This is a genomic window from Methylophilus sp. Leaf408, from assembly GCF_916856905.1.
GTDB lineage: Bacteria > Pseudomonadota > Gammaproteobacteria > Burkholderiales > Methylophilaceae > Methylophilus.
Window position 1 is genome coordinate 690,018 of sequence record NZ_CAKASK010000001.1, and the last position, 57,671, is coordinate 747,688.

The window sequence follows — 57,671 nt, forward strand, 5'->3', positions numbered from 1 at the left end:
TAATCTACCATTTGTTTTATTTGGCGGTATTAATGTCCTCGAAGACGTCGACTCAACATTAGAGGCTTGCCGTCATTACGTAAATATTACAAAAAAGCTTGATATCCCTTTAGTGTTCAAAGCTTCTTTTGATAAAGCAAATCGTTCTTCTATCAAATCTTACCGTGGCCCAGGTCTGGAACAGGGTATGCAAATATTCCAGGCGGTAAAGAAAGAGTTCAATGTGCCTGTAATTACGGATGTACACGAGCCATGGCAAGCTGAGCCAGTTGCAGAGGTGTGCGATGTTTTGCAATTGCCCGCTTTTCTGGCTCGCCAGACAGATTTGGTGATTGCGCTTGCCAAAACCGGTAAGCCAATTAATATCAAAAAACCTCAGTTTTTAAGTCCGCATCAAATGGTGAATATTGTGGATAAATTTAAAGAGGCTGGTAATGAGAATGTGATTTTGTGCGAGCGCGGCTCTGCGTTTGGGTACGATAACCTGGTCGTTGATATGTTGGGTTTTGGTGTGATGAAAAAAGTCTGCCCGGATGTACCCGTTATTTTCGACGTCACTCATGCATTGCAGCAACGTGATTCATTAGGTGCTGCTTCGGGTGGCCGCCGCCAGCAAGTAGTGGATCTGGCGTTGTCCGGGATGGCAACCAAGATTGCAGGTTTATTCCTTGAAGCCCATCCTAATCCAAATGAAGCTAAATGTGATGGCCCAAGTGCATTGCCTATCGCATTACTTGAAGCATTCCTTGGTCAGGTTAAGGCAGTAGACCAGTTGGTCAAGTCTTTCCCGGCTTTAAATATCGATTAAGAGTCACAGGCACTATGCAGCAGAAGATTATCATTGTCATACCGGCGCGGTATGCATCAACACGCTTCCCGGCAAAGCCTCTAGCATTGTTGCTCGGTAAGCCAATGGTGCAACATGTTTATGAGAAAGCAAAACAGGTTGAAAATATTGCAGATGTGATTGTGGCTACCGATGATGCAAGGATATTACAGGCGGTAGAGCAGTTTGGTGGTAAGGCAATGATGACTTCAGAAAACCATCAATCGGGTACTGACCGTTTGATCGAAGTGATGAAAGCATATCCCGCAGATGCTTACATTAACGTGCAAGGTGATGAGCCTCTGATTCGCCCGGAAGATATTGCTCTGCTAGTGACACAACTTGGCTTGCCAGAGACTCAAGTGGCTACCTTGTGTCACAAGATCCATGCTGAAGAGGCCAAGAATCCAAACTTTGTAAAAGTGGTTTTAAATCAGTATAAACAAGCACTGTATTTTAGCCGCTCACCAATACCTTATCCACGCAATGCAGAGCACGCTGCATACTATAAACACGTTGGTGTTTATGCTTACAAAAGACATGTGCTTGAGCAGTTTTATGATCTGCCTTTCTCAGCTCTGGAAAATGCAGAGTCATTAGAGCAGTTAAGATTGCTTGAAGCGGGTATTCCCATACAAGCATTAACAGTGGATGAAACAGGGCCGGGTGTCGATACACCGCAAGATCTCAAGGCAGTGGAAGCGCTGCTAACGGGAAATGCTGTCGTCATAACTGAAAACCCACTCGCAAATATCAAACTTGTCATTACCGATGTGGATGGTGTGCTTACTGATGGCGGTTTGTATTACAACCAGGAGGGCGAGTTTATCAAACGCTTTCATGTGCGTGATGGTTTGGGTATTCGCATGCTGATTGAGCTCGGGATTCAAGTGGCCGTGGTTTCCGGGCGCGATTCAGCTGTGCTCAGAAAACGTATTGCCGACCTTGGTATTACACGCTTTAAACTTGGTGTGAAAGACAAGTTTCAGGCCTGTAACGACCTGATGCAAGATTGTGGTGTTAATAAAGAGCAAACAGCCACCCTTGGAGATGACTCAATAGATTTACCCGCCTTTAAAGCCTGCGGCGTCCGCTTTGCTGTTGCGGATTCTGCGGACTATGTAAAGCAACATGCAACGCATGTGTTGAAATTAGGTGGTGGTCATGGCGCATTTCGTGAGGCAAGCGATGCTATATTGATCGCTAAAGGAATGAGCGACGTATTATCTACCACGGATGGGTATGCCAGAATCATGGATATGATGGTGCAGTAACTTAGCTGGCTATTAAATGACTAAAAAAAGCATAGATATGAATACATCAGTGACTACAGCTATCAGCGAATCCCAAATTCTCGACATCGCCAAAACGGTATTTGATACCGAGATTGAAAGCCTGGTACAAATTGCCAATGGGCTGAATGACGAGTTTTTAAAAGCAGTTCAGCTTGTTTTAGAAAGTACAGGACGGCTGATTATTATTGGAATGGGTAAATCAGGCATTATAGGCAGGAAAATAGCTGCTACTCTAGCCTCTACAGGAACGGCCTCATTTTATGTGCATCCTGGCGAAGCTTTTCATGGTGATTTAGGCATGATTCAACCTGGTGATGTCACACTACTGATTTCGAATAGTGGTGAAACCGAAGAGCTGATCAGAATTATCCCTTTCCTGAAATGGCAAGAAAACAAGATGATTGCTTTGACAGGTAATCCCAATTCAACATTAGCTAAAAACGCGCATGCTGTTCTAAATATAGCCGTCGTAAAAGAGGCTTGTAATAATAATCTTGCGCCAACCAGCTCAACAACTGCTACCTTGGTAATGGGGGATGCGTTGGCGGTAACACTTTCGACCCTTAAGCAGTTCAGGCCTGAAGATTTTGCAAGATTCCACCCTGGTGGCAGTTTGGGTCGTAAGTTGTTAACCAAAGTGCACGAAGTGATGCGAAGTAAACAATTGCCGGTTTGTGACTCTAATGCAAGCTTTAGAGACGTGGTGAGTGTAATGAATCAGGGCAGGTTGGGTCTGGCCATTATTATTGATAAAAATAGGTTGAGCGGGATTATTACTGACGGGGACTTAAGACGCGTTTTAGATAAATACGATATTCCAATCAATCTAAAAGCCAGTGATTTTATGACGAGCTCACCTAAAACTATTAACCAAAACGAGATGTTTTCTACGGCTGAGGAATTCATGCAGAAATTTAAAATTAACTCTATGGTTGTATTAGATGACAATAACTTAGTAGTGGGTGTATTGCAGATTTTCAACTTGTAGTAAGTCAAACATTTATACCAATCTCAGTAAATTGCATACCCAATTTAAAATGAAACTTACCTAAAATTTGGTTAAAAATGACAAGCAAATCTAAAGTAGCACTTTTTCTTTTCGCATCTATTGCAGCCATTTTTTTTGGACTAGCATCATTAATGATGCTAAATTTAGCTGGCCAGCATTACAACTATTTATTATCGCTTCCGTTGTTTTTCGTTATTGCGATTCTATTTTTTCTTGATCGTCAGTTATTTTTTCTATTAATAATATTAACCAGAGCGTCTTTAGATGCCCCCCTTGACTCAATCAAGCTTGGAACTTTTGGCCTTGGAGCAGTGTTAAATGCATTAGTCATTATCATCGCTTTTTTAGCTATACTTGAAAAGAAACCAAAGTTAACCAATGACTTAGATTGGGTAAAAAAGTCGTGGGCTATTTTCTTAATATTAAGTTTCATCTCATTATTCTATGCACCAAAGCTTTTACCTAGCGTAAAGGTTTTTCTACTTTACGTTTCTTACTCTTCCATGCTCTACTTGGGCTTATACCTAGTTAAATCCGAAAATGATTTTGGTAAATGGATGAAAGCAATCTTTTACTCTTCCGTAATACCAGTTACTTATGGTTTGTATTGTTTGGCATTTGGAGGTCAAGGGGGATTAAGGTTAAGTGTGGAAGAAGGCTTAAGATTACAAAGTACTTTTAATCACCCCAACTCTTTTTCTTTTTATTTGGTTTTGATTATTACAATTACATTTTATATTTATAAAACTAAACCAAGTTACTTCAACACTACAGTTCTTAAAGTACTACCGATTTACATAATCACGCTTTTAGGTCTGTTACTAATGACTAAAACACGTGCGGCTTGGGCAGCATGCGGACTTTTTTTCCTTTTATATGGCTTGATTTTTGAACGGAAATTTTTAATTGTCTTATTTTTTGCTTCTTTTCTAGCTTTATTGATTCCAGATGTTCAGCATAGATTACTTGACTTGCAACAAGGCACTAATTGGGGCGCAACAGGTTACGAACGTCTAAACTCTTATGCATGGCGAATTAAATACTGGACAGATGCTCTACACTGGATGTCGGTAAAGCACTATATCCAGGGATATGGTCTTCATAGTTTCACGCATTTTTCAACGTCATTTGGCATGGGTAATGCCCATCATTTACAAACCGTTGAAATTAATGCTCATAGCGTTTACGTATTACTATTCTTTGAGTTGGGGATACTTGGGTTATTAGCATTTCTATTTATTATCTTTTCACACTTAAAGGCGTTAATAAAAATTTATTCTTATAATAAATTTTTGGTATTTACAGTAATTGTTGTTCTTGTCGAGTTTTTGTTCGAGTGTTACTCAGACAATATGCTTGATTACTTAAATTTTGATTGGTACTTATGGTTTTTGATTGGATTGACATTAAGCTATGTGAATCTTTCTAAAAACTCCAGTAAATATAAAAATGTTTAATTTTGTTCATGATGCTGATTACAAACAGGATTTAGCCCAGTATCCTAAAAGAGCGTTTTTGAAGGAGCAATCTATATGGGCTGTTGCTGTTTATCGATGGGGTAGGCGAATTAATTCGCAAAAGCCAGGGTTATATAAAAAATTCTGCACTACAATTTATTGGCCTATATTCCGTTTAATAGAGACAATTACCGGTATCAGTTTGCCAAAAGACGTTGAAATTGGTGGCGGTTTACGTATCTGGCATTTCGGTAATATTTTTGTCAATTCTGGGGCAAAAATCGGTAAAAACTGCACGCTACGACAGGGAGTGACCATTGGTAATCGCCATGAAAATGGGCCGTTGCCAATCATTGGGGATAATGTTGATTTCGGTGCTTATGCCCAAGTCTTGGGAGGTGTCAGGATCGGTAATAACGCGAAAATAGCTGCAATGTCTGTAGTCCTACATGATGTTGAAGATAACGTGACAGTTGCAGGCATTCCTGCAAAACCAGTTCGAGTTAATCAAGCAAGTTATATTGATCAAAATATATACCAAAAATGAAGAATACCTTAAGACAAAACTCGATTGATGTTTATAAAGGCATACTTATTTCTTTGATGGTGATAGGACATGCGGCACAAGAAAATACTTTTCTGTTCAATTTTATTTATAACTTTCACATGCCAAGCCTGGCGATATTGAGTGGTTTTTTATGGAGCTCAAAACACGCTACAACGACATTTCCCATTTTTCTTATTCAGCGTTTTAAAAGAATTATTTTGCCAGCATTTATAATGGGACTTATATGTTCTATACCGTTTTTGCTAAAGCTGGTTAAAGGAAATATCGAAATACATGAATTTTCTATAAAGGTAATTGGCACTTTTACTGGAAACTCTTCAGTTAAATATAATTTTAATTGCTCTCCGCTCTGGTATTTATATGCATTATTTTTTGCTGAACTAATGTTTTTTTATGTCACACGTTTATCCAAGGTTCTAGTGGCTCTGGTAACCCTCTTAATTATTTGCTTTTATACGCAATTTAAAATATCCGAAGTCCCTTTTTATACTGTTGGTTTGTTTCTGTCTTTCCAATTTATTCCATGGATTTATTTAGGTAAGACCATTTCTAACTATTTAAATAAAGATCTTTCATCATTGTTCAAAAGGGATACTAAAACGTTCGTTTTAGCATTGATTTTGACATTTTCGCTGATTTTAATTCCTTTACTTTCCAATTCTACAATTGTCATGGCCAGAGCAGTTTATGGAGCAAATATCACTGAGTTTACCTTTCATGTATTAATTGCATTGGTTGGTGCGTGGCTGATAATGTTTTATGCAAGACTTTATAAAAAATCGAGTTTCTTTACTTTTATTGGATATAGGACTTTGCCATTTGTGGGATTCAATTATCTTGTCCATGGATACAGCATTCGTTTAGGGTTGGACGCACTATTAACCGGTGTTATTGATCTATTGCTTTTGTTTGCCCTTGTTTATCTTTTGAAAAGCTGGCCTTTGCTTTCCAATAGTATTAATGGGCATGCTATAAAGTGAAAGCTAATCTGGATTTATGATGAAAGTTTTGGTAACAGGTTGTAATGGTTTTATCGGAAAAAAATTAACAAAAGCATTAATTTCTTCAGGATTTCATGTTCTGGGAATCGATCTCACAAGCCAAGATGCTGAGCTTTCAACATCGCCACTTTTCAGTTTTATTTCATTAAATCTAGATGGCGACCCATTACCAGATTTGCTGGGCTTTGATTGTGTTGTTCACCTTGCGATTTCGATGAACCCAAAGAGATCGCAATCTTCAGATGAATTGCTAAATGGTACTTATAGGCTATTGCAAGCCATGGAAAGCGCAAAAGTACCTATCCTGGTCGGGATGAGCAGTATGTCTGTACTTGATTTTGAGTATGTGCAGGAAAACTCGACGATTAATGAAGAGACGCCTAGGTGCACAAACTACGAAATAATGGGTCGATATGCCGCATTAAAGTCTGCCCAGGAGGCTGTTTTTATAAACTACAGCAACCACGCATGGGCAACTGTGGCAATTGTCAGGCCAGGCCTTGTGTATGAAGGTGAGCGCTTGAGTGATGCCTATGCAGGGATTATCAAAAATAAACTCTCAATAATTATTTCTAATAATGGATTTGTACCATTAGTAGAGATTAACTCTTTAATTGAAGGTATCAGTAATGTCATTCAATTAGGGAGAAATCAAAAGAAGGTGTCTTTTATTCATTTTGTAGATGATTATTTACCTACTCAAAGTGACTACCTGAAGTATTTACGTCAACGTGGAGCCATCTCTACCAAAACGATTTCAGTTAATTGGCGGGTTTTCAAGATTTTGATAAACATTATTTTTACTGCTTCAAGACAGTTCAACTTGCATCACAGTCTGCCTGATTTATTAATGCCACAAGCCTTTTCAACACGTCTGAAACCTTTTAAATATAGTAATGCTTATGCAAAAGAGCTTTTGGGTTGGAAACCAAACTGTTTGATTAAAAAGGATTTATAACAAGAATGCGGATTGCTTACTTTACTAGCGTTTATCCTAGGGCAACAGACACTTTTATTCAGCGTGAGGTTGTGCAATTAAGAGCATCAGGGCATGAGGTTTTTACCAGTGCACTGCGCCAGCCGGAAGGAGTTAACAATGTCAGCGAGCTTGTTGTAAGTGAGCGTAAAAACACTTCTTATCTCTTGCCTGCCAACCCTTTGAGATTAATTATTCTCAATTTGAAAATGCTGGGCAAGGTGCCAGCAAAGTATTTAAGTACTTTGAAACTTGCTTTTACTACACGTCGTCCTGGCATAAAGGGAACGCTGTATCAATTGTTTTACTTTCAAGAGGCGTTATTGCTTGCTGAACATTTGCAAAAAAATAATATTCAGCATATGCATAATCACTTCGGGGACAGTAGTGGTAGCGTAGCAATGCTTGCTTCGCAGTTGAGTGGAGTAGGGTATAGCATCACCTTTCATGGACCGCACATATTTTTTGAGCCCACATTATGGGCACTTCGCGAGAAAGTAAAGCACTCAAAATTTATTGTTTGCATCAGCAATTACTGTAAAAGTCAGATGATGCTTTTTTCAGATGTTGAAGATTTGGCCAAATTACAAATAGTACATTGTGGAATAGATTTAAACAGTTACACCATCAATAATGCATCTGAAAACAAAGTAACGGATGTCATAAGGTTGCTTTATGTTGGCCGTCTTGCAGTAGAAAAAGGCGTTCCTGTTTTACTGCGCAGTTTAATTGCATTAAAAAATGAAGGCTACAGGTTCCACTTGACTTTATTGGGCGATGGGCCTGAAAGAGCATCTCTTGAAGCTGATGTAAAAGCACATGAACTGGATGAAATGGTGTATTTTGGCGGTTTTTCCAGCCAGGAAACAGTGAGAAACGCACTGCAAGAAAGTGATGTATTTGTGCTGCCAAGTTTCGCAGAAGGTGTGCCAGTCTCTCTTATGGAGGCCATGGCTTGTGGTGTGCCTGTTATTGCCACTAATGTGGGTGGAGTCACAGAACTAATTGAGCATGGGGTTTCAGGCCTGGTTGTAGCGCCATCGGATGAGATCGCACTCAAAAAGGCAATTTCCAGCTACATTGATAACCCAGAGCTTCGTGAAAATGTTAGGAAATCAGCCAGAAAAGTGGTTGAGACAGACTTTAATTTACAGGCTGAGATAAGCAAGCTGCAACAGTTGATGACGAAGTATCTGGAAGGTTGAAATGATCGGCTATCTTGGCGGCACAGATCAGTCTTTACTCGAAAGTTTCCCTTTATGCATTGTGGGCGCTGGTGCAGCAGGGATTAGTTTGGCAATAAGCCTGTCACGTAAGGGCAAGCGTGTTTTGCTGATCGAGGGAGGGGATTGGAACGAGACAGCAGAAATCGTAGATGCGTATACTGGTAAAGCCTCGCCTCCTCATGCGCAAACAACTGAATACAGATACCAGCGGTTTGGAGGTACGACGCATTTATGGGGAGGCCGGTGCATTCCCTTAGACAAGCATGATTTTGAACAGCGTGGACATGTTCCCAACAGCGGTTGGCCATCTGGTGCATCAGAAATCGCTGATTATTACCCCCAAGCACTTGAGTATTGTGATGCCGGAAATTCAGATTTTACCATTTCAGCTTTTGGGCCTAACGCTAAACCAATATTTTCAGAAGCCCCTGGTTTGGCGCCTGATTTAAACGAATATATTGAGCGTTACAGTTTACCAACTGATTTTGGTCGTAAGTTTCGTGATGAATTAACGAATTCTTCAAATGTATTGGTGTTACTAAATACGCGTTGCATACGATTAAACTGTCTTCCTGAAAAAGCAGACGAGGTCAGTTCTATTACGCTTAATGATGGCGAAAATCAAAAAGTAATCACTGTTCAACAAATTGTTTTGTCCGGCGGCGGTATTGATACTACTCGATTAATGCTTGTAAGCAGACTATGTAATCCAGGATGGGGACACTTGGATGCAAGTTTAGGGAAGTACTACGCGTGCCATTATGATCTGATTTTTGGCTCGCTTCGATTCAAGAACGAAAAACCTATATTTGATTTTCAGAAAACCGTAGAAGGTATATATGCTCGCCGGAAACTACAGTTCTCTGCTTCCTTTCAGGCACAGCACAGCCTACTAAACTCTGCTTTCAGATTACATTTTCCTGCTTATGCTGACCCCAGCCATGGCAGTGGTGTTTTGTCGGCAATCTATTTGGCTAAGTCCGTACTCAAAAGAGAATATCAGACTATTTTAAATCATGGTGTGAACCAATCTACTGGATACGGTCAATCATTCAGACATTTGATAAATGTGATTGCTGATGCTGGATCTGTTAGCAAGTTTGCGTATGACTGGCTATTTAAAATCAAATTGGCAAAACGTAAGATCCCTTACACCTTGATTGCCAATCGCAATGGTACATATCCAATTGAATTTAATAGCGAGCAAGAGCCCCATCCGTCAAATCGAATAGAGCTTTTAGACGAGGTTGATCGTTTTGGTATGCAGCGCGTCAATGTTCATTGGAAATTGACTGATCTTGATATTGACTCCGGTATCAAATCCTTTAATTTGTTAAAACAAGCCTTTGAAAAAACTCAAAATTGTCGATTAGAGTTTGATGCCAAGCAATTGGAACTGGCGGTAAAAGATGCTTTACCCGTTGGCGGGCATCATATAGGGAGTACCCGCATGGGAGATTCCTCTCAAACTAGTGTAGTAGATGTGAATTGCAAAGTGCATGGCATCAAGAACTTGTATATTGCCAGTTCATCTGTTTTTACTACAAATAGTCATGCGAACCCGACACTAACTATTGTTGCAATTGCTTTGAGGCTCTCGGATTATTTATCTTCTGAGGAGCGCAACTAAAAACGGCGATTCTTAATTTAGGAGTAGTAGATGTATTTTTCTAAAAGTATCCCACGCTCAAAACTAATTGTTTTTTGGGTAGGGTTGCTAAGTTTAAGTATAACTGGCGTCTCGGCAAAGGAATTTGGTACATACGCCACCCCATTTTCTGTGAATTCTCTTTGGAATAGCAAGCCAGTTAATCCTAAGTTTAAAGAATTTCAAATACCAACGTCGATTTACTATCCCGCTATTCAGCAAGGTAAATATTCGACAGGCGTTTTTCAAACTAAATCGTCCGATCCTGAAGGCACCATCTACGGATACCCGGACAAAAAGGGAGTCTGGGACCCGGATTCTGAAGTATTCAAGCCGTTCATCAAGATTCCTCATTGGCCATCAGGTGTAGTTCCAGCAGAAGGAAGTGATGGGCATGCTGATGTAGTAGATGAATCCTTGGGAATTATTCATTCCTTTTGGCAGCTGAAATTGATTAATGGAAAGTGGGTCGCGGCTCAATACGCCTGGACAAAGTTAAATGGAACTGGATGGAGTGATCCTGCACATTACTTTCAAGGCGCAAGAGCTGCAGCAGTTCCTTCTAGCGCTGGGATTATTCGACAACATGAAATGGATGATGGTAAAGAGATTTATGAGCATGCGCTAGCTATCTCATTGGCTCATAACGCTTTATCCAAAAATCCCACATATGTATTCCCCGCAACCTCTGCTGACAGTGATGCGGATAAAACGAATAGTGGCGATATTCCTGAGGGTGCACTATTAATGTTACCACCTGACTTTGACATCTCTCGGATAAAAACACCAAAACTTATAAAAGTCGCAAAAACCCTTAAAACCTATGGTGCATATGTTGTTGATCGAAATGTCGGAACGCCGTTTGTCGTCTATGTTGAAAACGGGTCAAATGTATACAGCCTGAAAAAGGCAAATCTTCTATGGGATAGTCAAGCAGCTAGTGAGCTGCATTTGATACGTGAAGGTTTACGGCAAGTTTCTACAGCCGAGGGTTGGTTAAACGGTAATGGAGAACCGTTTACACCTGATAAAAATCTTAATTTGCTCTCTATGCGTGGCCCGTGGCGTCTTGTTTCAGGTAACACCTTAGGAGAGTTTAGTACTGCAGATCAAGCTGTTAATTTCGGCAAAACAGCCAGTCCTGTCGTGCAAGAAAATATATCCGGACGCTCGATGCAGATTGTTAATTGGGCAAAACCAAAACTTGGCGACTCTTATAAATTAACTATTAAAAGCAGTGGCGGTGCAAAATTAACTCTAAAAATCGTCGATAAAACATCAAAGAAAATCGTATTTCAATCTAAAGAACTTGGAAACGGCGAATCTGAAATATTTACTTGGCCCGCTGATGATTTTTCTACGATTTTAACTATTACTAGTGGAGTAGGAGATAGCTCGAGCTTGTCTGCAGAACTTCTTAAGCCTTGATAATAAGATAAATTTTAAGAGCTATACCCAAAAAACGTTAGAAAGATCAGTTAACCGCTAGGATACGTGCAATATTTAATCGTTTATGACTCGAAAGAGTTAGCTGACTTTAAATGGTATTTGAATGATTTTGATTTCACCACCATTGCAATTAGTGGTGTCGGTAATTATCTTCGGTTTCTTGTGACTTATTGGATTGAGTAAGTTTGATTTTGTAAGCGAAGCATTGTGTTTACGGCCATGTTTCATGTATTAAAGTTGATTTTTGCCATTTGCGAATTTTTATTGTTTTTAAGGTTGTACAAAAACTGATTTGTCGTTAATGTTCGATTAGACTATCAGAATTACAAAATGCACTCCCTTAAAGTGCCAGATTCGTATTGCGAATCGTGTTAGGAATTGAATGCTAATCTTCCAGATTTTATACTCCCTGCTGCTTTTAATGATTGCTGTTCCAATTTTGACGTTGTTCATTCAAGTAATAGCGGCTTTACTCATACCCAGCAAAGAAAAAAGTGGATTTCACTCAAATAGTCATTCTGCAAATGTGGTTGCGCTGGTTCCTGCTCATAATGAATCAACCAACATTATTGCTACGATTAACTCTTTAAAATCACAAACTTTGAGTGGACTTAGAATATTAGTCGTAGCTGATAATTGCGATGATGATACTGCAAGCGTTGTTCGTACCCAAGGTGTTGATGTGATTGAACGCTTTGATCAGCAGTTGAGAGGTAAAGGTTATGCACTTGATTTTGGAATTAAATATCTCAGCCAATCAGCACCACCCGATTTTGTAGTGATTGTTGATGCCGATTGCATCGCTGAATCTGATGCTTTAGAACGCTTGGTAGCTCAATCCATAGCGACTAATCGTCCTTCTCAAGCAGCATATCTGATGCTTACGCAAGAAGGGACTTTAATCAAAACGAAAGTTGCCGAGTTTGCATGGATGCTAAAGAACCTGGTGCGCCCACTCGGATATTCTAAATTAGGGCTTCCGTGTCAATTGACGGGCTCTGGGATGTCTTTTCCATGGAGCGTATTATCGAAAGTCAATTTCGCAACAGGGCATATTGTCGAGGATATGAAGTTAGGTTTGGATTTTGCAAGTATGGGGCATGCCCCTGCTTTTTGTCCCCGCTCATCAGTATTTAGCTATTTTCCTGTAAATGATCAAGGCTTGAAAACACAAAGAACGCGTTGGGAACATGGTCATTTGGACATCATTTTTAAAGTTGTTCCCGGACTAGTTACAAAAGCTATCAAGTCGAGAAATTGGAACTTATTAGCGATGGCAATAGATTTGTTAGTTCCACCTTTGTCCTTAATGGCGATGATAATTGTGGCGGTGGTGTTGATAGGGGCAGTAGCTAGTCTATTTACTTTATCAATGGTCGACTTATTCAGCTATGCTTTTTATTTGTTCTGTTTATTCGTTATTACTATCCTGGCCTATTGGGGGGTATTTGGTCGAAAAGTGATAAGCTTGGGTCAATTGTTGAGTATCCCTTTTTATATTCTTTTAAAACTCCCTATATATGCAAAATTTATTTTTAACAGACAATCTGAATGGGTTCGGTCTAAGCGGGATTGATTATAAAAGCGTTTCAGAAAGAAATTAGACACTTGGGTGCTGCTCAGGCGTTGTTCTGCAAAAATTATTAAACATAGGTCTTTTATGTCAAAAACCATTAAAATGTTTGGACTAAACATTGACAGCCTCTCTATGAATGAGGCCGTAGATGTCGTGAGAAGTTGGATCCTTACAGGAGAAAGTGACTGTAAATACGTTGTAACACCTAATGTAGATCATGTGGTACAACTAGAGAAAAATACGGCTTTCAAGAATGCATATTTAAAAGCGTCGATGATTGTTGCGGATGGAAAACCAGTCGTCCTAGCTTCAAAAATACTAGGTAAACCTCTCCCTGAAACTATTCCTGGTAGTGACTTGGTGCCAAATATTTTTGAGCACTTTAATCAGTCAGGTACTCCACTGAAGATTTATTTGCTGGGAGCAATGCCTGGCGTAGGTGAAGTTGCTGCAAAAAATATTAAAGCGCGTTGGCCAAGTGTAGACGTCGTCGGCATACTAAGCCCAGATTTTGGCTTTGAGAAAGATGCAGCTTATTGTGACCGAATTTGTGCATCCATAGCTGCTTCTGAGGCAGATCTTTTGGTGATCGGCTTGGGTGCGCCCAAGCAGGAGTTATGGATCAGCAAATATTCACATCAGATTCCTGTAAAAGTCGCATTATGTGTGGGAGCCACCATTGATTTTCTTGCTGGCAATAAACCGCGAGCTCCAATATGGATGAGAAGCATGGGCATTGAATGGCTACACCGAATGCTTTCTGAGCCAAAAAGACTGGTTAAAAGATATGCTATTGGGGCGATTGTATTCCCACAAATTTTCTTGAAGGAGTGGTGGAGAACTAAGGTTAATCCTTCATGAGCTTGTTCTGAGCCATCTACGCTCAATCAAAGCTTAACTAAACAGGCTTGGATTATGCTGTGAATTTGCAAAATCGTTTTTAAACCGGAATATTTTTATGCGTGTATTGGTTGTTGGCGGGGCTGGGTATATTGGCTCACATATGGTTAAGAGTTTGCTTGGCGCCGGTTACGATGTCATTACCTTTGACAATTTATCAAGCGGGCATAGAAATGCTGTGCTGGGTGGCGCTTTCGTTGAAGGCGACTTGGCTGATACCGAATGCCTTGAGCAAGTTTTTAAAGAATACCAGCCGGAAGCAGTGATGCATTTTGCTTCTTATATCCAGGTAGGGGAATCGGTACGTAAACCGGATATTTATTACCGCAACAACGTCACAAATACACTTAATTTATTGGATACCATGCGCGAGCATGGTGTTAATAAATTCATATTCTCATCAACCGCAGCTGTGTTCGGTGAACCTGATTATGTTCCTATCAATGAAGCACATCCTAATAGACCTTTAAACCCTTATGGACGGTCAAAATGGATGATAGAACAGGTATTGGCTGACTACGATAAAGCATTTGATTTTAAATCAGTTTGTTTGCGCTATTTCAATGCCGCCGGCGCTGATCCGGATGGACAGTTGGGCGAGCGGCACGAGCCGGAAACGCACCTGATTCCGTTAATCCTCCAGGCAGCTTCTGGAAAACGGGAAAGTATTCAGGTTTTTGGCCGCGATTATGATACGCCCGATGGCACGTGCATTCGTGACTATATCCACATAGTGGATTTGTGTTCAGCGCATTTGGCCGCATTGGAATACCTTAATGGTGGAGGCAGCAGTGATAGCTTCAATTTAGGTAACGGCTCTGGCTTCTCGGTGCAGGAGGTGCTTGATGCTGTGCAAAAGGTCTCTGGTAAAACTGTCACTGTCATTGATGGAGAACGCAGGGAAGGTGATCCTGCGAGGCTGGTGGCAGACGCTAGCCGCGCCAGAAGCACATTAGGCTGGAAACCTGTTTTTACTGATTTAGAAACAATTGTCCTGCATGCATGGCAATGGGAACTCAAACAGTCAAATTAACAAATTCAAAGTAAAAAAGGCAAGTAGATGAAAATTGTTCCAGTGATTCTTTCCGGTGGTTCTGGCACGCGTTTGTGGCCATTGTCTCGTGCAGTTTTGCCCAAACAATTATTGCCATTGGTGACTGAAAACACCATGCTTCAGGATACCTTGTTAAGGCTTTCCAGTTGGACTGAAATAGCGCCGCCGATAGTCGTTTGTGGCAACGATCATCGTTTCCTGGTGGCTGAGCAGTTGCGGCTTATCAACCTAAGCCCAGAAGCTATTCTACTTGAACCTGTAGCGCGTAACACAGCGCCAGCGATTGCCGCCGCGGCGATTGCGCTTCAAGAGAAAGATGTTCTGATGCTGGTATTACCTGCTGATCATGTCATTACCAATGTAGCCGCTTTTGAAGCTGCCGTGAAGCGGGCCAGCGTAGCTGCTGAACAGGGCAAATTGGTGACATTCGGGATTGAACCCACCCATCCAGAGACCGGCTACGGTTACATTCAGTCTGACAGTGCCTCAAAGTTTGCCGACAATTGTTATGAAGTTGCGCGCTTTGTAGAAAAACCGGATGCTGCAACTGCGCAAGAATATCTGGATGCCGGTAATTTTTATTGGAACAGCGGGATGTTTTTGTTTAAGCCTTCTGTGTTTTTGGCAGAGCTTGAGCAGTTTGCGCCAGATATGGTGAGCGCGGTTTCTAAAGCGGTCGAGCAAAGCTATAAAGACTTGGATTTTGTGCGATTGCATGAGGCTTCGTTTGCAGAATCTCCTTCAGATTCGATTGATTATGCGGTGATGGAAAAAACGAAACTTGCGGCGATTGTGCCGGCAAATATCGGCTGGAATGACGTCGGCTCCTGGACTGCATTAAAAGAAGTACAGCCGAATGACACCGATGGTAATGCGGCACGTGGCGATGTGTACCTGAAGGATGTGAAGAATACGCTGATCCGCGCTGAAGGCCGTTTTGTTGCTGTGGTGGGCGTAGAAGATTTGTTGATTGTGGAAACGGGTGATGCGGTGTTAGTGGCTCACCGTGATCGTGCCCAGGATGTTAAAGGCATTGTTGACCATTTAAAAGCCAGTGGCCGTTCTGAACACAAAATGCATCCACGTGTTTATCGCCCATGGGGTTGGTACGAAGGTATTGATATTGGCGAACGCTTCCAGGTGAAGCGTATTATGGTGAAACCAGGCGAAAAACTGTCGCTGCAAATGCATCATCATCGCGCTGAGCATTGGGTGGTTGTGAGTGGTTCAGCAATGATTACAGTGGATAACGTCACCAAACTCTATACTGAAAATGAGTCTACATATATTCCGATTGGTTCGACTCACCGTTTGGAAAACCCGGGTAAACTGCCTTTACATTTGATTGAGGTGCAGTCAGGCAGCTATCTGGGCGAAGATGACATTGTGCGCTACGAAGATACCTATGGCCGTAGTTAAAGTGGCCGATATGTCGGTATTGCAAACTGTAATGCAGCAGAGTGGGGTGGCATTTGGCACCAGTGGTGCGCGTGGCCTAGTAGTTGCCATGACAGATGAAGTTTGTGCTGCTTACACACAAGCTTTTGTAAAAACAGTCGAAGGTTCGTTTGCCATTAAACAGGTAGCCATTGCTGTAGATTTACGGCCAAGCAGCCCGTGCATTGCGGAAGCATGCGCAAAGATGTTGCGTCAGCTTGGGTTAGACGTCGTTTTTTGTGGTGCGATCCCCACGCCTGCCTTGGCTTTGTTTGCTCAAACACGCAGTATTCCGGGGATCATGGTCACAGGTAGCCATATCCCTTTTGACCGTAACGGGCTCAAGTTTTATCGCCCGGATGGTGAAATCACTAAATCTGATGAAGCTTCCATGTTGGCTTGTGAACTACAGGCACTATCCGAAACTGACACGAGTCTGCCAGCAGAAGACCCTCATGCCAGAGCCGAGTACATTCAACGTTACAAAGATTTATTGGGTGATCAGGCACTGACAGGATTAAAGCTGGCAATCTACCAGCACTCTAGCGTTGCGCGCGATGTATTGCATAACCTGTTAAGTGATTTAGGCGCAGAAGTTGTTTGCCTGGAGCGGTCAGACATCTTTGTGCCGATTGATACTGAGGCCGTATCACCGGAAGATACACAGCGTGGCCTGGATTGGGCAGCGCAGTACCAGGTAGATGCGATTATTTCTACTGATGGTGATGGTGATCGGCCATTAATCAGTGATGAACAAGGCAACTGGTTGCGCGGAGATATTGTTGGTTTATTAACAGCCAAGGCATTGCAAATCACACATTTAGCTGTGCCGGTGAGCTGTAATACCGCAATTGAAGCAAGTGGATTTTTCCAGAAAGTAGCGCGTACACGCATTGGGTCACCGTTTGTGATTGAAGGTATGCAAGCATTGCAAAAAGAAGGTGCAGCCAGTGTGGCAGGGTTTGAGGCCAATGGCGGATTTTTGTTAGGCAGCCATATACCTCAATCCCCTTCATTACAACCATTACCTACACGCGATGCAGTATTGCCTGTTGTGACTTTACTGGCGCAGGTAAAAGCACAAGGCAAGCCGATATCACAAATGGTGGCTGCCTTGCCTCAGCGATTTACAACCAGTGACCGCCTGCAAAATTTCCCTACGGAAAAAAGTAAGGCACTGCTGTCTGGCTGGACTAACAATCCCGCAAATATGTTGGAATCGCTGAAGATTAAAGAGCAAGTGTCTAAAATAGATACCACCGATGGTTTGAGGGTAACGTTGCAATCCGGGAGCGTGGTGCATTTACGGCCATCCGGCAATGCGCCTGAGTTCAGATGTTATGTTGAAGAAACCAGTCAGTTGGCAGCGCAATCATTGCTGGCTAGCGTCATGGGGCAGCTTAAGCAGTTTGCATAATCCAGGTTTTCAAATCTGATCAGATTGGCAGTTAACATTCATACTAAAATTGTCGTCATCGCAAAAACGTTCTAATATGCCTTTTTGGTATCTGAACACTTAAAAAAAAGGTTATTGATTACATGATTTTTGTTACTGGCGGCGCCGGGTTTATCGGCAGCAATTTCGTATTGGACTGGCTGGAGCAATCCGATGAGCCTGTGTTGAATCTGGATAAACTTACTTACGCAGGCAACCTGGATAACCTGACATCGCTTAACAATGATCAACGCCATATTTTTGTCAAAGGCGATATTGGCGACTTTGAATTAGTCAGAAGATTACTGGCTGAATACAAACCAAGAGCAATCTTGAATTTTGCGGCTGAGTCACATGTAGATCGCTCGATCCTTGGTCCGGAAGATTTTATTCAAACCAATGTGGTCGGCACTTTCCATTTGCTGGAGGCGGTACGTGCTTACTGGACCGCGCTGGAAGGCGATGCAAAAGCTGACTTCAGGTTTTTGCATGTGTCTACAGACGAAGTGTATGGTTCTTTAGAGAAAGAGGATCCCCCTTTCAATGAGCAGAATCGTTATGAACCGAATAGTCCTTATTCCGCTTCCAAAGCTGCTTCTGATCATTTAGTGCGCGCCTACCACCATACCTATGGTTTACCTGTGCTAACGACCAATTGCTCAAACAATTATGGTCCTTATCATTTCCCCGAAAAACTAATCCCGCTGGTTATTCATAATGCGCTCAATGGCAAACCACTTCCTATCTATGGCGATGGCCAGCAAATTCGTGACTGGTTGTTTGTGAAAGATCACTGTACTGCTATTCGCAGGGTCTTAGTTGAGGGGGAATTGGGAGAGACTTACAACGTCGGTGGATGGAACGAGAAACCCAATATAGAAGTGGTAAGTACTATCTGTGCAATATTAGATGAACTGAAGCCAATGGCAGATGGGCGCTCTTATAAAAACCAGATTACCTACGTAAAAGACCGTCCAGGTCATGATAGACGCTATGCAATTGATGCCACAAAACTGGAAAAAGAATTAGGGTGGAAACCAGCCGAGACATTTGAAAGCGGCATCCGGAAAACGGTACAGTGGTATCTGGATAATCAAGTCTGGGTAGAAAACATCACCAGCGGTCAATACCGGCAATGGGTGGAGAAGCAGTATCAATGAAATTACTTTTAACCGGATGCAACGGACAATTAGGCTTTGAGTTGCAACGCAGCTTGGCGCCGCTGGCTGAGGTGATCGCCATTGGCAGGGATGATTGTGATTTATCCGATGAGTCCGCATTACGCTCGCTTATCCGGGAGATTACACCTGACGGGATTATTAACCCGGCTGCTTATACCGCGGTGGATAAAGCTGAATCAGACCCCGGATCAGCCAGGAAAATAAACTGCGATGCACCCAGAATCATGGGTGAAGAAGCATCAGCGTGTGGCGCTTTTGTTTTTCACTATTCGACTGATTATGTATTTGAAGGGGTGGGCAAGCAGTTTTATAAAGAAACTGATGCGACCAACCCGCAAAATGTATATGGGCAAACCAAACTCGCCGGTGAGCGGGCTTTACTTTCTGCTTGCAAGCGTAGTTTGATCATGAGAACAAGCTGGGTGGTCGGCGCACATGGTGCGAATTTTGCAAAAACCATGCTAAAACTTGCCAGTGAGCGTGATGCGCTGAGCGTGGTTGCTGATCAGTTTGGCGCACCGACCTCAGCGGCGCTGCTGGCTGATATTACTGCGCAGTTGATAGGTCGTATCAAACATCAGGTTGATGAAACATTCCCTTATGGTTTGTATCATGTCGTCGCTGCCGGCGTGACTAACTGGCATGAATATGCCAGGTTTGTCATTGCAGAAGCAATCAAAGCAGGTAAGGCAATGAAAGTATCGGCAGATATGGTGAAACCAATCACCACTTCAGATTACCCGGTACCGGCTAAACGTCCGGCGAACTCCAGGCTAGATACGACATTGTTCCAAGACACATTTGATTTACGCCTGCCTGACTGGAAACAGGGTGTTTCTCATGTGTTGCAGCAAATTTTATAAGGCACATTATGGCAAAAAATAGAAAAGGCATTATTCTGGCAGGAGGATCTGGCACACGCCTGTATCCGGCTACGCAAGCGGTTTCCAAGCAATTGATCCCTGTGTATGACAAACCTATGGTGTATTACCCACTGACTACGCTGATGTTGTCTGGCGTTGAAGATATTCTGCTGATTTCTACGCCTCAAGATACACCCAGGTTTGAGCAGTTACTAGGCGATGGTTCACAGTGGGGCATCAATATTCAATATGCCGTGCAGCCAACACCGGACGGCTTGGCACAGGCCTTTATTATTGGTGAATCATTTATCAGCAACTCGCCAAGCGCGCTAGTCTTGGGCGACAATATTTTTTACGGCCATGATTTGGCGACGACCTTGCAGCAGGCAAATCATTCTGAAAGTGGAGCGACAGTGTTTGCCTACCCAGTCAATGATCCCGAACGTTATGGTGTCGTTGAGTTTGATGGGCAGGGTAAAGCCATCAGCCTGGAAGAAAAACCGACCCAACCTAAATCCCGTTATGCGGTGACCGGTTTGTATTTTTACGATAATAAGGTCTGTGATATTGCGGCAAACTTGAAGCCTTCTCCAAGAGGCGAGTTGGAAATCACCGATGTGAACAAGCATTATCTTGCCCAGCAGCAACTGAATGTTGAGGTAATGGGCCGTGGACACGCCTGGCTGGATACCGGCACGCATGAATCTTTGCTGGAGGCTTCGCTGTTTATCCAGACCATTGAAAATCGCCAGGGCCTGAAAATTGCCTGTCCTGAAGAAATCGCCTATCGCATGGGATACATCACCTCTGAGATGTTATTAAAACAAGCTGAAATTTATAAGAAAAATAGCTACGGCCAATATTTAATGCAAGTTGTGAACGAGAAGGTGTTTTAGTGATTGCGTATCAAACAGCGATTCCTGATGTTTTGGTTTTTCAACCCAAGGTATTTGGCGACGACAGAGGCTTCTTTTTTGAAAGCTTCAATGAGAATATATTTGCTGAAACTACCGGGCTTCGCCCTCGTTTTGTACAGGACAATCACTCTAAATCAGCAAAAAATGTATTAAGAGGTTTGCATTACCAGATTAAACAACCTCAGGGAAAACTGGTTCGAGTGACCCAGGGTGCGGTGTTTGATGTTGCTGTAGATCTGCGTTTACAGTCACCCACTTTTGGAAAATGGGTAGGAGAGGTTTTGAGTGATGAAAATAAAAAAATGCTTTGGGTTCCTGAAGGATTTGCTCACGGATTTCTGGTGCTTTCAGAATCAGCCGAGTTTTTATACAAAACTACAAACTTTTATGCGCCTGAGCACGAGCGCTGTATTATATGGAATGACCTGACCTTAAATATTGATTGGCCTATTGCCCAACAGCCCTCGTTATCTACAAAAGATGCGCTTGGTCTCAGCTTCGCTGAAGCCGATAAGTTCTAACACAGCCCGTCATAATTCAGTCACAGAATAAATCAACTTAAATCATGCATTTTGCATTTGACAAAAGCCATTGTTAAATGTAATAAAAAATTCACAATAAACCTTTTTTTATGTGTAAAATGCAAATCGTTTAGTGCACTTAAGTGGTGCATGCGCATCAATGGTGCAGCAAACTTGTGATTTTGATGCAATTAATTCAGCACTTAAGCAATCAACCTTGAAAATAATCAAATTAAATCAATAGGTTAAATGCTTTAAAAAGCTGGAACGTTTTTTGCTTTCCTTAACTTTGAAAATAAATAACGCGATAATAATATTTGAATAGCCCGAATGGGTAATGTCGTAAGAGAAAATATTAAGTTATTGTTAGAAAAAGAGGAGAATTATAAGGAAACGCTCAATGGGGCGTATTGTTGGGTGAATGCTGCAGTAATTGGCTGGCAATACCAACAAACCTTTAATCTCCCCGATTTACCTGGATGTCTCAGCTCCACGTAGTAATGTTATTGGTATGAACTTAGTCTGCTTCTGTTTAGTTTGAGTGCTTTAAGTTTGCCTTTTGTAATTAGTTTGTTTTTTAGTTATTTCTTTTAATTTTCTTAAGGATATATATGTTAAATATAAAAAAATCTTTGGCAGTAATGGCCTTTGGGTCTGCAATGTTGTTGCCTATGACTTCTTCTGCGACAGTCACTAACTTTAATGATATTACCGATAGTTCTAATAGTGGTTCTTTCAGTACATGGGTTGTAGCGGGTGCAGTGATTGATGCTGGTGATACATTCAATTTCAGCTTTACTAAAACTTCTGATCTTTCAATCAACATTTCCGAACTATTTGGTCTTAGCATTGGAAACACTTATTTCAGCCTAAAACAAGGTGCGACTGAGATTCAGCAAATCGCACTTGCTCCATTAGCTCTTGTAAGTTCACATACCTATACATTTGATGATCTGACAAGTGGTAGTTACTCTTTGACATTGGTTCCATCGAGCATTTTTACATTGCGTCTTGGTGGTGAAGTGGCTATCTCAGCAGCATCTGTAACCCCAGTTCCAGAGCCAGAGACTAACGCTCTGATGTTCCTGGGCTTGGGCATTATTGGTATGATCGCTCGTAGAAAATTTGCTTAATTCTCACTAGCAATTAAAAAGCCGGATGCACATGCATCCGGCTTTTTTGTTTCCTCGAATAGGTTATTCCAGAAGTCCTTTAATTCTTTGTGCCGCCATGATGGCTTCTTCTGGCGAGGCCACCAAAGCCATACGGATAAAACCTTTTCCAGGATTAAATCCATGAGCCTGGCGGGCCAGGAAAGAGCCTGGTAGCACCGTGACATTCAGTTCCTGATAAAGCTGTCTGGCAACGAAGGTATCATCCTGTTGAGTGTCTACCCATAAGTAGAAGGCCGCATCAGGAAGTTGTGTATTAGGCCATACTTGTTGAAGTATCGGTGTCACTGACTGGAATTTCTCGTTATACAGTTTACGGTTTTCGATCACATGTGCTTCATCATTCCAAGCCACGATACTCGCTGCCTGCACCGCAGGATTCATGGCACATCCATGATACGTACGATACAAAGCAAACTTTTCAATAATAGCAGCATCACCAGCTACAAAGCCTGATCGCATACCTGGGACGTTGGAGCGTTTGGATAGTGAACTGAACATGACGACCCGGCTAAAATCACGTCCTAACTTATACGCTGCTTCCAAAGCGCCTACTGGTGCATTCACTTCATCAAAGTAAATTTCTGAATAGCATTCATCTGAAGCAATTACAAAACCGTACCGATCAGACAACTCGAATAAGGTTTTCCAGGCCTCCAAATCAATCACTTTGCCTGAAGGGTTGCCCGGACTACAGACATACACTAATTGTGTACGCTTGAGAATATCTGCCGGAACCTGTGTCAGGTCCATAACATAATCATTCTCTTGGGTAGTATTGATAAAGTAAGGCATGGCGCCAGCAAGGAAAGCAGCGCCTTCATAAATCTGGTAAAACGGGTTTGGTGAGATCACAACGGGTTGCTGCGGAACGCTGGTGTCAATCACGGCTTGTGCAAAGGCAAACAAAGCTTCACGGCTGCCGTTCACCGGCAAAATGGCTTTATCAATATTGAGAGCGGGGATCTTGTAACGACGTTGCAGCCATTGATTAATAGCTTCGCGCAAGGCGGGTACACCGATTGTGGTAGGATAGCTGGCTAGTCCGCCCAGGTTTGCCCTCAAGGTTTCAATAATGATTTCAGGCGTCGCATGTTTGGGTTCGCCTATAGATAAATTGACAGGCGCAAAGTCTGGATTAGGCGTTAGCCCATCAAACAGGTCACGCAAACGTTGAAAAGGGTAGGGCTGGAGTAAATTTAAATGTCGATTCATAGGGTTGTATTATAAGTGAGCCTTGCGCATAAGCAAAAAGCCCATCAGCAAAAATATTTTGCTTTGGCAGCATTGATCTACGGTGCCATTTCCTGGGGGGTGATCTGGTACCCATATCGATTATTAAATGATAATGGCATCTCTGGCGTGCAATCCAGCTTTTTGAGCTATTGGCTGGCCTTGCTGATAGGAGGAATTATATTCTGGCGCCGCTACCCGCACATTTCCAAAGTACCTAAATTTGCATACTGGCTGAGCCTGGTAGCAGGCTGGACCAATCTTGCTTATGTTCTGGCTGTCATTGATGGTGAAGTCATGCGAGTGATGCTGCTGTTTTACCTCTCGCCTTTATGGACGTTGTTACTGGCGAAAATCTGGCTGCATGAACGTTGGCATAAACCGCAACTATTAGCCATCGCCTTATCGTTGTTAGGGGCTGATTTAATGCTGACAGATGGTCAACTCGCATGGCCGTGGCCGCAATCATCTTCTGATTGGCTGGCATTATCAGCTGGCATTGGCTTTTCGATTACCAACGTCATAACCCGTTTCTCCACTCACCTCACTATCGCAGCCAAAGGCATGCTGGTGTGGTTGGGCGTGTTTGGATTGTCGTTGCTCGTGCTGCTCTGGCAAGATGGTTTTTCCGGCCTCGCTTTTGCCAGCTCATTGACTTCGGGCACTATAGTTTTGATGCTGCTGATAGCATTTATGCTTATTTCCGCAACTTTGCTGGTGCAATATGGCATTACCAAAACACCCGCCATTCAGGCGTCTGTATTATTCATGTTTGAATTGATTGTCGCTGCGGTAGCTGCCTACTTTCTGGCACACGAGAGTATGTCACTGATAGAAATGGTCGGCGGCTTTTGCATCGTCGCTGCAGGCCTGTTGTCTGTGTACTATAGTGAGCAGTGAAGTCAGCGAAAAAAGTAGTGCAAGGTAGTGGTTATGGCAAAAGTTCTCGATAAACTTGTTCTAGCTGGCGACAAAACGTTAAGGGATCAAATAGCACTTGTGCCTGCTGTTTAACCTTTTTCTTCAGCGTCTGCAATGCGGCAGGGTTATTTGCTAAAGTCACTGCCTGTTTTACCAAGTTCTCCCAATCACTACAAACACACTCCTGCAAACCACTACGTTTAAGCAAACTGGCACTCACCCGTGCCGGGAATGTAACTCCTTCCACCGTCAGCAAAGGTACGCCTTGCCACAGCGCATCACTGGCCGTGGTATGGGCATTGTACGGGGTGGTATCCAGCATCAAATCAGCATGTTGCTGCCTGGCAATATGCAGCTCGGCGCTAGTACGCGGCGCGAATACAAGTCGGGCAGGATTGATGCCTGCCAGGTGCGCAGCTTGTTTGAGATTGTTGGTCGCCCATCGATTGCACTCCTGCAACCATAAAACACTTCCAGGGACCTGCTCGAGTATGCGCATCCAGTAAGCAAAAACATCGGCTGTGATTTTAAAGCTTTGGTTAAAGCTGCAAAATACAAAGCCGTGCTCGGGTAAGCCATGCTGGTATCTACTGCCAGCATCAGCCTGTGGTCGCTGTGCATTGTTCGGCTGGTAACAAGATAATTCTATTGGCTGCTCAGCCAAAGAATTACTTTTTACCGTGCTATCGACCAGAATCACATCGAACAAGGGGCGATTATTTACTTTGCCCATTGTGCCAGGGTAACCTAGCCAGTTGATATGACAGCGTGCCGGACGATAGGCGGCCACGCCGCTGCGACTGTTTTGGGTGAATCCGGTCAAGTCTATCAGGCAATCAATATCTGCAGCCCGCATATGGGCAGCCACTTGCGCGTCAGTCAGCGTAGCAATCTCAATCCAGTGATCCGCAGCCGCAATAAATGCGTTTCTTTCAACCGATTGATCATCTTTAGCCTGGCTATACAAGCTCACTTCAAAATGTTCGCGATTATGCGTGGCAATCACATCGGTGACCAGATATGCCAGCGGGTGTTTGCGAAAATCGGAGGAAATATAAGCTAGCCTTATTTTGCGACGGTCAGGTGCGGGAGAGGGGGCTGGTAATGGCTGTATGGATCCATAGTGCTGTTGAGCCCATGAGCTGGCGCATAGCAGTTGCTCCGCATCGCTAGTGCCTGGCATGGCGAGGAACGCAAATGGAGGAATTTGTGCATTTGGTTGCTGCTTTAGTGCTGCGCGGACTTCGTTAATGGCATCGTCAAGGCCTTGCCAGTCCGCCATGTGTTGTTTCTGGTGTATCCAGTGTACTTTGGCATGTAGCAACTGTGGATTGCATTTAAGCGCCTGCTCATAGGCCTTGATTGCTAAATCCAGTTGCCCGGTTTCGCGATAGGCATTACCCAGATTGTTTTGGATATCAGCATCGGCTGGATTGATTAACAATGCTTGCTGATAATGCTGAATGGCTTCCGGATTTTGCCCAAGTTTACGCAGGCTGTTGGCCAAATTAAAGTGAACATCTGCCTGTTGAGGATCTTGTTGTAAAGATTTTCTGAAAGCCTCCGCTGCGCGCAGTTCATCACCTTGCCGGCTGGCAACATTGCCTAACTGCATTAAGATTTGCGGATGATCAGGCGCCAGGCGCAATGCTGCAGAAAAGCATTTCTGGGCCAGGTCTAATTGATTTTGCGCCAGGTAGCATCGCCCAAGCTCGTAATGCAGGCCCGGGTCATGTGGCATCTTGACAAGCTGCTGCTGCAAATTGGCTATTTCCGGCGTCATCCTGTCACCTTAAATGGCTTTAATAGTTTTTTCCAGCCCAGTTGTTTGAACAGAAGTCGCTGTGGATGCAGGCCGTTCCAGAAGCTATCCTCGGTCAACTGCGGCAGGACTATTGAAAAATCCTTTAACAGCCTTCTGGCCAACACAGCGGCGCAATAAGGTGCAGTCATCAAGCCTTTGCTGCCATGTGCGATATGTATATATAAACCTTGTGGCGCGGGCAAGTCTTCATAATCGGTAATGCTGATAGAGGTTGGCTTGAGGTTGTCTGTAGGAAGTAATGGCCCGACATAAGGTAAATAGTCGGGGGAGCCGCAGCGCATTGAAGCCCTGGCATAAGTAATTTCTGCTGAAGAAACTGCATTAAATTGCGGACTTAAGTGACTGACCATATTGAGGTTACTTGCATTATCTGCATCCCTTACATCAGTATCTAAATCGCCATGCGCGAAAGTGGCACCCATGGCGTGCATGCCGTCCTGCAACGGTGTCAGGTAACCAATGCCGCACAGTATCATTTTTAAATCTTGCATGGCAGATTGTCCGGCAATCATCCCCATTTGCCCGCGCACCGGGTTTAGCCACATGCTGCTGTCTGGTAATAATTCGGCAGCATTTGCTGCGTTAGCTACAATCACTGCATCGAATCCCTGGTGCAAATCAGTACTGGATTGTAATTGCCAGCCGTCCTGTTTGGATAATGCAATGACATTCTGCTGCAGATGCACATGAATATTCACATGCTTAAGCATGGCAATACACGCTTCGCGAGGATTCACCCAGGCCGCGTCGGCAAAATACAAGCAATCTGATGTCAGAGGCACGCCTGCGAGCTCAGTGGCTTGAGCTGCATCCACGTGCTGCAATAGTCCCAAATGGGCATAACGTGCTGCGACTTTATGTACGCGCTTCTGTTCGCGCGCAGCACCACCTAATTGCAATAAGCCATTGTGTTTGAAAGCATCTTCAGCCAAGCCCAAATTGGCAAAGTGGCGCAGGCTAAAGCTATAGCTGCGCAAAGCTAATTCATCATTCAGAAGTTCTTCGGTATTTAAGCGTGGATAAAGCATGCCGCGTGGATTACCGGATGCCCCGCTGGCGATGGTTTCGGCACGGTCAAACACGTGTACTTCGCAACCCATAGAGGCTAAAAACCACGCACTACTGCAACCGGCAATTCCGGCACCGATGATGGCAATTTTTGGCATGTCTAACAGAGGTGTAATCGCTTGAGACGGCCACTCACCGCATAACATTTCACGCTTTGCTCCATAACCTGCGGTTTTTTTAGTTTGAAAACCTGCTTCTTGCAACTGGCGACGGACAAAGCCGGCACTGGTAAATGTGGCAAAAGTAGTGCCGGCTTTGGCGCACTTCGCCATACATTCAAACAGGGGCGCCTGCCACATTTCAGGGTTTTTTGAGGGGGCGAAACCATCCAGGAACCAGGCATCTGCTTTTAAATCCAGTTCACCCAACACGCTGGCAGCATCAGCAATGTGTAAGGTAAGGCTGGTCGAAAAATTCGGTAGCTCTAACTGATTAATGCCAGGTTGCAAAAAACGATATTGCTCGCACAAAGCCTGGCTGTACTCGGCCAGTTCAGGAAAGTGTGCATGCGCCTGTTGCAAGTCCTGCAAGGAAAAAGGTGCAATTTCGATACTGACAAAGTGTAAGTGGGCAGAGACAGGCGCTGTTTCGCGCCACAATTGCAAGGTTGCCAGAAAGTTCAGGCCGCTGCCGAAACCAGTTTCAACAATGACAAAGTGACTGGGCTTATCAGCAGGAAGGTTTTGCCAGCGCTGTTGCAAATGATTTTGTTGCAAAAACACATGACGCGTTTCAGCCAGCCCATGTTGCGGATGGTCTGGGCTAACGGAAAAATAGGTATCATCAAACGTGGTGGAGTAGGGCAAACCATCGCGCCATTCCAGTGCTGCATGGGTAGTCATAGGCTGGCAAGTGTATCATGCCTGATTTACCGCTTACACCCGTTTAAGCGCTCGGTAGCCCGGTTTTGCCAGCAATAAATGCACATCGCCCAGCGCGCATTCGGCAAATCCGCCTTCGCAATAACTCAGGTAGAAATCCCACATGCGAATAAAAGTATCGCTATAACCTAACTGTTTCACCTGATCGAGATTGGCAAAGAAGTTCTCGCGCCACAAACGCAGGGTGGTCGCGTAATCCTGGCCAATATCCTGCAGATCTATTAAACGTAAATTACTCGCACGTGTGAGGCTAGTCAACATGGCGGTATTGGAAGGGATATTAGAGCCAGGGAAGATATAACGCTGGATAAAATCCACCGAGCGAATAGCGCTTTTGTAGCGCTGATCCATAATCGTAATAGCTTGAATCAACGCAACCCCGTTTGGTTTCAGCAAATGGCTCACTTTATTGAAATAGGTGTCGTAGTATTGATGACCCACTGCTTCTATCATTTCAATAGACACCAGCTTGTCGTATTGACCTTGCAAGTGACGATAATCCTGCTTGAGTAATACGATTTTATCCTGCAAGCCTTCCGCTAAAACCCGCTCTTTTGCCAACACAAACTGTTGCTGCGATATTGTGGTCGTGGTGACACGGCAACCATAATGTTTGGCGGCATAAATGGCGAATCCTCCCCAGCCAGTGCCTATCTCTATCACATGGTCTGCCGGCGACAGCTGCAATTTGTCACAAATCACTTTTAGCTTGCGTTCAGAACCCGCCTGCAAGAGGCTGATATCCGCACTGGGTCTGTCTTCAGCATCGAACATGGCGGACGAGTACATCATGGTTGGATCCAGAAACAACTTGAATAAATCATTGCCCAGGTCGTAATGCGCGGCTATGTTTTTCTGGCTACCCGCTTCACTATTGCTGTTTAACCAGTGGAAAGCCTTAAGCATCGGTTTACTCAAATACTGGTAACCACCTTCAAGCGTATCCATCACAGACTGATTTAGCACCATCAGTCGCACCACATTGGTTAATGTGTCCGCCTGCCAATAACCGAGCATGTAGGCCTCTCCTGCCCCAATGCTGCCACCAAACGCGATTTCGCCATAAAAACGCGGATCATGGACGGTGATACTGGCCTGGATTGCTTGTACATTGCTTTGGATTGGAAGTTGGCCGAAAACATGGCTTTCGTTACCATCAATAATAGTCAGCTGGCCGACTTTCAGTCCGGCCAACCGTTTGAGCACCTGCTTTTTTGCCAGTTGCGCGACCCATTTGGCACGACTTTTAGATTTTAAGGGTTTGGTCAGCGTGTCAGTGGAAAGGGCGTTTGAAGGCATTGAGTTCATGATTAATCACCAAGTTTGGCGTGTTGTTTTGGGTGAGTGTAGAAAGGAATTCTTTTGAGCCATAGCCGCAGGGCTTGCCAGTAAATGGCTGCGATGACTTTGACAGTCATCCATGGATAGCTTAATAACATGCGATTTAAAGTACTGGCTTGCCAGGGATGTCTTTGTAATTTCAAGGTAGCGAAAAACGTAGCTTGCTCATGGTGCCAGTTTTGCATATGCACACTCAGTGCATCACCGGGTGCTGAAAATTGCCATTGATAATCGATATCCATGGGCATAAATGGCGAGACATGGAAATCTTTTTCCAGTTTGAACAGCATGGAAGTGGCCTGCTTTACTTCATGTACATAAGCAAACTGTTCTTTCCAGGGTGTGTTGGTAATATGGCTGACGATCGCCTGTAACTCACCCTTAGGGTCGTAGCAATAGTAAAAACTGACCGGGTTAAAGCAGACGCCCCAGTAACGACAATGGGTGAGTAGACCAATTCTGCCGAGAGGGCGTTGGCCGGTATGTTTTTCAACCAGGTCACGTACACATTGGTCCAAAGGTTGATCTGGCGCGCCCAGATAGTCTTCGCGCTTAAAATAAGCCAGGTTAGGCTTAAGGTAAGACCACAAGCGATTGCTTTTAAATAGTAAAGGCAGCTCATCTAAATCCAGGTACAGCATAAAAAGCTGGTAACGGAAGCCATGAGCTTTCGGTTGCAATCTCTGATGGCTGATCCATCCGGTGTAGATAGCACTATGCAACTTTTCATTCTGATTTGACGCAGATGCCGCATTCATCGCATGGCTGCCTCAAAGTGTTTGATAGCGGCCAGCGCACTGACCACTCCATCCTCGTGGAAACCATTCTTCCAGTAAGCGCCAGCATAGCCTGTGCGATGGTGACCACTGATATCAGCATGCTGTAACTGTGCCTGGGCGCCGGCCAGGGTATAAAGCGGATGGCGGTATTGCAGCTTTTTAATCACTTTGGCCGGGTTAATCGCATTGGTGTAGTTAAGCGTCACCAGCAAAGGCTCTGTTGAGCGTATGCCTTGCAGGATATTCATATTGTAAGTGACTTGTACTTTGTCAGTGGGCTGCGCTGCGACGTGATAATTCCAGGCCGCCCACGCCAGTTTGCGCTTGGGCATTAAGCTCGCGTCAGTATGTAAAAAAACCGTATTGTCCTGATAGGGAATTGCACCGAGTACTTCACGTTCATTATCCGTTGCTTCAGTGCCAAGAATGGTTAAGGCTTCGTCGCTATGGCAGGCAAAAAACACATAATCAAATCGTTGGGGCTGTTTGTTGGTAAACTTAAGCGTGACGCCAGCACTGTCTCTTTCAACGGTTTTTACGGGAGAATTCAGATGGATACGATCACGATAACCGGCAGTCACTTTTTCAACATAACTCGCTGAACCACCGATAATCGTGCGCCATTGCGGCCTGTCATCGATACTCAACATGCCATGGTGATGAAAAAAGCGCACAAAAAAGCGGGCAGGGAACTGCAACATTTGCTGTGCATCGGTTGACCAGATTGCAGCCCCCATCGGTACTATGTAGTCACGAATAAACTGTGGCGAGTAACCATTCAGCGATAAATATTCCCCTAACGGAATTTCATTGCCTTCTGCCAGCAAAGCCAAAGATTGTTTGTTGAAGCGCAGAATATCGCGAATCATGCGGTAAAACTTAGGCGATAACAGGTTACGCCGCTGGGCAAACAGGCTATTCAGTGAGGTGCCATTGTATTCAAGATGCGTGACTTCATTACGTACGCTAAAGCTCATGTCGCTGTTGCGCCAGGCCACACCTGCTTCAATCAATATGCGTTCGAACTCAGGATAAGTTTTATCGTTAAATACAATAAAACCGGTATCAACCGCATGTGTTTCTCCGGCGATTTCTACATGGTGGGTATGGGTGTGGCCTCCAATGTAGTCATTGGCCTCAAATACAGTGACCTTATGCTGTTTATGCAGGTGATAGGCGAGGGTGTTTCCAGCAATACCACTGCCGATAATGGCAATATTCAAGCCCATTGTTAATCGCCCTTCACAGTATGCTGGTTGCGTACGTCTATGGGAACTTGTTTGAGATTCCAGATCAGCCCCAACGCGGCCAACACTTTAAGACCATAATAGGTAAAGTCTATCTCCCACCAGTAAAAGCCTTGCTTCACTGAACCAGGATAGTGATGATGGTTGTTATGCCAGCCTTCACCAAGTGTGAGTAGTGCTAGCAGCCAGTTATTACGGCTGTGGTCGCGTGTTGCATATCTGCGGCTACCCCAGACATGGGCGAGTGAGTTAATACAAAACGTGGCGTGATAGAGAACAATAGTAGAAACGACAAACCCCCAAACCAGCAACTGCCAGCCATTGGTATGCAGTTGCGGAACGTAAACACGAAGCAATTCCCCTAATGCAAAAATAGCGGCCGCGAACCCAATAGGAACGATGCTATCAAAACGATCAAGCCAGCATAGCTCGCGAAAACGGGTAAGTTCACGCACCCGATCAAGCTGGGTTTTGAAACTGGCATGACTCAGAAACCAACCCAAATGGCTCCATAAAAAGCCTTGTTGATAGGGAGAGTGAATATCTTGTGGTTGATCGGCATGCACATGATGGTTGCGGTGATGGGCTGCCCACCACAATGGTCCACGTTGAACGGCGGTGGCACCAATGAGGGCAAACAGAAACTGCCCTGCGCGAGAAGTTTGAAAAGTTTTATGCGCAAAATAGCGATGATAAAAGCCGGTAATGGCAAACATGCGTGACACATACATGACCACGGCAAAGACAACCGCAAACGGGCTCCAGCCAACCCAGAATAAAGCCACCAACGCCAGGTGCAAGGCTACAAATGGCACTACCCGCCACCAGTCGATACTCTCGGCACTGGCATTGGCTGGTGGCTGATAACGCTGGTTATCCAGCCAGCCTACCAGCCTGCCAAATAGCCCCCAAATGCGGTAATGCATGTCACCTCCTTTTAAATAGCAAGCTTGATTAAATTACAGGGGCGGTTTTGATGGTGCTTTTGCATTCAGGTGCGGAAAAATTTCCAGCTTGTTGATGTCATATCCCAACGCTTTGATTTTTGCCACCAGTTCGTTATAAGTCGCCTGATCTATCGCTGGCTTACGTGACATTAGCCAAACGTAATCGCGTTTGTTTCTGGCAACAATGGTGTGCTGGTAGTCATCACTTAAATAAGTAATCAGGTATTCGGATTTGAAGGGCCACAGAAACTGCATTTTCCACTCAGCATTGCCACTATCCGGCACCACAAAACCTGTCGGATGATAAACCTTAAGCTTGCCATCAAACCCACCCTGGTTGTACGTAAAGGTAGTCGCAATAGTGCCATCCGGATTTTTTTCATAATGCTCGACCGGGTTATAGGGATCACGCTCCATAAAAGTGGGGATCGCCGCAATCACATACCAGTCACCCATAAAGCGATCAACATCGACTTTCTCGACCGTTTTGACAGGTGGTAAATTTTGACAAGCACTCAGTCCGAATATACTCATTATACAAATCACTTTAATTAAATTTTTTAACATATTGATCAAATAGCCTTTTAGACTAGTTTATAAACGATTTTGTAATCCTCTGGCGTAATGGATTCAAGAGCAACCCAGGCTTGTTGCTGGTCATACCAGAGTGTAATCTTTAACTTATCCTTGCCATTCAGGCGACCATTCAGGCGATATTGACGGGTCTGTGTGCTTTGGCCTTTAACCATGATTGTTTTAGGACCTTCATCCGTTACCGTCACATCCAGATATTCAGCATTTTGCGGATTAAGCAGTCGCGGCTGTTTGAGGATTTCAGGGTTCCAGTAAGCAAAAGTCATGGTGCATGCGGGTAAAGTTTGCTGGTCAGAGTTTTTCGCGCTGTGTTTATCGACCACAAATTGTTTGTCTTGCAGCTGCCCATTTACGTCTGTGACGACTTTATTTTCTTCGGTGTGCGCCTTTAAACTGGTCAGGCATGCACCTTGCCATGTTTCATCTGCCTGATGTGTGTAGCGATACGCGTTAATGAATAACACTTTTACATTGAAATCAGCATGGCTTTGCAACTGGTTGTTATTAAACGCAAAGGTATGGGTACCAATTTTTTGTTTATCCAGCCAAACCTCAAACGTCCAGTCTTTCGCTTGGGCGGTCGACAACATACCTAGACTTAAGGCAGTCAAAGCCAAAAACTGTTTTGCTTTATTAATTAAATTGATCACGCATCTACTCACTTTTTGGAATACCAGGAATAAAAGCATTGGTATTTTTGACGTAAGCGGCATAACCGGGACGGCGGCTATGGATGGTTTTCTCCATCAAGCTGACACCACTCACTTTCAATAGCAATAAGGTCATGATGATGGGCGATAGCCATACCCATGGATTGCCGGTAGCGGCGCCAAATAAAGCGAAACCCCACCAGATCAGGCTCTCACCAAAGTAATTGGGGTGGCGGCTGTAGCGCCAAAGGCCGGTGTTTAATACGGCATTTTCGTTTTCAGCTTCATTACGGAAGCGCATTAACTGGATATCAGCCACGACTTCCCAGTAAAAACCAATCAAAAACAACGCAACACCGACGTAATCCAACCAGAGTAAAGGCGCTTGATCATGGATGGCTGCATATAAAGGATAAGAAATGATCCAGGCCAGCACTGCCTGAAATGCAAAAATGATATAAACGCTTTTAAACCAGAAGTGTGGTTCGTTATTTTTACGGATAGTTTCATAGCGGTGGTCTTCCTTGCCCCAGTTGCGCCAGGTTAGAAAGATACTCAATCTAAGTGACCACAACGTGACTGCTGCCAATACCAGGCAGGCGCGCACAGATAGATCATAGGTAAAGATGGCAGTAATAAAGGCGGTGATTGCCATGAACAGGCTCCACATACTGTCGACATGGCTGTAATGGCGGGTAGCGAAGCTTAAAAGCCAGCCGCTCAGGGCAAACATCAAAATCGCAGTCAATGCATAAAAGTAGATCATGCGGGTTTCCCGAGAATGGTTTGAGATAACTGCCGGCGTATCCAAAACATGAATGGCATGGCAATTGCCCATTCCAGCGCTACCCACGCCAGGCTAAGCGTGGGATGGGGCAGGTGTATCACCTGTAATTTTGCGGAGCCAAGATAAGCCAGAGGGCCAAAAATGCCACCCAGTATTGCTGCAAGCATAGGTTTAGGCTGTAACCAGCGCATGCTGACGTTTAAGGTACAGGCAAATGCCAGCCATAAGGCAATCATCCAGAGCGGAATATAACTTGTCCAGAATTCCGGGTATTCAAAACTGATCAATCCCATGTAATAACCTATCTGGTCAAGCAAGCAGCCAATCAAAGCGGTGATGATGAGCGGTAAAGCTTGCTGCCAGCCTTCAACCCACTCTAAATGGGCTAGAGTAAAAATGATGACCAGCAGGAAAACAGCAAAACCCAATCCTGGTTTAGCTGATAGCACACACGCCCACCAAAGAATTTGGAAAGAGATAAAATTAAATATAATCAATTTATTAGAGTTCATATTTAATGTTTAACTTCTCATTTTTTCGAGAACAAATAATGACTTACCCACCAGGTTTGTCCCTGGTTATAGCCAAATAGCTCGGCACATGCCATATAGAATATTCGCCAGCGCTGCCGCCACAGTTCAGCGTCATCTGTACCATATATAGATTGCAACACCGGAGTAAGCACAGCGTGATTCTGGTCCATATTTTCCAGCCATGCATTGGCAGTTTTTTCGTAGTGAGTGCCGTCCCAGCGCCATTTTTCGATGATTTTCAAATCATCCTGGAAATATAGTGGCAGATCGTCACTCGGCATCATGCCGCCACTAAAAAAATACTGACTCATCCAGTCATCATCCGCCTTGACATCAAATGTATAAGGCGCGTGACGATGCACAAAAATATGCTTGAAAAACAATCCATCCGACTTTAACCAGCGCGCTACTTTGGCATATAAAACCTGGTAATTCCGCATGTGCTCGAACATCTCTACCGATACTATGCGGTCAAACGTTTGATCGGTATCGAACACATTCATATCCGCAGTAATGATGTTGATATTAGAAAGCCCGCGCAGGTTGGCCTGCTGCAAAATATATTCCCGCTGTGAGGCGGAATTAGAAACACCAGTGATTCGGGCATTCGGGTAATGACTGGCCATCCAGAACGTTAATGAACCCCACCCGCAGCCTAATTCCAGTATCTGTTGACCATCTTGTAGCAGTGCATGGGCACAGGTCTGTGAAAGTGCTAATTGCTCTGCTTCATCCAAAGTTTTTGTTTCAGGTGACCAGTAGCAGCTGCTGTATTTACGATTAACGCCCAAGCAATAGTTATAAAATATGGCGGGGACTTCGTAATGCTGCGCATTGGCCTTTTCCGGTAGGGGAGCAATCTCAGAGCTTTGCATCTGCTCTATAAACTTGATGAGTGCAGATTGCGCGCGTTCGCAATTTTCTTCATTGATTTCAATTAACCTGTCCTTGCATAGCTTTTGTATTCCTTTCCGGATAAGTGCATCAGGTATCAGGCCTTTTTCGGCAAGTTTTAGCGCTGCAGTTGCAATTGAACTCATATTTATTATCGCACTAACTATTTCGTTGTTGTTATGTCCATCATAAACGGAGTTTAGTTTCATCATGCAAAAAATTTTTAAATGGCCGCCTTGGGGTAGTGGCGTTTACTTGGAGACTTAACTGTTTCAAGTTTATATTTAACATGTATACTAATCTGTATAGTTTACTAAATATTTTGAAATGAAACCCTTTATGACGCGTACACTTTTTCGTTATTTAAGCTTGGCATCCATCACAGCCTTAATGGCTTGCACACAAGTTTCCAAGCCGACTTCAAGCAATACCGGCAATGTAGATTGGCCAAGTTATGGCTTAGATCTGAAGTCGCAGCGGTTTTCAAATCTGTCACAGATTAATCAGCATAATGTCTCAACATTAAAAACTGCCTGGAAAGTGGAAACTGGCGTCAAAGCGACATTCCAGGCCACACCCATCGTGGTGAATGGCATCATGTATGTCAGCCTGCCTTTTAATCATGTATTAGCGCTAGATGCGGCAACAGGTAAACAACTCTGGAAATATTCGCATGATCGCAAAGCAGATTGGGCCATGTGCTGCGGACCTGCCAATCGTGGCGTCGCAGTGGCTCAAGGCAAGGTATATATTGGTACCGTAGATGCAAGATTAATCGCGCTAGATGCTAAAACCGGACAAAAACTTTGGGATATTGATGTAGCAGCCAGCCAGGTGACTACAGAGCAGCAAGGCACACTAAATAGCAGCGACCCTAATAAAACCCGAAAAATCACTGGTGGCACCGGCGTGGGCATTGCCATGGCGCCGGTCGTGTTTAACAACAAGGTCATCATCGGCATTACCGGCGTGGGTTATGGATTACATATTGATAACCCTCGCAGCGATGCGCCATTGGGTGCCGTGATTGGCGTCACTGGGCGCTATGGCCGCCCTGGCTTTCTGGCTGCATTTGATGCGAACGATGGGCATCGTGTCTGGCAGTTTGATACTATCCCGACCAAAGGATGGGAAGGCACCTTTACGACGCAAACCTCTGATGGCAGTCATTTTGAACGTGATGTTGCAGAAGAGAAAGCGGCGCTTAAAACATATCCTGATGCCGCCACTTTTGGTGGAGGATCAGCGTGGAGCACGCCTGCCATTGATGCCAATACCAATACCTTGTATTTCGGAACCGGCAATCCATCGCCGCAAATGAATGATGTTTCAAGACCCGGAGATAATTTATATACCGTCTCATTGGTCGCACTGGATACCGAGACCGGTAAATATAAGTGGCATTATCAGCAAGTGCCGCATGACTTGTGGGGATACGATTTAGCAAGCCCGCCTGTCCTGTTTCAATACAATCATCATGGCAAAAATATTGCTGCTGTGGGGCAAGCGAGCAAAACCGGATGGTTCTATATTCATGATCGGGTCACTGGTGAATTTTTAGCCAAATCGGAAGCGTTTGTGCCGCAACATAACCTGTTTAAAAAACCCAGCATAGAAGGGACAGTCGTTTATCCTGGAATACTTGGCGGCTCAAACTGGTCGCCTGCCAGCGTAGATGAGCAACAACAAAAAGTGTTCGTCGCTGCCATGCATAGCCCGATCAAGTACACCATCCATGAAACAGATAACGATGATGGCAAGCATTCTATGCGCTACACATCCAGCGAACCTACCGATGATGCGCGTTGGGGTTTGTTAAGCGCGATTGATTTAAATTCCGGAAAAATCGCCTGGCAGCAAAAAACGGCACAACCCCTGGTAGGCGGCGTATTATCGACAGCAGGGGGCTTGTTATTTTCAGGTGAAGGCAATGGCATGTTTACGGCTTATGCCAGCCAAACAGGTAAACCCTTATGGCATTATCAATCGGAATATGGTGTGAATGCGCCACCTATTACTTACCAGGTAAATGGCGAGCAATATATTGCAGTCGTAAGCGGCGGTAACTCATTGTTTGGTTTTAAACAAGGCGATAGCGTTCTCACATTTAAGCTGCCAAAACCTTAGACATATTTTTAACTTAAAGCCAAGGAAGCCAATATTAAACACGGTAATAAGAAACGATTTTCAATCAGTTATTGTAATAATTAATTTAAGTAAAAATAATAATTGACATGTAAATACACTACGAATAGATTAGCGTAAATATGTATTTACTTACTGCTTCTGAGCACTTGATTGCCAATGCAAAAAAATGCTCGATTATTTTTTTAAATCAAAAACTTACAAATAGTAAACGATGGTTGAACGTTGTCCAACCATAAACGTCAAACAGCGACTTAAAAGCAATACAGACTTATCCTTGAAATTAAAAACAAGATAGGAATCGCAATGCTTAGTGGGGTGGTACCGGGGAATTCGCAACGTAAAGAGCTTTGGGCTTTAGAATCCATCATTATTTATGGGTTTATCAGCTTTTTTGCGCTGTTAGTGATTCTGGGTATTACCAGTATCATTTATTTGCAGCGCTTTTCTGAGAACAATCGCTGGGTCACCCATACCAATGAAGTCATCTCAAAACTGGATAGAGGTTTAGGGCTATTCAATCAACTGGAAGTTTCTCAACGCGGTTTTTTATTGACCGGTGATGAGAGTGCTATTAATCGACGTGACATTGCGCTGGCCGAGTTGCAAAAAGATATTACTGAACTTGCGGTGCTCACCAAAGATAATAGCTTCCAGCAAAAACAAATTACCCAACTTAGAAAGCTTATCGATAGGCGCCTGATTTACTTTAATCAGGTTGCAGATTTTGCCCGCACAGCATCAGTAGACAAATTAAAGGAATTCCTGCGTAAAGATTCTATTCGTAGGGAAGATATGCTCGAGATTCGCGGTGTCTTCAGTGCCATGTCACTTGAAGAGCAGAACCTGCTGGATGATCGTACCAGGTTAGAGCAGGATCACGCTAAAGACTTGCTGGTGCTGTTTACTGTCATGTCTGTGGCCATTCTGATTTTCTTCCCTTTACTCATCTGGCGGATTCAACGCGATCTTAACATCCGCAAACTAGCGTCTGCTGAACAAAAACGGCTCACGGATATTCTGGATGCTTCCCCTGACCTCATTGCAAACGCTAACCTTCAAGGCGATTATTTTTACCTTAACCGGGGAGGGCGCAAACTACTGGGGATTGGTGAAAATGAAGATATCGCCTCACAAGCCATCTCGCGCATGCGCCCTGCATGGGCGATTGATCTGATTCATAACAAAGCCATTCCTGCAGCACTCAACACGGGAGTGTGGAGCGGCGAAACCGCTTTTATCAGCCGGGGAGGGGTGGATATCCCGGTATCCCAGGTAGTGGTGGCACATAAAAATGCGGATGGCATCCCTACGCATTTATCCACCGTTGCGCGCAATGTGAGCGAGTTCAAGCAAATTGAATTTGACCTTAAACATGCGGCCATCTATGACCAGACGCATACCGAAATATTAAGGCTGTTCAATGCCAATTACGATCGTCCGAACATCCTGCAAAGCATGTTGGAGACGCTAGCCAGAAACCATGCATTTCCGGTATCTGCAATTTATGGCTACGATGAATGGGCTGGATTATATCGTCTGGAAAGCACGCATGCTGCGCCGACTGATATCCTTACTGAATTTAAACTTGGCCACGGAATAATAGGGGAGGCGATTCAAAATAATCAGACACTCATATTGCGTGATGTCGACCTGTTTCCATCCCTCAGCCTGGAAACAGGGTTACTTTCCATCAAGCCGGCAGGTATCATCATTTGCCCGGTTACCTATCAGGATAAATGTCTCGCCGTGCTGGTGCTGGCCGCCAGCCAACCGATTTCAGACCGCGATCAGACCTTTATTGAACGGCTTTCTGCGCAATTGGGCGTAGCCCTGCATAACATTGAACAGTATGGTGACCTCAAGCTGCTGGCCGAGCAATTGCATTTACGCAGTGAAGAAATCAGCTCAAAAAACGAACAGCTATTGGAAGCAGATAAGATGAAATCTGAATTCCTGGCTACGATGTCTCATGAACTGCGCACACCGCTGAATGCCATTATTGGATTCTCGGAAATACTTCGCGATGGCTTGATTGGCGACCTCGCAGACAAACAGAAAGTTTACGTCAATGATATTTTTGAAAGCGGGCAACACCTGCTTTCATTGATCAATGATGTGCTTGATCTATCAAAGATTGAAGCCGGGCGTATGGAGCTTGAGGGTGAAGTCATTGACGTTCAGAGTTTGCTGCAAAACAGCCTTTCTATCATTAAAGAAAAAGCATCTACCCAACGTATTAAATTACAGGCCGATTTATCAGATGCGTTAGGCAATGCCTGGCTGGATGCCCGTAAAGTGAAACAGATCGTTTATAACCTGCTCTCCAACGCGGTTAAATTTACACCTGAAGGCGGACAGATCACTTTACAAGCCAGCCTGGTTTCGCGTGAATACGTGCTTGAACAGACTAGAGATATACCGAAGAGCCATTATTCACCGATCGGTAATGCTGAACAGTTTATCCAGATCGCGATTACCGATACCGGAATAGGGATTGAAGCACAAGATATAACCCGCCTTTTCCAACCTTTTGTGCAAGTTGAAAGCACGCTTTCAAGGCGCTTTGAAGGCACTGGCCTGGGCCTGGCACTGGTAAGGAAACTTGCGGAATTGCATAGCGGTGCGGTGGCTGTGACCAGCACACCGGGTGAGGGCAGTACATTTACGGTATGGCTGCAATACAAAACCAACCTGGTAGACGCAGCGTTGGCATCCACACAAACCGGTGAAAGTATCCGGCAATTGGTTCTGTCGGATTCCCCACATGTATTGGTGCTGGAAGATGATGACCGGGCCGCGGATTTAATCAGGTTACAGCTTGAATCAGATAACTGTCGTGTCACGCGTGCGACTACGGCCGAAGTAGCCCTGGCTCTCTTGGCGGACAATAGCCCTCCTGATTTAATTACGCTGGATATTCTTCTTCCCGGCATGGATGGCTGGGAGTTCCTGACAACCTTAAAAGCCAACCCCAAGCTTGCGCATATCCCGGTAGTGATTCTTTCGATTGTGGCTGATAGTAATCGTGGCCTGTCTTTAGGTGCCGCCCAGGTATTACAAAAACCTGTTTCTGCGGATGATTTGCAAACGGCATTAAGCAAGCTTGGCTTTACCAAACCCGAGCACAACCAGCCAGGCGCAAAAATTTTAGTGGTTGATGACGACCCTAAAGCGGTAGAAATCATCTCATCTCATCTTGAGCATACAAAGCACACTGTGCTACGTGCTTACGGCGGCAATGAAGCTACCCATATCGCCAAATTACAACAACCTGACTTGATCGTACTAGATTTAATGATGCCGGAAATCAATGGATTTGAAGTCGTTGAAAACCTTAAACTGGATCCGCGTACAGCCAAGATCCCTATCATTATTGTGACGTCCAAATTCCTGTCGCCGCAAGAGCAGCAAACGCTTAAAGGGCACGTGTTGGCGGTACTTGAGAAATCTGAATTTAATCATGGCAACTTCCTCAGTGAAGTGCACCGTGCACTGGCCGGCAATAAAAAACACTCCTCAGGATATAAAGCATAGAGGTAAATATGGCAAAAATCCTGATTGTTGAAGATAACCCAACCAATATGAAACTCGCACAACTGCTGTTAGAAACCTCCGGGCACGAAGTACTGCAAGCGGTAAACGCTGTTGATGGCTTGGATATTGCGCGCAACCAGTTACCGGAAGTTATCCTGATGGATATTCAGTTGCCAGGCATGGATGGCCTCACTGCAGCGCGTTTACTAAAGGAAGATAGTAAAACCAGCAAGATTAAAATTATTGCGCTGACTGCATTTGCCATGAAAGGCGATGAAGAAAAAATGCGTCACGCAGGCTGTGATGGATATATTGCCAAACCGATCCGTTATAAAGAATTTCTGGAAACAGTTGATGCGGTACTTTAAAAAAACTCCAGCAAAGTTTAAAGCTAATCCAGCCATTTTTCAGGCGGGCTTAAGCTACCTTGTGGCAAATTCCTACATTGAAATTAGCTTGCGGGGGGATAAATAACATGGATATGAAAGTCACGCGCAAGACCATTCTCATAGCAGATGATGAGGAAAAAAACCGTACATACCTGGATGCCATCTTGACCTCTGAGGGCTATGCCACCTTGCATGCACATGACGGGAAAATGGCATTCGAGCTAATCAAAGAGCATCAGCCGGATCTGATTCTATTGGATGCAATGATGCCGGTGCTGAATGGGTTTGAGTTAGCCGAGAAGTTGAAAAGTAATGAAGCAACAAAAGTGATCCCTATCATCATGATCACAGCGCTGGTTGACCGAAACTCCAGAATGCGCGCTTTACAATGTGGGGTAGAGGAGTTTGTGACCAAACCGGTAGACCGTGCCGAGCTGTGGATTCGGGTTAGAAACCTGTTACGTCTGAAGGAATATAACGACTTTTTAACTAATTACAGCCGTACACTTGAGGTACAAGTTGAAGAGCGTACAGAGCAGCTGTTAACCAGTTATTTTGATTCTATGTTCAGCATACTGCGGGCGGCAGAATTCCGTGATAAAGAAACTGGCGATCACATCCACCGTATTGCTTTTTTCTGTAAGGAGCTGGCCGCAAATATTGGCATGGGTTCCGAATTTTGTGACACCATTTACCATGCCAGCCCTCTGCATGATGTTGGCAAAATTGGGATCCCCGATCGTATTTTGCTTAAACCTGGCCCACATACGCCTGATGAATGGGAAATCATGAAAACCCATGCAGCATTAGGGTACAGCATTCTTGGCAATGGAAACAGTACATCACCGTTTACCATGATGGGCGCTGAAATTGCCCTTAATCATCATGAGCGCTGGAATGGGACTGGTTACCCAAATGGTATAAAAGGTGAAGCTATTCCATTAGCTGCACGGATCATGGTGATTAGTGATGTATATGATGCATTACGCAGCAAGCGCCCATACAAGCCTGCATATACACATGAGCATGCATTACAAATCATGCTGAAAGGTGATGGTCGTACACGTCCTGAACATTTTGACCCAATGCTACTCAACGCATTCGAAAAGCTCGCTGAGCGCTTCAGGGAAATATTCGAAGAGCATGAGGATTTGCCTGAATAGTTTCTTTGCTGCTATCGAATTTTAAATGTGTTTATCCAAGATAAATTCGAATAGGGTGCTGATTAGTATTTACGGTTTTTCCTGGTCTGCATCACCAAGGTTGTTGCGCGTTCGCTATTAATAAAAACCTCGCAGCTTAATTCCGCCGTTTCTAAACCGGTAGGTCTCGAATTGCAGCTGCTCGAAACACGTTTATCCTGGTAACTAATGCCTGGCAATTCACCGAAACCATAGCGATCCAATTTACCTTGTACATGCAACACATTATCAAAGTAGATGTATACGGTGCTCGTCACACTTCTACCAAGAATTCCGCTTTTCAACTCCTGATCAACCTTGCCGGTTATTTGTACCGGTTTAGTTAAGGAGTTGGAACGATCCAATTGGTGAGCAGTGACATGACTATGCTGCGCAGTACAGCTGGCAATGAATACAGAAGCAACACAAAGATAAATGTTTTTCATCCTTGGTACCTTTTAAGAGAGGAGTTTAGATAATAACTTAAATCCAACAGCAGTAATATGGACATCATTACTATTTAACATAATATACATTATGCGAAAGAATAGCATATTCAATAGTGTTGCGTAGATTTGTCAAAATTACTATTTTTCAAAGCAAAGATTTAGGCATAAATAGTAGTTACTCCTGTTGCAATGAATTTGTATTGCTCTTATAGGAAATGCAATAAATATTGCACTTATTCTTAATAATCAATGTGTTGTTGAAGTATTCTAAAATTCGTGTAAACATCTGATGAAACTCTAATGGAGAATAACTTTGCTGAAGCAGATTACTCTTGCAGATATCCCATCGAAACTACATGGTCCGACACTAGTTGATGCGCTAGGACTACCTAGGTATTGGGCGACAATTTGGAGTTTGCACAACTCTGCTGACCTCGCAACCAGCACGCGACAAAAGCAAATGCTGTATATCGAAGATTTATACCAATTTGCTGACTCCCTCTGGGGGAGCGGCTTCCTGGATAAGGCGATTACACGGGTTGACCTGGCCAGTATCGGAGAGCTATTAGAAGCGTATTTTGTATCAATCCAAAATCAACCCACAATTAATAGTAGTGCTCATACGAAATGGCATACTGCTTTTGAGTTCATAAGGCTTACTTTATTGAGGCTGAGTAAGGGCAACAACCCTTTTAGTGAACTTAAAGAACTTGAAGCTAGAGTGAATAGGCTAAATTTACTGTATCAACAGTTGAAAATAAAAAGGCAACCTAGCCCAGATGTAATCAGGTCACTCCCCGCAAGTGTGGTACAGGCCCTTTATATAACGTTGGATCCAACCTCACCTACAAATCCCTTCAGGAATACTCGAACAAAGTGGCAGGTGTTTGTAATATTTATTGTGCTACTTCATCAAGGTTTGCGTCGTGGAGAGCTGCTTTCGCTTCCTATAGATGTAGTAAGGAGCGGCTACGACAAAGAGTTAGGTGTAACTCGATATTGGCTAGCTGTGCAAAAAAATCCTTATGCTAATACCGATGAGGACACTCGATATAACAAACCGAGCATAAAAACAGTAGACTCAATAAGGCAAATACCGGTCAGTGAATTAACAGCAAACGTAATTCAAGAATACATCGAGAATTATCGAGGGAAACCGAGCCATCCATTTCTTATAAACTCTCAACACAATAATCCCCTATCCACTGAGTCAATCACCCTGCTCTTTAAGAAGATTTCACAATTCATGACTGCAAGTGTTATGCATGATCTGCAACTGAGAACAGGGAAGACTTCCATAACTGCTCACGACTTAAGACATACATGCGCAGTGATTCGATTAAATCAACTGCTTCAATTGGGTGACTCTATGGATGTGGCACTGCAGAAAATGCGATCATTCTTTGGATGGTCCAGAACTTCAGATATGCCTCGTAAATATGCAAAAGCAGTCTTTGAAGATAGGCTGGCAAGTGTATGGAACAATGTTTTTGATGATCGTATTGCACTCCTAAGAGCTATTCCAAGGAGTGAGCCATGAAAATTGAGACTCAAGGTCGCTTGTTCCAGGAGGTGGGTGAAAAACTCCCTTTCGATTTGCCTGAACTTTCATCTGTAATTAGATATTACGATGACTTTAACGATACCCATAGGTCCATTCAGAATCCTCAAGATTTGGATGTATGGAAGATCTCAGCTGGTGGTTCAGTAACTTCGCTTAAATTTGATTGGCATGACTTGGATCTAAAAAGTTTATTGAAATCCTGGGTAGCTTTTCTTTTGCAAACTACAGCTCCTGCGACGGTCACTTTTTATTATTCTAGCCTCCAACGCATCCCTTCTGAGGAACTGTGGCTTCTTATCAAAAACACACCGACCACAGTGCGTCAATACTGGCACATTACACTAGCAAAAGACTACACCTCATCTCAACTAAGCAGCCTGAAAAGTATCCTCTACTTTCTTTGCCGGTCCAATTTACAAGGCTGGTCTTCTGACTTTTTGCCATCTCTTTCAAATCTCTCCATCCGAGCAATGGATAAATACGCGAGTGTTAGAACGGGAGATGTTTTTCTTAGTATGAATGAAGAGGCAATTCTGATCGCATATTTTGATGAGCTTGCACAGCAGATTTATAAGAGTTCTGAGTCACTTTCTGATCAAGAATTAAGAGATGTAGCCATTCTGATCAGCTCCTTCCAGTTTGGCTTGAGACCTTTGCAAATTGCAATGCTACGCATGGCTGATGTACGTATTTGGTCAGATGAAGCAAGTGATTTTCCATCCGTACATTTGAGCTTTCGGATGATCAAACAACGTACGAAAAGGAAAACCTTACATTTACCGCGAAGAGTAAAGAATGAATGGGCTGGGCTTTTTGCCGAGCTTTACCTGCGAAGAAAGAATGAAGATTTAGATGGGTCAGAAAGATTTTTTAAAGTGGAGAGCGCAAAGCAAACTGCAGAAGTCATTAGCAGACTTACTGGCGAATTGTTGCCTGAAAGTAGAAGCACAACTGAACTGCGCCATACTGCGGCTCAACGCCTGGCAGATGCCGGGGCCAATCAAGAAGAACTCGCTGAATTTTTAGGGCACAGTGATCTTGATACAGCTTTGGTCTACTTCCAAACCTCACCGAATCAAGCAGAGTTAGTTAATCGTGCACTCGGCGTTTCAAAGATATATCAGCAGATCGCAAAAATTGGACATGAGCGATTTATAAGTACTGAAGAGCTGACTTCCCTTAAGGCTGACCAACAAATCGGTGCAGTGCCACATGGGATACCAATAACCGGTATTGGCGGTTGCTGTAGCGGCCAACCCTCATGCGATTTCAATCCCGTAATGGCCTGTTATGGATGCAAAAAATTTATGCCATTACACGATAGTGAAATACATAGGAAGGTATTAGCAGACTTTAGAGGCGTGGTGTCCTTATTTGCGGATTCGAGCCGTGCAGACTTACGCACTCCAGCATTTCTTCAGCTAGAAAAGACCATAGCAAATGTTCAGTCTTTGATTGCAGAAATTGAGGGCGACCATGCCGAATGAACATTATGAGTCATTCATTGCCTTTGGGCGCACCTTGGCCGCTAATCACGAAGTCCAATGGGACTTACATCTTTATTCAGATGGAATAGTACATGAGGAGAGCGCATGGAATATAACAGCCATGGTGAAAGGCTCCCCTCCTCCCGTGCATTGGATTAGAGACTTTGGAAGTGACGTTAAAACGCTTCAGGAGTTAAATTCAAGACGAACCAAAACAGGAACTCAAGTTTTAAGAAAAACGCCGCTAACAAGCTCCTGGCAAGACTTTATAAAGAGTGCGATTTTGGAGCAGTTACTTTCTCGTCGAAATACCACGAGGCATGTAATTGGTAGCATTGCTCGGCCACTTAGGGTCATAGCCACCTGCACTTCGCGGGAGCCATGGGATTTATTGGTTGAAGATATTCACATGCATATGAAGTTGCTCAAGCAGCTCAGCCTTCTGGCAAGCTAGCAGATTGCATTCTAGGCGTGGTAAAAAATATTCTTGATATCAACCATATCACAAATTGCGGACCGCTCTACCCGGCCCTTGAATTTCAACGACGCAATATCAGGAATAACCGCACAAAGTTCACTAAGACTACAGATGAACTTCGCAAGGAGTTGGCTGAAAGAAAAAATGCAGCCAAGCTTCCCGAAAAGAAAGCATTTTGGGAACTGGTGCGTATCGTTTTCACGGAACAACCAAAGAGCTTTCTAGACATGCTGCGATTTGCTCAAGTCAAAATTTTACTTCTTTGTGGGTTACGCATTGGGGAGGTTTGTCTTTTGCCGGCAGATTGGAAAAGGGCTCGTGATTATTAAGATGCTTCTGGTCGTCCCGCGGGAGAGCTAGGAGGCTACTCTCGGGCGTTGATGTTACGTCATTTTGCTGAAAAACAGCAAAGCCCTGACTCGGACAGCATTGTTCTTTTTGAAACGGCACAGTATATTCCTTCGATGTTTGAAGGGATTTTGACTGAAACACTCGATCAGATAGTAAGTGCCACGCACCCCTTGAGATATACCTTGCAACGTCAGATTGAGGAGAATCGAATACTGCCATGGTTCAACAAAGATGAACTGATCTCTGCCGTCGATCTATACACCCACCTCACAGGTAACCCAGTATTCGCCAATTTATCATCTGATCAGCTTCAAAATTACTCTTCTCGCTACCGTAGTTCTTATGATCCAAGTGTGTTTGATGAAATGCGGGAATTGCAATTTAATATCAGCGATAACGCTCAATTGAATGGGGCTTTATATATCTTCTTCAACCGCCTTAAAGGAAAGCTTACCTTCAGACAAGCAAATGGAATTGAGTGGAATGATTCCAGATTTAAGTGGGTTAATGTGTTCTTGAGAATAGATGAAGTTGAAGAATATTTGCGTAAAAGCGTCTCCACTAAACTGTCCGATACTAGCCCTCTAAGATTAGCCGAAGGAGTCCTTCCTGCCCAAGATCTTATGTTCTTAATGCCTAAACGTGCGCTTGCTGAAGGACGTAACGATGGATTGTGCGATATAAAACGATACTATTCAGTGGGCAGGTTCGATGCTGCTATGTTGCAGCACTCACTTTCTGGCTCACATATTTCCGTTTCAAGTCTATTCGAAAACTATGCGCATAACGATGAATACCGAAAGCTTTCGCTTAACCCACACTCCTTTAGACATCTCCAAAACTCCGAGCTCTTTCGGTTAGGCATTGCCGATACTGCAATCACAAAACGATTTGATCGGCGAAGTGTGGCACAAAGCTATGAATATGATCATAGGTCACTTGCCGAAGAATTAGACCATATAGATCTTCCACCAGAAGTGGAAACTACATTAGGCGTGAAAGCCGCAACTGTAGCTCGATTGATCAAAGCGGGAAGAGCAAGCGGCCCTATCGTTCAGCAATTTCGGAAAATTCAGCACGAAGATGGCGAAGATGCAGCTTTTGAATATTTGAAGGTCGAAGCTGATGGTTTCCACTCGACGCCTTACGGGCATTGCATCAATAGTTTCACCGTCGATCCTTGTCCAAAACATCTGGAGTGCTTTTCGGGTTGCCGACATCTTACCGCGACAAATCTTCCTGAAAATATAAGCAATCTCATTAAGCTTGAACGCAGATTTCAAGTTGCTCTCACTGAGGCACAGGCTAAACCCGCAAATACAATAGGCCGATCAAATCAAATTGAACATGCAACGATCAGGTTGGAGAGCATACGCAAAATATTAAAGACCCCCACTGGGGCACAAGTCTTCCCTGAAGGCCAAGATTTTTCCAGGCGCAAAGATACTTCGAGGACGGTACACGATGACTAAGTCGTTCGCTAGTAGCCAACAACTCTCTATTGATATAGAAATAGAGTTAGTGCTTCAGCAGATGCTTGATAACGATGAAACTATCACTGCTAGAGGAGTGGTAAATAGGCTTGAAGGCTTAAAAGCTGCTTCGTCAATTACCCGGAATTCTCAAAGAGTTGCTCAGCTAAAGATATTTCAGGATAGGCAAATAGAATTTAGAAGATGGCAAGGTCGTGTGGGGAAGATTTCAAAAGAGAATCTTGCCCAAGCGATAGCAGCCCGCGAAGCAAAGATTGCTGACTTACAACGCCAAGTTGAAATATTAACTGCCTCTCACATAGCCATGATTCGAGCTGTTGGCGAGTTAGGGGGATATGCTAAATGGGCGAAATTTTTCGAGAGCTATCAAGTTACTCATGACATGTTGCTCTCAAAAATGGTCATATCCTCAGCAAATGAGGACGGAGCGAAGTAATAATCAAGTGACTACCTTTACTCAAATAAAAGTGCTTCTGCTTTAACTTGCTCAATTAGCTTTTCTATATCGCTCACACCATCAGCATTAGCGTACGTCTTTAATAAAAGTGTTAGAGGATGAATATTCAATGACTTGGCCAAGTCATTAACTTTTTCAATGGTTGGTGATTTGAGCCCTCTTTCAAGAGTACTTAAATAAGTTCTGCTTGAGGTATCGGAAAAGTCTTCTTGGGTTAATCCTATTTTCTTTCTGACTGTTTGTAGCGCCTTGCCGAATGCTCTATTAATTTCCATACGACTTCCTTTATAAAGAAGTCACATATAGCCAAAATGAACACTATAGGACTACAATCTATAGTGTTCATTTAATATTGCGCATTAATTCTGGAAAATGTTTGAGACCATTAATAACAGTGAGATCCCCTTACCAAAAGAGCTTGCTCCAAATGGCGAAAAACTTTGGAGTTATATACATGTGCAACTTCATAAAGCATGGTTTTATGCTGAAGTTGAACAGGTAATCGAGGGCTTCAAAACGCATTCAATGTATATTCTAAGCTCTGTTTCGCAGCTTCAGAGTTTGGCTGCTAACCAGTGAACAAAACTTACAGCTGTACATATTTCGGCCCCCAAGCACCTCACTGAGAATGATTGCTGGAGGATGTACCGTTTGAAAAGAATCATGCGAGGACTAAGAAAAAACAACAGTGGTGAAACGTGGACTACAATCTTCGAAGTTTATGATGAGGAGAAATTGATTTATGACCCTCCCCTTTCAGCAAGGGATAGGTTGAGGAATATCGAAGTTGTATTGGAGTTCCAAGGTCTTTAATGTCGTTTACCCATAAAATCGAGTGTCACATCTTTTATTGAGATTCCTTTGTATCTATATAAAGAGGCTTTGCAGAGTGCGTCAAGCTCAAACTGAGCCATATCACCTGGCGGCCCAACTAGTTTGTATAACCTTCCACTAATTGTATGGCCTTCTTTTAACTCAGTATCCAAAGCGGAGATGGGAGTTGATATTCTTCCACGCTCATTGATAAATCCGATGAAGTGGTAGGTTACACCTTCTTGAGACACGATCTCTTGAATTGCCCAATCTTCTAAAAGTACCTCTGAAATTACGGATACAGGTGCAGCAGGTGATAATATAATGATCATAGGTTATGAGCTGTTTCGGATCATTGTAACCAGTTCTCTAGATTATTTACTGTGTTTTTACAGAGCTCTTTAACTTGGTAGCATCAACAATCAATGCTTCTATCACAATACACAGGGGTGTAACACTATTGGAAGCCGCATCAGGACATTGGATGCGACATACAGCTGGTTTTATATGACTTCAGGGAATAGGATATCAGGCATGTGAGAGATAATCACTACACCAAAAATAACCTGCATTCGTAAGGTTATAGTCGTCATCAAAATACTGAGTTTAACCACAAGCTTAACTGGTAAAGTAGCCTTTTATTTCAAATATCCATATTGCTTCAATCTTTTAGTGCATTTAGCTAACTCTTCTGCAGCGAAAAGTTCATGCCACTTTTCATTTTCATAAATCAAAGCTTCCAAAGTTAGATCTAAACGCCCTCTCTCCCAAAGTGCTGTATACCCATCAGGAGTTTTCGGAGATAGAATCAATCTCCGAGCGGTTTCAACGGCTCCAAGTTCTAAATGCATGTTTTTAAAAGTTGTAGCTTTATAACCTGCTTCATTTAATGCTCGGTCATAAATGCTATACATCGCATGTTCAAAATCCTCACTTAATTTGTTACTCATGCCTAGCCTGTTCCCAACCTCTAATTTCCATATGTAGGATTGAAAGAAGCGCTTAACCATTTATAAAACGCTATAGGATTTAAGCAAGATTGCATCATGTGAACGCGATATCTTGATTGTGTTGTTGTAACCGCAAAAGATCCAATTATTTTTTCATTGAAAGAGATACCCACAGCAAACATATCTCGTGGAGGAATAGTAGAGTTTCCCAAATAAAAGGCATGATTATCCACGCCATCAAAAACTGCCTCATTTTCATCATACCAAGGAATAGAAAATAGCTTTCCATCTTCTAAAACAAAGCCATAATCAGATAGCGTAACAGGATGCTTTGCCGTATTCACTACATAAAGAGAAGTGGCTGGAGTAGCAATTGGTCTGAAAAGGCCTGTCTTTACATAGATTCTGTCCGTTTGATCTACAAATGTTTTCCATAAATTCAGAATGCCTGCGATGGCTGCAATCACAGCACCAACTAAAGTGACCAATTCTTGCATTTCCTTCTCCCTAGATGTGTTTTATAACTCCGATTATTTTTTCTGCCCTACTTCAAAAAAACTGCTCCCATTTCCTTTGATAGTCGCAATTGTTCCTCGAAAATCATATTTCTTTATACCTCGGGTGAGTTCAGTCTCCATATTAATGACTGCTACTTGAAATCTGGACTCATCATTTGATTCAAATTCCATTACACATGTAGGCTCTAATATTACCTTTACAGATTTGATAAGGCTATTATTGCCACCTTTTTGACGATGAATCTTTATACCAGTAATCCGTTGACATCCGGACTCGTCATGACCTGAAGTCCAAATTACCGATATAGGAAATTCTTTACCTTTTGGCCCTACCATCAAATCATGCTTGTATTCTTGATTTTTAGCATCAGTCAATTTCAAGGGAGTTTCAATTTCGTAGATTAATCCAGTTGTAGCTTTTTCCGAAGAGCAGCCTGACATTGCGAAACATAACGCAGCAATTACCCAAACCAAATTTCTCATATTGTTCTCCCTGTAATTTTATCGCTATAGGCTCATTGATATAAGTGTAATTTAAGCGTAAATTCTTACAAAGGAGTATGTAAATTAATATAAAAAATACGTCTTAGGTGAGGATAAGAAAATGAAAGGTTTTTGTCTGTGCATTGCATGCATTTTACTGCTCTCTTCTTGTGAAACTTCTTTAAAAAGCACTAGCCTGATCCCTTTCAAATATGCGGAAAATCAGCAGAACAATAGTAGTGGCTCAGGGTTGATATATAAATTACCTACCAAACGATTTACATTAACTGTTGATGGTGAAATCACTGATTGCAAGACTTTGGATAATGGAAATTACAATCTAATTACTAAAGTGAATACCAATTTAACGTCTAGTTTAGAAGGCGATGATTCGCAGGTTTATTTACTTGATTATCAAGCTTTGAAATCAAAGACGAAAACTCAGGAATTAGCAGTTACGATGGGGAATAACAATTTTATTTCTTCCATAAATAGTAAAGTAACGGATCAAACTGGCCCAATAATTACTAATGTAGCGACTGCAATTTTTTCGTTAGCTCAATCCACAATTATCCCAAACGTACTCCCAGGTCCAACTTATTACAACGCTAAAGGCGTTATAAGCATGGGTAAAGTAGTATCTAACTGCCCTGGATTTATAGTAAAGAAACTAGCTGAGATCAAACAGTTAGAATCACATGTTTCTGACATTCAGGCCAACCAAAAAAATAAGACTGAGTATTCAAACAAAATCACAAATGTGGAACAAGAGATTATTGCAATCGAAGCAACCCTAAAATTTTATAAACATCTTCTGAATCCAAAGTTGCGTACTGAAAACGAAAGAAGACTTGCTAGCAAATTAGTTGAAAAATCACATTTAAATGCCAAACTGACCAATATCAATGATTCTCTTAAGGACACAGATATGAATGGAGAATTGGGTAAGTTGGCTTCTGCAAAAGCTTACTTGACATTTAAAATAAGCCAAAGCACCCTTCCTTCACTAAAAATAACATCTGATCCTAGCTCAGAGATAAATTTAACATTAGATAAAGACCCTGCCTTCTTTCAAAGAGCACTCAATGCTGATAAGGACATTCTAGTTCATTGTTCGAACTGTCCAAATTTCAAATTAGCATTCAGAAGAGTGGCTCAAGTAGAAACTGCTCCTGAGCCTAAAAAAATAGCCGGTAATTTTGGGATTGCTTACAGGGTCCCGGCAAACGTAGAGGTTGAATTGTCGGTAAAACGTGAAAATGAGACCCTAGTATTGAGTAATAGCATTGTGCCTATACCCCAGTTCGGTCATATAGCAACTTTAGATTTGACTAATAGAGTTTTTGAAGACACCAACTTGCAAGTCAGTTTTGATGACAATGGAAGCATCACCAAACTCAACTTCAATTCAAATGCTCAAGCCCTGGCAGCATCAGCAACCGCCAAGGACGTATTTAGTGGATATCTAAACTTTGTCAAAGAGAATGAAAAGATTAAGGTTGATGCCAAGAAACAAGGCCTAGACCTGGGAAAAGCAGATATTGATTTAGCAAAAGCCCAAAGTGAGCTAAGCTTGATAAATTCAAATAATGAGCTTACAACGTCAAATAATAGCTTAAAGCTTCTTAAGAATGTGTTGGATTTACAAGCATCCCAAGCCGGTACTGGAGGTACTGATTATGAGAAGATTAATAAACTACAGCGTGACAATGAACTACTTAATTTGATGATTGAGAATGCAAAAAAACAAAAAGAACTGCAGGACATTCAAAAAACATTAGTTGTGACACCTTAGTGAGTCCCTAATAATTTAATTTTAACAATTAATCATACGCTGTGAAATGAATTTTTGTGAATATTGATCACAACCAGAATCGTTCAAATATGGTAGCAGCTAATGAAACAGCCCGATTGGATTAGTAAAGTAATTACGAGTTAGAATTGAATTTGGAAAGTAGTGATACTGTTCTTAACAATAACGTTATATGGTCATTCAAAAAACAAGATTGAATCATTACGTACCTGAATGGTATCAGAAGGGTTTTATACAAAACTCTTACGATAAACTGCATTACCTCAATCTGAGCCCGAATCAAATAATTCTTCATGATGGCAACATCAAACTTCATAGAGCCAAAAGCTTTAATTCACCGGCTAGTTGTTTTAATCAAAAAGATCTATATACAACTTTTTTTGGGATTGAAATCAATGATGATATTGAAAAGTTATTGTTTGGAAGCATAGATACTAAAGGCGCAGTTGCAGTAAAGGCAGTAATAGACGGTGAGCAATCTAAATTAGTTGAATACTTTGATGCATTTTTCGAATATGTGGATGCTCAAAGATTGAGAACTCCAAAGGGTCTTGACTGGATAAAAGCCCACTACCCTACTCTCACTCAGACTGAGTTGATGCTGGAAATGCAAAGCTTGAGATTAATGCATTGCACAATGTGGTCTGAAGCAGTAAGGGAAATCGTTTCTGCTGAAGATGCCGACATTAAATTCATCATATCAGATCATCCTGTGACCCTTTATAACGCAGAGATTCCTCTTTCCAACATTGCTTGTTCATATCCACAGGATCCAGATATTTCACTAATTGGGACTCAAACTATCTTTCCGTTAAATGAGGATTATTGTCTGATTTTGACTCACTTAGAATATGCAAAATATCCTCAATCAATAGACTTACTGAAACGGCGGACAAACGCACGTTTTCGAGGCACGTCATTTGTTCGAAAGGATTTATGGATTAGAAACCGTAAATTGACCGGCCCGGAAGTAACAGCAATCAATTTGCTGATTAAGAAAAGAGCAAAACGTTTCATCGCCTCCAGCCAACCAGAATGGTTGTACCCAGAGAATAGTTATCATGGTGATTGGAAGAAGATCGCTCAGACATTACTACCAAAATCTAAAGATCTTTTTGGATTTGGAGGGGATATTTATATTGGTTACAAAGATGGTAGTTCCAGCTTTCATGATCCCTATGGACGAACCTCGAAATCGTTTGAATTTCTCAAGCGTAAAAAACGCATAAAATGTGAAAAGCTACAAGATATATGTGGATGTGGAAGCGGCAGACGGTTCGAATCTTGTTGCCATGGCCTAGCTCCAGATATTAGACCAAGTTGGGATGTTTACAGCATAAGAGAAAGAAATCTCATGTTGTGTAACGCACTTACCCAAATACTTGGCATAGATGATGGAAAAAATTGGGAAGAAGTCAGAAGAGAGATCAATGCAGACCAAGTCAGAAAAATTCATGAATTGATATCCCTTTTGTGGCCAGCTGATACAGATCTTACTGAATTATTACCACGCGCTCAAAAATCCGTTCTAAGAGCAGTTTATCAAGGAGCTCCCGATGCTAGAACAGTTACTTTAACTATAATCAGCTGGTTGGCTTATTTCGATGAAATCATAATTACTTTCCCCTTTATCAATCCTCATTTAACCAAAAATCCTGCTTTTAACCCACTAAAAGTTCCTACGGAGTACAAAGATCAAACCTTAAGAAATACCTATCTGATGTTCGTCCTGCAGCCATATATTGAGCTGGGCTTAGTGCATGTTATCCCTGATTTTGGTGACTTCAATTCTGAGTTTGGACTGACGGTGATGAAAATGGTCGAAGCTAGAACCAAGCAATGGAAAGTAACTGAATCAGATGTTGCATTCCATAAAAAAATTATGTACATCGACCATTTCAATGATCAGATTCGACTTCCAATCGAGGCATTGAAGAAATATATTAAAAAAATCATGCCTGAAATACCTCAGGACATGTTGGAAGAGGTGGCGCAGAGATTTAAAAAGGATGCAATCGCAGATCCAATAGCACCGTTACAAGAAATTGGTCCGAAGAATGGGCAGTTTCGAATTCTAAAAGGCTTTAATTTGGAAACATCTTTGTTTTTAGCAATGCTAACGGGCTCTGTACTCTTCACTGATCAGTCTAATCATAAAAAGCAATTGTATGCGTTCGCTAGCTCATCCAAACAAGCTAACGATTCAAAATTCAACGAGATAATCTCTTTCACAAATCAACTGATCTTTCCTTTGCAATTAAACACGGAGAAGATTTATCAAGCGCTGAGAGAGGGGTTTGGATCAGAAATCCGAAAAGCAATACTAAGCTTGCTTGAATACACTCGCAGCCAAGAGCTTGATTCAAATGCTGACAAAATAATTAGTGAAATCGATGCTGGAATGCACCTTATTCATAAAGGCGAAACGATGAGTGACAAAGACATAATTCCCGCAAAACTTACTGCTGAGATACCTCTGAATGGTTTCGATAGGCCTGAAGTTAGACGATTGCTTTTGACTTTCAGTAGGCCTGAATTGGTAAGCACTGTACCAATATTATTTTATGCAGAATATCCAGACTTGGAGTTTAACCGATACAAATCTGGTGCTTGATAAAGATACAGAATTGGCCGAATTTAAGTTCAGAAAGTCAGAAAAGAATAATTCGAAATCAGTATTGCGAATTGAATCTCTCAGTACAAACCAAGTGCTTGGCGCTAAACTTAAATACAATTTATTCAAAATCATGTGCTTCAACTAAAACTATGTCCGATATAGACTCTGCTGCAACCAACAACAGCATTTTTTTTGAGGGTAGAAGGCTTCCAATAGATCACCTCTCCCCTGCCGATTTTGAAAATTTTGTGCATGCGGCACTTATATGCATATCAGATTACCTTGGTATAAAAATTACGGGCAAACCATCTGGTACTGGCGATGGAGGCTTTGATTCGGAAGGCATCCTAGTCAGTAACGGTAAAATTCTCTGTGTTCAATGTAAAAGACTGAGAAGTGCAATCACTCCATCTCAGATATCAGTCGAGTTAGCAAAAGTTGCTGCAACAAGCACCCTGGAAAACTCAGTGATTGGCATGCACCTATTCATTTGTTCTGGAGGTGTAAGCAAAACACTCAAAAGTCAGCTTCGTGAACGCTCAAGGGCCAGTTTAGCTAAAATTGCCGGCGAAAAATTAGCCACAATATCTAGTAACGAAGATTTAAATAGCCTCCGAGTTAGGTTGCTTGCACAGGGATTCAATCCGCATGAAGTTGCTGAAGAATACGTTAATAATTTAGATAATTTGTTCGTTTGGGGTTTAGAGGAGTTTGATGTAGCACTTTCCTCTAAAT

The 57,671-nt window shown here is 43.1% G+C and carries 52 protein-coding genes (2 of these 52 cut by a window edge); 34 read left to right on the forward strand and 18 right to left on the reverse strand.

From position 1 onward, the window contains the following. From kdsA to LPA26_RS03130, 20 genes are all read left to right on the forward strand, one after another. Positions 1-808, forward strand: partial view of a 3-deoxy-8-phosphooctulonate synthase gene (gene kdsA, locus LPA26_RS03035; protein ID WP_229007286.1) — the 3' portion only. Its footprint begins 32 nt before the window's first position; 808 of the gene's 840 nt are visible here — the last part of the coding sequence; its start codon lies off the left edge, out of view; the stop codon is at positions 806-808. A gap of 14 nt (positions 809-822) precedes the next feature. Next, positions 823-2,100 carry a 3-deoxy-manno-octulosonate cytidylyltransferase gene (gene kdsB, locus LPA26_RS03040; RefSeq protein WP_229007287.1) on the forward strand — a complete coding sequence of 426 codons (1,278 nt, stop codon included), beginning with the start codon at positions 823-825 and terminating at the stop codon, positions 2,098-2,100. A 16-nt stretch (positions 2,101-2,116) separates the two neighbouring features. Next, the gene (locus LPA26_RS03045) at positions 2,117-3,109 is read left to right on the forward strand and encodes an SIS domain-containing protein (RefSeq protein ID WP_229007288.1); all 993 of its coding nucleotides are present in this window, start codon (positions 2,117-2,119) and stop codon (positions 3,107-3,109) included. A 77-nt stretch (positions 3,110-3,186) separates the two neighbouring features. Beyond that, on the forward strand, positions 3,187-4,587 hold the full coding sequence (locus tag LPA26_RS03050; protein WP_229007290.1) for an O-antigen ligase: 1,401 nt from the start codon (positions 3,187-3,189) through the stop codon (positions 4,585-4,587). Then, positions 4,580-5,134, forward strand: a complete 555-nt coding sequence (locus LPA26_RS03055) for a serine acetyltransferase (protein WP_055871843.1) — start codon at positions 4,580-4,582, stop codon at positions 5,132-5,134. Before LPA26_RS03050 ends, LPA26_RS03055 begins: the two co-directional genes overlap by 8 nt. Continuing rightward, the gene (locus LPA26_RS03060; RefSeq protein ID WP_229007292.1) at positions 5,131-6,135 is read left to right on the forward strand and encodes an acyltransferase family protein; all 1,005 of its coding nucleotides are present in this window, start codon (positions 5,131-5,133) and stop codon (positions 6,133-6,135) included. The genes LPA26_RS03055 and LPA26_RS03060 overlap by 4 nt, the downstream gene beginning before the upstream one ends. A gap of 19 nt (positions 6,136-6,154) precedes the next feature. Then, positions 6,155-7,114 (forward strand): NAD(P)-dependent oxidoreductase, encoded by a 960-nt coding sequence (locus tag LPA26_RS03065; RefSeq protein ID WP_229007293.1) that lies wholly within the window; start codon positions 6,155-6,157, stop codon positions 7,112-7,114. 5 nt (positions 7,115-7,119) lie between these two features. Then, a complete protein-coding gene (locus LPA26_RS03070; protein WP_229007294.1) occupies positions 7,120-8,337 on the forward strand; it encodes a glycosyltransferase family 4 protein in 1,218 nt (405 codons plus the stop codon). 1 nt (position 8,338) lies between these two features. Continuing rightward, positions 8,339-9,988, forward strand: coding sequence for a GMC oxidoreductase (locus LPA26_RS03075; protein ID WP_229007295.1), 1,650 nt, complete (start codon positions 8,339-8,341; stop codon positions 9,986-9,988). Positions 9,989-10,018: 30 nt separating this feature from the next. Beyond that, positions 10,019-11,434: an Atrophin-1 multi-domain protein gene (locus LPA26_RS03080; RefSeq protein WP_229007297.1), complete on the forward strand. Its 1,416-nt coding sequence runs from the start codon at positions 10,019-10,021 to the stop codon at positions 11,432-11,434. 403 nt (positions 11,435-11,837) lie between these two features. After that, positions 11,838-13,031 carry a glycosyltransferase gene (locus LPA26_RS03085; protein ID WP_229007298.1) on the forward strand — a complete coding sequence of 398 codons (1,194 nt, stop codon included), beginning with the start codon at positions 11,838-11,840 and terminating at the stop codon, positions 13,029-13,031. 84 nt (positions 13,032-13,115) lie between these two features. Then, positions 13,116-13,892, forward strand: coding sequence for a WecB/TagA/CpsF family glycosyltransferase (locus LPA26_RS03090; protein ID WP_229007299.1), 777 nt, complete (start codon positions 13,116-13,118; stop codon positions 13,890-13,892). A gap of 97 nt (positions 13,893-13,989) precedes the next feature. After that, the gene (galE, locus tag LPA26_RS03095; RefSeq protein WP_229007300.1) at positions 13,990-14,964 is read left to right on the forward strand and encodes a UDP-glucose 4-epimerase GalE; all 975 of its coding nucleotides are present in this window, start codon (positions 13,990-13,992) and stop codon (positions 14,962-14,964) included. A gap of 27 nt (positions 14,965-14,991) precedes the next feature. Next, complete coding sequence (locus LPA26_RS03100; protein WP_229007302.1) at positions 14,992-16,404, forward strand: mannose-1-phosphate guanylyltransferase/mannose-6-phosphate isomerase; 1,413 nt, start codon at positions 14,992-14,994, stop codon at positions 16,402-16,404. After that, positions 16,391-17,839, forward strand: coding sequence for a phosphomannomutase (locus tag LPA26_RS03105; protein ID WP_229007304.1), 1,449 nt, complete (start codon positions 16,391-16,393; stop codon positions 17,837-17,839). Before LPA26_RS03100 ends, LPA26_RS03105 begins: the two co-directional genes overlap by 14 nt. A 122-nt stretch (positions 17,840-17,961) precedes the next feature. Continuing rightward, positions 17,962-19,017, forward strand: coding sequence for a dTDP-glucose 4,6-dehydratase (gene rfbB, locus LPA26_RS03110; protein ID WP_229007305.1), 1,056 nt, complete (start codon positions 17,962-17,964; stop codon positions 19,015-19,017). Next, positions 19,014-19,901, forward strand: coding sequence for a dTDP-4-dehydrorhamnose reductase (rfbD, locus tag LPA26_RS03115; RefSeq protein ID WP_229007306.1), 888 nt, complete (start codon positions 19,014-19,016; stop codon positions 19,899-19,901). The genes rfbB and rfbD overlap by 4 nt, the downstream gene beginning before the upstream one ends. 8 nt (positions 19,902-19,909) lie before the next feature. After that, a complete protein-coding gene (rfbA, locus tag LPA26_RS03120; protein WP_229007307.1) occupies positions 19,910-20,797 on the forward strand; it encodes a glucose-1-phosphate thymidylyltransferase RfbA in 888 nt (295 codons plus the stop codon). After that, a complete protein-coding gene (gene rfbC, locus LPA26_RS03125; protein ID WP_229007308.1) occupies positions 20,797-21,339 on the forward strand; it encodes a dTDP-4-dehydrorhamnose 3,5-epimerase in 543 nt (180 codons plus the stop codon). The genes rfbA and rfbC overlap by 1 nt, the downstream gene beginning before the upstream one ends. A gap of 611 nt (positions 21,340-21,950) precedes the next feature. Beyond that, positions 21,951-22,472, forward strand: a complete 522-nt coding sequence (locus LPA26_RS03130; RefSeq protein WP_055871882.1) for an FxDxF family PEP-CTERM protein — start codon at positions 21,951-21,953, stop codon at positions 22,470-22,472. A 63-nt stretch (positions 22,473-22,535) separates the two neighbouring features. Here the strand turns inward: LPA26_RS03130 and dapC are convergent, their stop codons facing one another. Next, positions 22,536-23,726, reverse strand: a complete 1,191-nt coding sequence (dapC, locus tag LPA26_RS03135) for a succinyldiaminopimelate transaminase (protein WP_229007309.1) — start codon at positions 23,724-23,726, stop codon at positions 22,536-22,538. Between the two features lie 15 nt (positions 23,727-23,741). On the opposite strand from dapC, the gene LPA26_RS03140 reads away from it, so the two are divergent. Continuing rightward, positions 23,742-24,644: a DMT family transporter gene (locus LPA26_RS03140; protein ID WP_229007310.1), complete on the forward strand. Its 903-nt coding sequence runs from the start codon at positions 23,742-23,744 to the stop codon at positions 24,642-24,644. 31 nt (positions 24,645-24,675) lie between these two features. Here the strand turns inward: LPA26_RS03140 and LPA26_RS03145 are convergent, their stop codons facing one another. From LPA26_RS03145 to LPA26_RS03195, 11 genes are read right to left on the reverse strand one after another with little or no spacing between them, the layout of a single operon-like run. Next, positions 24,676-26,448, reverse strand: a complete 1,773-nt coding sequence (locus LPA26_RS03145) for a tetratricopeptide repeat protein (RefSeq protein WP_229007312.1) — start codon at positions 26,446-26,448, stop codon at positions 24,676-24,678. Then, the gene (mnmC, locus tag LPA26_RS03150; RefSeq protein ID WP_229007313.1) at positions 26,445-28,400 is read right to left on the reverse strand and encodes a bifunctional tRNA (5-methylaminomethyl-2-thiouridine)(34)-methyltransferase MnmD/FAD-dependent 5-carboxymethylaminomethyl-2-thiouridine(34) oxidoreductase MnmC; all 1,956 of its coding nucleotides are present in this window, start codon (positions 28,398-28,400) and stop codon (positions 26,445-26,447) included. Before mnmC ends, LPA26_RS03145 begins: the two co-directional genes overlap by 4 nt. Before the next feature lie 33 nt (positions 28,401-28,433). Beyond that, on the reverse strand, positions 28,434-29,738 hold the full coding sequence (locus LPA26_RS03155) for a cyclopropane-fatty-acyl-phospholipid synthase family protein (protein WP_229008320.1): 1,305 nt from the start codon (positions 29,736-29,738) through the stop codon (positions 28,434-28,436). An 11-nt stretch (positions 29,739-29,749) separates the two neighbouring features. Continuing rightward, a complete protein-coding gene (locus LPA26_RS03160) occupies positions 29,750-30,538 on the reverse strand; it encodes a DUF1365 domain-containing protein (protein ID WP_229007315.1) in 789 nt (262 codons plus the stop codon). Further along, on the reverse strand, positions 30,535-31,782 hold the full coding sequence (locus LPA26_RS03165; RefSeq protein ID WP_229008321.1) for an NAD(P)/FAD-dependent oxidoreductase: 1,248 nt from the start codon (positions 31,780-31,782) through the stop codon (positions 30,535-30,537). The genes LPA26_RS03160 and LPA26_RS03165 overlap by 4 nt, the downstream gene beginning before the upstream one ends. An 8-nt stretch (positions 31,783-31,790) precedes the next feature. Beyond that, entirely contained in the window at positions 31,791-32,732 is a 942-nt protein-coding gene (locus LPA26_RS03170; RefSeq protein WP_055871902.1) for an acyl-CoA desaturase, read from the reverse strand. Between the two features lie 33 nt (positions 32,733-32,765). Further along, positions 32,766-33,287 carry a lipocalin family protein gene (locus LPA26_RS03175; RefSeq protein ID WP_200934475.1) on the reverse strand — a complete coding sequence of 174 codons (522 nt, stop codon included), beginning with the start codon at positions 33,285-33,287 and terminating at the stop codon, positions 32,766-32,768. A 50-nt stretch (positions 33,288-33,337) separates the two neighbouring features. Then, a complete protein-coding gene (locus LPA26_RS03180; protein WP_229007316.1) occupies positions 33,338-33,997 on the reverse strand; it encodes a DUF6134 family protein in 660 nt (219 codons plus the stop codon). Positions 33,998-34,001: 4 nt separating this feature from the next. Next, positions 34,002-34,763 carry a DUF1295 domain-containing protein gene (locus LPA26_RS03185; protein ID WP_229007318.1) on the reverse strand — a complete coding sequence of 254 codons (762 nt, stop codon included), beginning with the start codon at positions 34,761-34,763 and terminating at the stop codon, positions 34,002-34,004. Beyond that, positions 34,760-35,296 (reverse strand): DUF2878 domain-containing protein, encoded by a 537-nt coding sequence (locus LPA26_RS03190; protein ID WP_255658893.1) that lies wholly within the window; start codon positions 35,294-35,296, stop codon positions 34,760-34,762. The genes LPA26_RS03185 and LPA26_RS03190 overlap by 4 nt, the downstream gene beginning before the upstream one ends. A 17-nt stretch (positions 35,297-35,313) precedes the next feature. Then, a complete protein-coding gene (locus tag LPA26_RS03195) occupies positions 35,314-36,357 on the reverse strand; it encodes a cyclopropane-fatty-acyl-phospholipid synthase family protein (RefSeq protein ID WP_055871911.1) in 1,044 nt (347 codons plus the stop codon). Positions 36,358-36,550: 193 nt separating this feature from the next. Between LPA26_RS03195 and LPA26_RS03200 the strand changes: the two genes are divergently transcribed. The 4 genes from LPA26_RS03200 to LPA26_RS03215 all read left to right on the forward strand — a co-directional run bounded on the left by LPA26_RS03200 (position 36,551) and on the right by LPA26_RS03215 (position 43,445). Continuing rightward, positions 36,551-38,338, forward strand: coding sequence for a pyrroloquinoline quinone-dependent dehydrogenase (locus LPA26_RS03200; protein ID WP_370634306.1), 1,788 nt, complete (start codon positions 36,551-36,553; stop codon positions 38,336-38,338). A gap of 324 nt (positions 38,339-38,662) precedes the next feature. After that, positions 38,663-41,893, forward strand: a complete 3,231-nt coding sequence (locus LPA26_RS03205; protein ID WP_229007320.1) for a response regulator — start codon at positions 38,663-38,665, stop codon at positions 41,891-41,893. A gap of 8 nt (positions 41,894-41,901) precedes the next feature. Continuing rightward, a complete protein-coding gene (locus LPA26_RS03210) occupies positions 41,902-42,261 on the forward strand; it encodes a response regulator (RefSeq protein WP_229007321.1) in 360 nt (119 codons plus the stop codon). A gap of 107 nt (positions 42,262-42,368) precedes the next feature. Next, positions 42,369-43,445, forward strand: coding sequence for an HD domain-containing phosphohydrolase (locus tag LPA26_RS03215; RefSeq protein ID WP_055831387.1), 1,077 nt, complete (start codon positions 42,369-42,371; stop codon positions 43,443-43,445). A 62-nt stretch (positions 43,446-43,507) separates the two neighbouring features. Here the strand turns inward: LPA26_RS03215 and LPA26_RS03220 are convergent, their stop codons facing one another. Further along, positions 43,508-43,909: a hypothetical protein gene (locus LPA26_RS03220; protein WP_229007322.1), complete on the reverse strand. Its 402-nt coding sequence runs from the start codon at positions 43,907-43,909 to the stop codon at positions 43,508-43,510. A gap of 316 nt (positions 43,910-44,225) precedes the next feature. Here LPA26_RS03220 and LPA26_RS03225 point away from each other — a divergent pair, with 316 nt between their 5' ends. From LPA26_RS03225 to LPA26_RS03250, 6 genes are read left to right on the forward strand one after another with little or no spacing between them, the layout of a single operon-like run. After that, the gene (locus tag LPA26_RS03225) at positions 44,226-45,452 is read left to right on the forward strand and encodes a site-specific integrase (RefSeq protein WP_229007323.1); all 1,227 of its coding nucleotides are present in this window, start codon (positions 44,226-44,228) and stop codon (positions 45,450-45,452) included. Continuing rightward, positions 45,449-46,963 (forward strand): site-specific integrase, encoded by a 1,515-nt coding sequence (locus LPA26_RS03230; protein ID WP_229007324.1) that lies wholly within the window; start codon positions 45,449-45,451, stop codon positions 46,961-46,963. The genes LPA26_RS03225 and LPA26_RS03230 overlap by 4 nt, the downstream gene beginning before the upstream one ends. Next, positions 46,953-47,417, forward strand: a complete 465-nt coding sequence (locus LPA26_RS03235) for a hypothetical protein (protein ID WP_229007325.1) — start codon at positions 46,953-46,955, stop codon at positions 47,415-47,417. The genes LPA26_RS03230 and LPA26_RS03235 overlap by 11 nt, the downstream gene beginning before the upstream one ends. A gap of 17 nt (positions 47,418-47,434) precedes the next feature. After that, entirely contained in the window at positions 47,435-47,770 is a 336-nt protein-coding gene (locus tag LPA26_RS03240) for a hypothetical protein (RefSeq protein ID WP_229007326.1), read from the forward strand. A 51-nt stretch (positions 47,771-47,821) separates the two neighbouring features. Beyond that, positions 47,822-49,264: a hypothetical protein gene (locus LPA26_RS03245; protein WP_229007327.1), complete on the forward strand. Its 1,443-nt coding sequence runs from the start codon at positions 47,822-47,824 to the stop codon at positions 49,262-49,264. Continuing rightward, the gene (locus LPA26_RS03250; protein WP_229007328.1) at positions 49,257-49,721 is read left to right on the forward strand and encodes a hypothetical protein; all 465 of its coding nucleotides are present in this window, start codon (positions 49,257-49,259) and stop codon (positions 49,719-49,721) included. Before LPA26_RS03245 ends, LPA26_RS03250 begins: the two co-directional genes overlap by 8 nt. 17 nt (positions 49,722-49,738) lie before the next feature. On the opposite strand, the gene LPA26_RS03255 is transcribed toward LPA26_RS03250, so the two are convergent. The 5 genes from LPA26_RS03255 to LPA26_RS03275 form a co-directional block, all read right to left on the reverse strand. Further along, positions 49,739-50,017, reverse strand: coding sequence for a helix-turn-helix domain-containing protein (locus tag LPA26_RS03255; protein ID WP_229007329.1), 279 nt, complete (start codon positions 50,015-50,017; stop codon positions 49,739-49,741). 534 nt (positions 50,018-50,551) lie between these two features. Beyond that, positions 50,552-50,887 (reverse strand): hypothetical protein, encoded by a 336-nt coding sequence (locus LPA26_RS03260; RefSeq protein ID WP_229007331.1) that lies wholly within the window; start codon positions 50,885-50,887, stop codon positions 50,552-50,554. A gap of 306 nt (positions 50,888-51,193) precedes the next feature. Continuing rightward, complete coding sequence (locus LPA26_RS03265; RefSeq protein ID WP_229007332.1) at positions 51,194-51,505, reverse strand: hypothetical protein; 312 nt, start codon at positions 51,503-51,505, stop codon at positions 51,194-51,196. A 20-nt stretch (positions 51,506-51,525) separates the two neighbouring features. Next, positions 51,526-52,002 (reverse strand): hypothetical protein, encoded by a 477-nt coding sequence (locus LPA26_RS03270; RefSeq protein WP_229007333.1) that lies wholly within the window; start codon positions 52,000-52,002, stop codon positions 51,526-51,528. A gap of 33 nt (positions 52,003-52,035) precedes the next feature. Then, the gene (locus tag LPA26_RS03275; protein WP_229007334.1) at positions 52,036-52,506 is read right to left on the reverse strand and encodes a hypothetical protein; all 471 of its coding nucleotides are present in this window, start codon (positions 52,504-52,506) and stop codon (positions 52,036-52,038) included. Positions 52,507-52,627: 121 nt separating this feature from the next. On the opposite strand from LPA26_RS03275, the gene LPA26_RS03280 reads away from it, so the two are divergent. The 3 genes from LPA26_RS03280 to LPA26_RS03290 form a co-directional block, all read left to right on the forward strand. Further along, entirely contained in the window at positions 52,628-54,301 is a 1,674-nt protein-coding gene (locus LPA26_RS03280; RefSeq protein WP_229007335.1) for a hypothetical protein, read from the forward strand. 190 nt (positions 54,302-54,491) lie between these two features. Then, the gene (locus tag LPA26_RS03285) at positions 54,492-56,933 is read left to right on the forward strand and encodes a DUF4238 domain-containing protein (RefSeq protein ID WP_229007336.1); all 2,442 of its coding nucleotides are present in this window, start codon (positions 54,492-54,494) and stop codon (positions 56,931-56,933) included. Between the two features lie 152 nt (positions 56,934-57,085). Continuing rightward, positions 57,086-57,671, forward strand: partial view of a hypothetical protein gene (locus LPA26_RS03290; RefSeq protein WP_229007338.1) — the 5' portion only. 3,074 nt of this gene lie beyond the right edge of the window; the window shows 586 of its 3,660 coding nt (coding positions 1-586); the start codon lies at positions 57,086-57,088; the stop codon falls past the right edge of the window.

Bases quoted from the DNA above. Each gene is read 5' to 3' on its own strand.
- kdsB (WP_229007287.1), top strand. From the start codon at position 823: ATGCAGCAGAAGATTATCATTGTCATACCGGCGCGGTATGCATCAACA.
- LPA26_RS03045 (WP_229007288.1), top strand. From the start codon at position 2,117: ATGACTAAAAAAAGCATAGATATGAATACATCAGTGACTACAGCTATC.
- LPA26_RS03050 (WP_229007290.1), top strand. From the start codon at position 3,187: ATGACAAGCAAATCTAAAGTAGCACTTTTTCTTTTCGCATCTATTGCA.
- LPA26_RS03055 (WP_055871843.1), top strand. From the start codon at position 4,580: ATGTTTAATTTTGTTCATGATGCTGATTACAAACAGGATTTAGCCCAG.
- LPA26_RS03060 (WP_229007292.1), top strand. From the start codon at position 5,131: ATGAAGAATACCTTAAGACAAAACTCGATTGATGTTTATAAAGGCATA.
- LPA26_RS03065 (WP_229007293.1), top strand. From the start codon at position 6,155: ATGAAAGTTTTGGTAACAGGTTGTAATGGTTTTATCGGAAAAAAATTA.
- LPA26_RS03070 (WP_229007294.1), top strand. From the start codon at position 7,120: ATGCGGATTGCTTACTTTACTAGCGTTTATCCTAGGGCAACAGACACT.
- LPA26_RS03075 (WP_229007295.1), top strand. From the start codon at position 8,339: ATGATCGGCTATCTTGGCGGCACAGATCAGTCTTTACTCGAAAGTTTC.
- LPA26_RS03080 (WP_229007297.1), top strand. From the start codon at position 10,019: ATGTATTTTTCTAAAAGTATCCCACGCTCAAAACTAATTGTTTTTTGG.
- LPA26_RS03085 (WP_229007298.1), top strand. From the start codon at position 11,838: ATGCTAATCTTCCAGATTTTATACTCCCTGCTGCTTTTAATGATTGCT.
- LPA26_RS03090 (WP_229007299.1), top strand. From the start codon at position 13,116: ATGTCAAAAACCATTAAAATGTTTGGACTAAACATTGACAGCCTCTCT.
- galE (WP_229007300.1), top strand. From the start codon at position 13,990: ATGCGTGTATTGGTTGTTGGCGGGGCTGGGTATATTGGCTCACATATG.
- LPA26_RS03100 (WP_229007302.1), top strand. From the start codon at position 14,992: ATGAAAATTGTTCCAGTGATTCTTTCCGGTGGTTCTGGCACGCGTTTG.
- LPA26_RS03105 (WP_229007304.1), top strand. From the start codon at position 16,391: ATGGCCGTAGTTAAAGTGGCCGATATGTCGGTATTGCAAACTGTAATG.
- rfbB (WP_229007305.1), top strand. From the start codon at position 17,962: ATGATTTTTGTTACTGGCGGCGCCGGGTTTATCGGCAGCAATTTCGTA.
- rfbD (WP_229007306.1), top strand. From the start codon at position 19,014: ATGAAATTACTTTTAACCGGATGCAACGGACAATTAGGCTTTGAGTTG.
- rfbA (WP_229007307.1), top strand. From the start codon at position 19,910: ATGGCAAAAAATAGAAAAGGCATTATTCTGGCAGGAGGATCTGGCACA.
- LPA26_RS03130 (WP_055871882.1), top strand. From the start codon at position 21,951: ATGTTAAATATAAAAAAATCTTTGGCAGTAATGGCCTTTGGGTCTGCA.
- dapC (WP_229007309.1), bottom strand. From the start codon at position 23,726: ATGAATCGACATTTAAATTTACTCCAGCCCTACCCTTTTCAACGTTTG.
- LPA26_RS03145 (WP_229007312.1), bottom strand. From the start codon at position 26,448: ATGACGCCGGAAATAGCCAATTTGCAGCAGCAGCTTGTCAAGATGCCA.
- mnmC (WP_229007313.1), bottom strand. From the start codon at position 28,400: ATGACTACCCATGCAGCACTGGAATGGCGCGATGGTTTGCCCTACTCC.
- LPA26_RS03155 (WP_229008320.1), bottom strand. From the start codon at position 29,738: ATGCCTTCAAACGCCCTTTCCACTGACACGCTGACCAAACCCTTAAAA.
- LPA26_RS03160 (WP_229007315.1), bottom strand. From the start codon at position 30,538: ATGAATGCGGCATCTGCGTCAAATCAGAATGAAAAGTTGCATAGTGCT.
- LPA26_RS03170 (WP_055871902.1), bottom strand. From the start codon at position 32,732: ATGCATTACCGCATTTGGGGGCTATTTGGCAGGCTGGTAGGCTGGCTG.
- LPA26_RS03175 (WP_200934475.1), bottom strand. From the start codon at position 33,287: ATGAGTATATTCGGACTGAGTGCTTGTCAAAATTTACCACCTGTCAAA.
- LPA26_RS03185 (WP_229007318.1), bottom strand. From the start codon at position 34,763: ATGATCTACTTTTATGCATTGACTGCGATTTTGATGTTTGCCCTGAGC.
- LPA26_RS03190 (WP_255658893.1), bottom strand. From the start codon at position 35,296: ATGAACTCTAATAAATTGATTATATTTAATTTTATCTCTTTCCAAATT.
- LPA26_RS03195 (WP_055871911.1), bottom strand. From the start codon at position 36,357: ATGAGTTCAATTGCAACTGCAGCGCTAAAACTTGCCGAAAAAGGCCTG.
- LPA26_RS03200 (WP_370634306.1), top strand. From the start codon at position 36,551: ATGACGCGTACACTTTTTCGTTATTTAAGCTTGGCATCCATCACAGCC.
- LPA26_RS03205 (WP_229007320.1), top strand. From the start codon at position 38,663: ATGCTTAGTGGGGTGGTACCGGGGAATTCGCAACGTAAAGAGCTTTGG.
- LPA26_RS03210 (WP_229007321.1), top strand. From the start codon at position 41,902: ATGGCAAAAATCCTGATTGTTGAAGATAACCCAACCAATATGAAACTC.
- LPA26_RS03215 (WP_055831387.1), top strand. From the start codon at position 42,369: ATGGATATGAAAGTCACGCGCAAGACCATTCTCATAGCAGATGATGAG.
- LPA26_RS03220 (WP_229007322.1), bottom strand. From the start codon at position 43,909: ATGAAAAACATTTATCTTTGTGTTGCTTCTGTATTCATTGCCAGCTGT.
- LPA26_RS03230 (WP_229007324.1), top strand. From the start codon at position 45,449: ATGAAAATTGAGACTCAAGGTCGCTTGTTCCAGGAGGTGGGTGAAAAA.
- LPA26_RS03235 (WP_229007325.1), top strand. From the start codon at position 46,953: ATGCCGAATGAACATTATGAGTCATTCATTGCCTTTGGGCGCACCTTG.
- LPA26_RS03245 (WP_229007327.1), top strand. From the start codon at position 47,822: ATGTTACGTCATTTTGCTGAAAAACAGCAAAGCCCTGACTCGGACAGC.
- LPA26_RS03250 (WP_229007328.1), top strand. From the start codon at position 49,257: ATGACTAAGTCGTTCGCTAGTAGCCAACAACTCTCTATTGATATAGAA.
- LPA26_RS03255 (WP_229007329.1), bottom strand. From the start codon at position 50,017: ATGGAAATTAATAGAGCATTCGGCAAGGCGCTACAAACAGTCAGAAAG.
- LPA26_RS03260 (WP_229007331.1), bottom strand. From the start codon at position 50,887: ATGATCATTATATTATCACCTGCTGCACCTGTATCCGTAATTTCAGAG.
- LPA26_RS03265 (WP_229007332.1), bottom strand. From the start codon at position 51,505: ATGAGTAACAAATTAAGTGAGGATTTTGAACATGCGATGTATAGCATT.
- LPA26_RS03270 (WP_229007333.1), bottom strand. From the start codon at position 52,002: ATGCAAGAATTGGTCACTTTAGTTGGTGCTGTGATTGCAGCCATCGCA.
- LPA26_RS03275 (WP_229007334.1), bottom strand. From the start codon at position 52,506: ATGAGAAATTTGGTTTGGGTAATTGCTGCGTTATGTTTCGCAATGTCA.
- LPA26_RS03280 (WP_229007335.1), top strand. From the start codon at position 52,628: ATGAAAGGTTTTTGTCTGTGCATTGCATGCATTTTACTGCTCTCTTCT.
- LPA26_RS03285 (WP_229007336.1), top strand. From the start codon at position 54,492: ATGGTCATTCAAAAAACAAGATTGAATCATTACGTACCTGAATGGTAT.